Below are 57,671 nucleotides of genomic sequence, written 5' to 3'. Positions count from 1 at the left end.
CCGATCCGGAGCGTGCCGTGGTTGGGGATGCCGACCACGTCGCCGGCCCAGGCCTCGTCGGCGATCTGCCGTTCCTGGGCGAAGAAGAACTGCGGCGCGGTGAGGCCGATGGTCTTCTGGGTCCGGACGTGCTTGACCTTCATGCCGCGATTGAGCTTGCCCGAGCACAGGCGGACGAAGGCGATGCGGTCGCGGTGGTTGGGATCCATGTTGGCCTGGATCTTGAAGACGAAGGCGCTCATCTTCGGCTCCTCCGCCTTGACCACCCGCGTGCTGGCCGCCTGGTCGCGCGGCGGCGGGGCGTAGGCGGCGAGGCCGTCGAGGATATCCTTGATGCCGAAGTTGCGCAGCGCCGAGCCCCAGAACACCGGCGTCAGGTGCCCCTCGCGGAAGGACTGCAGGTCGAAGGCGTTGGTGCCCTCGGCGGCGAGATCGATGCCTTCCCGGAGGTCGGTCAGGTAGCGCTGGTCGAGCAGCTCGTCCAGCTTGTCGTCGCCGATCTCGTCGCGGTGGTCGTCGCCCTTTTCGTTCATCAGGCGGGTCTGGCGGCGCTTGAGGTCGTAGGTGCCGATGAAGTCCTTGCCCGAGCCGACCGGCCAGGTGATCGGTGCCGTGTCGAGGGCCAGCGTCTTCTCGATCTCGTCCAGCGTCTCGAACGGGTCGCGCGCCTCGCGGTCGAGCTTGTTGACGAAGGTGACGATCGGGATGTCGCGCATGCGGCAGACTTCGAACAGCTTGCGCGTGCGGTCCTCGATGCCCTTGGCGGCGTCGATCACCATGATGGCGCTGTCGACGGCGGTCAGCGTGCGGTAGGTGTCCTCGGAAAAGTCCTCGTGGCCCGGCGTGTCGAGCAGGTTGAAGACGTTGCCGCCATATTCGAAGGTCATCACCGAGGTGACGACGGAGATGCCGCGGTCGCGCTCGATCTTCATCCAGTCGGAGCGGGTGCGGCGGTTCTCGCCGCGGGCGCGCACCTGGCCGGCGAGCTGGATGGCGCCGCCGAACAGCAGCAGCTTTTCCGTCAGCGTCGTCTTGCCGGCGTCGGGATGCGAGATGATGGCGAAGGTACGCCGCCGCTCGATCTCGCGGTGAAGCCGCGCTTCGGCGGAGGAGGATTCAAGGCTGCTCATTTATGATCTCGCGGCGGTCCCGGAAAGGCCGCCAAACCACAACGCGGCGGGTCGTTTGTCAACCGTCGCCGGCGATTTCTTCGCCATCTTCCGCCGCGCGGGGCGCCACCAGAGCCGTTTTCAGGAAAGCATGGATGTCGGTCGTGTCGAGCAGGGCCTCGACCTCCTGGCGGCCGCGGTCGCCGACCTTGTCGATGAGCAGGCCGCGCGCCGTGTCGACGCGCCAGACGAGGTCGCGCAGCGCCATGGTGGCGGTGCGGCTCGCCGCCGTCCAGTCGGTCGCCTCGCCGACCAGCGCCCGGGCGACGCTGACGATCGCCGAATCGCGGGTGAGATGGCAGCCCTCGCTTCCCGATGCGTCGACGCCGGCCAGCACGAGCTGCATCAGACGCAGCAGGGCACCGCTGTCATCGGGCATTCCCGCCTCTTCCGGCGGGAGATCATGGGCAAAGTTCGTCCACGGCATCAGGGTGCAGCGTAGTCCATCATCGGGCGACCGGGCGCGTCGCTATGGTTGTTCTGGGGGCGGCATGCCTTGCGGCGGCCGACATCTTGGCGCGATCGCGTAACCGCCATATTGGCACGGAAAGGCCGGATGCGTCAGGTCGCAGCGCGACTTTTGGACGCGGCTTTCTTAATATACCCTGAAACTCCCCGTCAGAACTGACATGGGCAATAAAGGCAATTCCCGGCCATCCGCCTGGACGCTGCCGGGAAAATCGCTCCGCTGGCGCCGAGCCGCCTGCCGGCTGCGGGATGCTCCCGACGCTTTGCCGGCGCCTTGACATGGCGATTCCGATCGGGTACCAGAACGCCGCAGCCGACGAAGCGCCGCTTCGCCGCCGCCTCCGAACCGTCGGGGTCCCGCTGGGGGATAATTTAACGGTAGAATGACGGACTCTGACTCCGTTCGTCTTGGTTCGAATCCAGGTCCCCCAGCCAAACTTCTCCACTAACGCATTGATTATAAAAGCGTTTTTCGCTCGCCAAATCTGGATGGATTGGCAGAAATGGCGCTTGCGCTCCCACAATGCTCCCACATCACCCGCAAACGGGGCGTCTACTATTTCCGCCGAAGGCTCCCGCATCCGTGGCGAGGCGAGGTTGCGCTGTCTCTTCGGACCCGCCATTACCGCGAGGCCGAGTTTCTCTCGGATGCTCTCACGAATCGATGGAATCAGGCGGTAGGCGAGGCGATGCTCGATCAGTCCAGGCTCTCGGAAATTCTCCGAAAGGAGCTCGAAAAGCTTCTTCGCAATTGGCGCGAGAAAATCATCGAGGCGCCCTACGGCAAGCCGGTCTTTATGGGCAAGTTTGAGGGAAGCGAGCGCGATGCGACTCGGGCAGACCTTGAGGGCACGGATTGGGCCATCAAACAATTTTCTGCTGACCTCGCCCGACGGGATCTACGCGGACCTGAGTCGGCTATCCGCGAGGTCATGGCCGAACACGGAGTTCCGGAGGAAGACTTCCAGCGCTTCGGCTTGGCGTGGTTCCGTGTCTACATTGAAGCGCTCAAGAAGCAGCGCAGTTGGCTGGAGAACGGCCCTTTCGATTTCGACGAGCTAGTTCCACCCGCCGTCGCAACGCCCGTCCCGGCGCCTCTGGAGCCAATGCAAGCGGTATCGTCTGCAGAGCAATCGGCATCCAACTCACCCAAGCTTTCCGAGGTCCTACCCAACTTCGTTGACCTCATGGTCTCAACCGGTGAGTGGACGAGGCAGACCGAGAAACAGAACACTGCCACTTACCGGATGTTCATGTCGGTCTGTGGTGACAAGCCGATCGCCAGCTACTCTCGTAAGAATTGCGCGGCCTTCTTTGACGTGTTGAGGGGGCTTCCCTCCCTCTATTCCAAGAAGCCGGAATGGTCGGCTCTTCCGCTTGCAGAGGTCGTCCAGAAAACGAAAGGGCTGGAGATTGAACGGTTGGCGATGAAGACGATCAAGCGGCATTTCGCAGCCCTTGGCCGCCTGTTCGATCACCTGAGAAAGCGCGGCGAAATCACTGGTGAGAACCCGGCGCACGGCTTCGATTTCCCTGCCGGTAAGGCGCGGGCAAATGAAGGGCGCCAAATGTGGGAAGGCGAAAAGCTCAAGGCTCTTTTCTCCTCGCCAGTGTGGACTGGGTGCGCCTCGGAAGGCAGGAGATCAACCCCTGGGAAGACTATAGTTCGCGACGAAAAGTTCTGGCTGCCGTTGCTCGGGCTTTACCACGGCAACCGTTTGGAAGAGTTTGCGCAGCTTCTGCGGTCTGACATCCGCGAGGAGGGCGGAATCTGGTTCCTCGACATCAACGACGAGGAGGCAAAGCAGGTCAAGAATGCCCAATCCAGGCGTCGCGTCCCCCTTCACCCGCGCCTTCGTGAGTTGGGCTTCCTGGATTATGTGGAGCGGGTTGCGAAAGCGCCCGGAGACAACGTCTTTCCTCAGCTGAAGCCCGGCGGACCGGACAACAAACTGGGCTACTACTTCTCCAAATGGTTCTCCCGGTACCGACAATCGGTCGGCATATATGAGGACGGCCTTGATTATCATTCCCTGCGCCACAGCGTGACGACCAAGCTATTCGGCGCTGGTGTGGACAAAGTGGTGGTCGATGCCTTGACGGGCCATGAAGGGCAGGGCGTGAGCGAGAAGATCTATCTGAAGGGACTGCCGCTCGCTAAGCTATACGATGCCATCTGCAAGATCGAGTGGACGGAGCTCGAAGAAATTATTCGAGCTTTGAAAGTGCCGACGCAAAGTTAATGATCAGGCAATTTCGAGGGGTGTCTGATAAAATCCGCGCATGTTCGGCGACGTAAAGAACAGGATCACTAAATATCCAACCCCAGCTCCCTGAGGAACTGCTCGGCTTCCACTCGCATGGCCTCATTGATGGCGAATCTTGTGTCAGGTCTTTCCGGGAAAGATCTCAGCCGGAAGGTGTTCGGTTCTACTCGTTGAAAAAGATCGGGGCGAGTGCGTTTGTAGTCTTTTGCATCGGAGCAATATGTGTTCAGCGTTCGTACGATCGTGTTTTTGGGGTCGCTGATATTCCAGCGATTGAGTGCGTCGGCGATCTTATCAACATGAGCCGTCCCTCTTGGCTGCTTAAGAAGGAAGTTAATCGAAGCATCGAGCCATGGAAGGTCGGGATACGTCTTGGGCATTTTCTGCTTTCCTCTGTTAGCATTGAAGAGTGACCGCCGGCTTACAATTGTTCCCTTGACTCGATGCTATATATAAGCGGCTACACTCATTTTTTCGCGTTCCGAGAGTAATACTTCTCTGTCGTCGTAAAACGGTAAAGATATTGTGTCGACGCTAACCAGCATCGACGCGAAGAGAGCCTGTTTTGCCTGGATATTGTGCCTTCGGGTTCTGTCGCCATATGAACTGAACACTAACAGGGATACGCCATTTTTTGGCGAGGAGCTCCACTTGCTTCCAGGCATCAGCCGCTGATTGGCCCTGCACCGAGATGCCAAGGCTCGGGTGATACCGATATCCTTCCTCTTCGTACTGCGAAACTTTGGCCGGGATCGATAGTTCTCTGACTAGCTTTTCACCTTCCACTCCTGCTGACTTCACCTGCGCTATCGTTTCCAGTAAGAGGGACGACCATGTAGCTCGGCTAAGCGACTTGCCGTTAACCGATGCGGCGATCGGCTTGGTAAAGGTAAGGCCTGGCGCACTATCGAACTTGATAGCTTCATGTTCGGGCTGAAGCGTCACTTCGTTTGACACAGCATCCCGCTCAATCCCTAGCTGTTCCATCGCCTCTCGCACGATGTGGTCAATGGTTTCCCCTGGAGTCTTGGTGCCATACCAGGTTTTGAGCGTCACAAGATCGGCGAACGTCGCATCACTAACTCTTAGCACAGGCATCAGACCTACCTCCCAGTATGTGATATGTAACATAGTGTCTCAGACGTCTCAATCGGATATGTAACATATCCGGCCGTCTATATGATCCTTGGGGGCGGTAATCCGGGCTGGCGGAAGACGCCGTATCGCGCATCGACACGCGGTAAAAATGGGTCTCGTTTTCCTGAAGCCCCATGACAGATCGACGCCCGCCCGAATCCCCCGTGCCGGCCCCTGCGCGCGCCTATGCCGGGCGGGTGCGGTGCGTTCCGTGGCGTGCTGTTCCCCGACGCTGAAGGCCGCGCAACGCCGGCTTGCTGTCGTGCCGTAGAGCGGCGAGGGCAGGGCGCCATATAAGCGACATCGGTTACCCACTCACATAGGTTCAAACGACAGATGCACGAGGCATTGAGCAGCGCGCTCGCGGAGCTGCTGTGCCAAACATCCCACAAGGATGCGGTGCGCAGTGTGGAGGTCGGTGATTTACCTACTCACCAAGGTCTCAATCAAAGAAACCCATGCTCTGCCGTTCTGTCCACATGGGCATACCCTAGTGGTCATTGCGTAGACGGCGCAAAAGACGTCCACATGGATTGACGTGCTCCATACGGACATGTTTCATATGGCCAGAACCCAAATGGACAGTGAGTGGCCACCATGCGCACAGTGCTTTACGCCCGCGTTTCGACTGCCGAACAGACTCTCGCTCACCAGCGCGCCCAAGCCGAAGCGGCGGGGTACGTGCTCGATGAAGTCCTCTCCGACCACGGCGTCTCGGGCGTCAATACACGGCTCAAGGACCGACCGGAGGGAAGACGGCTGTTCGACATCCTTCGGGAAGGTGACACGCTGCTGGTCCGCTGGATCGATCGGCTTGGCCGCAACTATCAGGACGTGACCGACAGCATTCGGGAGTTCATCCGGCGCGGTGTCATCGTCAAGACGCTGATCAACGGTGGCGTGACCTTCGATGGCGCGACCAAGGACCCCATGCAAATGGCAGTCAGGGACGCACTGATTGGCTTCCTTGCCGCCACCGCCCAAGCGCAAGCCGAAGCAACGAAGGAAGCCCAGCGGGCCGGGATCGACCACGCCAAAGCAAACAGCCGTGAGGACGCCTATCGAGGCCGCAAGCCCAGCTTCACGCCCGCTCAGGTGGTCGCGGTGCGGGACATGCTTTCGACTGGCACGGCTTCGATTGTCGAGATCGCCAAGGCTTCCGGCCTTTCGCGCGGTACTGTCTACCGGATCAAGGAAGACCCAGCCGGGACGGATGCCCTGTTGGCGAAATGGTACTGAGGGGCGAACCATGCACGTATTCACGACCACGGCGCTGTGCGTGCTGTTCGTCCTGCCTTGGCTGGTCTGCCACGTCATATTCAACGGCGGCCACCTGACCGACGCCCATGCTCGGAGAAAGCGCGCCGCATCGTGCAAGGAAGGCGATTGGTTCACTCTTTCGCCCGAGCACCGGAAGAGGTGCCGGTAAGTCGCGCACCGGAAGATGGGCGTACGGGCGGTACACGCAATTTTTAGATTTCCATTTGAAATCAGGCGTTTCCGTTACCCACCCTCTTAGGTTTAGACGAAATTTCTCGTCATAGCTGAAACATCCCCGCCTTTCCGGCGCGGTGCCGACTGACTTGCCCGCTCTGAGGGCGCCCATTCCCTTCCATCGCAACAGACGACGCCGTGCGCCGCCACCATCCTGACCGTTCGTGCTGGTCCGGCTGGGGTGAGCGTGCGCGCGTGCGTTCCTGTTCGCTGTGAAGGGTCGTGGGCGGCTTTGCGAGTGGCGGCAAGGAGTCGGCACCGTCCCCGAGATGCGGCCTTACGCCCGCCTATAGAGGCACAGGCGACCACTCCCGATTCCCACTCAATCTTCTGAAAGATCAGCACATGTCTGAAGATACGAAAGCGACGAGCAACCGAGGACACCACGATAGGCGCGCCATCTCCTATCACGAGGCCGCACATGCGGTCATGTGCATATGGCGGAACGTTCCGGTCTCGATGGTCGAGATTCTCGACGAGCCGACCGAAGACGGAGCGATAGGGCTTTGTTACCACTACAAGCCTGGAGATTGGCTTGACACGGTTCGCATTTGCCTTGCCGGCCCGGTGATGGACGCTCTCAAGAGCCGGCGCCCATTCTATCTGAATGATGCGCCAGGCGGCGGTTCCGATATCGACCAGGCATGGCAAGCCTACGTGTCCGCTCTTGCACCACGTCCACCTGTCGCATTGCAGGAGTGGCTTCCGGCCGAAGCGGGCGCCGACCTGACCTCTCTCGTGGATGCCTACACGATAGAGGGCTGGCGGCCGGAAGGTTTGTCAGGGCAGCTGAAGCGGAAAATGACCCTCTTCTGCAATAAGTATGAGGACGCATTGGAATTTATCCATGTACTGATCGGCCAAGAGACTACGTCCTTAATCAGGTTCATGAACGAAACCCCTGCCTTCATGACCTGCGTGACAGTTGTTGCGGACCAGCTGCTGGAAAAGTCCAGACTGACCAGCACAGAAATCTACGAGGCGTGCCGTCTCGCGACAGCCTAATCTCTTCAAACATCCCAAAAGACCAGACTGACTTGGGACCGGCCAGGATCGGAGCCGGAGCACGTCGTCGTGCCTTTTCCTCATCGAAACGAACGGACCAGCACAATGCCCAACACCAACCACTACCCCGCCATCGACATCACGGCAGACTCACTCAATGATGCTCTTCACCTTCTCCCCGAAGGGGCTGCCGTCAGCGTCTTCACGGACGGCGCCGCCGAACCATCCAATCCCGGCCCGGCCGGTTCCGCCTTCGTCATCGTCCATGAAGGCACCGAGATCGCCACGTGGTCGGAGCATATCGGATTCACGACGAACAACATTGCGGAACTAACGCCCGCGATACGCGCGCTAGAGTTACTCTCGGAACGCACCGACCTCACCATCTCCATCTTCTCGGACAGCCAGTACCTCGTGAACGGCATGAACCAATGGCTGCGCACGTGGAAGGCGACTGGCTGGCGCAATGCTGCCCGAAAGCCGGTCAAGAACCGAGAGCTTTGGGAGCGTCTGGACGAGTTAGCGAACCGGTTCCCGACGCTCGAATGGCGCTGGATCAAGGGTCATATCGGGCACCGCTGGAACGAGCGGGCCGATGGTCTGGCCAACGCGGCCACCTGGAAGACGACCAAAGCGGCGGTCGCCTGATGGGTGCTCAAGCCTCAGCCATACAGGTTCATTCAGCGGCCGATCTGCTCCGCCTGGACATCCCCAAGCGCGAGCCGATGCTTGGATCCTGGCTAGCCGATCGGCAAACCGGCATGATTTACGCCGAGGCCGGTCTGGGGAAGTCGATGCTCGCTCTTGCCATGGCGCTTGCTGTGGCTGGAGGCGGGACGCTGTTCGGTCTCTGGGAGGCTCCGAGGCCGCGCCGCGTGCTCATCGTGGACGGCGAGATGGACCTCATCGACCTTCGGGAGCGGCTGGAAGTGTTGATGCCGACAATCCCCGGTATCGACCGCGAGGCGGCTCTGCGCAATATCCAGTTCGTTGCGCGGCTTGGACAGACCGGCGGCGACTTCATCGATATAGCGAGCCCAGAAGGGCGGGAGACGGTGTTGCAGCTCGCCGCCGACCAAGACGCGGCTTTGGTGTTCTTCGACAATCTCTCGACATTGGCGACTGTCGGGGATGAGAACGCGGCATCATCCTTCGACCCCGTTCTCTCGCTTCTGGTCGCTCTCAAGGCGGAAGGGCGGACCTCGATCCTTATCCACCACGCCAACAAGAAAGGTGGCTATCGGGGAACCTCGAAGATGACGGTGCCGCTCAACATCGTCATCCATCTGACCAGACCACAGGGACTATGTGAAAATGGTGGCGCCGCATTCGAGGTCAGTTTTGAGAAGGTCCGGTCTCTCCGAGGAGACGACACAAAGAGGTTCACGACCAAGCTCGAAGACGGCCGGTGGACAACACCGGGGTCCGGCTCCGATCAGATAGACCAACTCGTGGCTATGGTTCGATCCGGTCATTACCGATCCGACTCGGCTTTGGCCAAGGCTCTCAACGTCGATCGATCGACCGTGAGCCGAAGGAAGAGCGCGGCGATTGCTGCCGGGAAAATCGACAAGGCCGAATGGGATCGGTGCTTATCCGAGACCAGACCCAACTAGACGAGGTCAGCTTTCCGAGACATCGGAGAACATGGTCTCACATTGAAGGATCGGGTGCGGGATAATCCCCGCATCCACCCATCCTCATCTGTTTGCTTTCAGCCAAACCTGATACCCGACCTCAAGCCAGTCCCTACGCCCAGCCCAGAGCCAAGCCTTAAGCCAGCCCTGACAGCCGGAGGACTTTAGTCCGGAGGCATACAGCAGCACGTTGTTGCACAGTCTCCTCCTTGGTGCACGCAACAGCGCAACAAGCCGTTCTGGGGTCCAGCAACTCAGCGTCATGAGTGGTTATCGCCGGTCCTGTAGGTCGGTGAGGAACTCGGACGCTGGGTCAACTCCAGACAAAAGCAGCCGCTCTCGCGCCCGTGTAGCCGCGACGTACAGCAGATGCCGCTCGGTCGTGTAGACCTCTTCCAGATCCGCCTCGTCAGTAACCGTCTCGATGCGTTCCTGAAGAGGAAGCACCTCATCGTCACAGGCCATCACCGCAACGGCGCGGAACTCCAGTCCTTTGGCGAAGTGCATGATGCCGATTGCCAGACTGTCTGGCTGGAAACCGACCTTGTCGGATAACTCAACGATGCCTACACCCGCTGCTTTCGCCGCGTCACGGGCCCGGCGCAACTGCTGCTCTGCCCGTACGATGACGGCGATCTCATGCGGCAAGTAACTGTCGTTGAGCAACTCCTTGATCCATGCAGCAACGGCGCCCACCTCCTCCGCCTCGGTTCCAAACGTGGCAATTGACGGCTCGGGCCCCTCGAACACCGATACCGTACTCTTGCGCTCTTCGACCAAGCCGTCGACATCGGAAACGGTCGTCGGCAGAAGCCGGTCTGCGGCTGCCCGGATCTGGTGCGATGTGCGGTAGTTGAGCCGCAACGTATAGGAGCGGCCGCGTACATCCAGCCCCGCAGCCTTCCAAGAAAATGGCTGTTGGAAGATACGCTGCCCCAAGTCTCCCGCGAAGAACAGCCCGTCCGGCTGCTTGCCGCAAAGCGCACCAAGGAAACGTGCTTCCGCCGGGCCAAGGTCCTGAGCTTCGTCCACGACCGCATAGTCCACAATGGGCTTTGCAGCTGCGGAAATATGGTTGGATAGGCGATCGAAGACACCTGCCCATGTCATCAGCTTGCGTTCAGCCAGGCCTTTCCGGCATTCATCGAGCACAGACCAGAGCGTTTCTCGCTGCTTGGCGCCGAGCCGCGTCTTTCGTCCGAGACGTGGAACCGCAAGATAGGCCTCGAGACTCTGGATCTGCCAGGCATCGACTACCTCGTTCCACTCGTTGACTAAGAAGGCTGCCGGGTAGGTCAGATCCGCATTTGCAGCAGCCTTGGTGAGCAAGGATCGGATGACAGATATCGGCGCGATGTTGGGCTGCTCAAATAGCCGTGTATGCAGGTCGTAGGCAAATCCGCTCAAGGACTGCACGGCAATCCGCTTCGTGAGGTCGGGTTCGAATGACGTCAGGATGTCCAGCCGCGTCTTGAGTGCGTTTGCCAAAGCCTTCGAGAAAGTGGTGAGCAGTACAGTTGCTTGCGGGTGCGCCCGCGCAAGATGGACGGCGCGATGTAGCGCGACAATGGTCTTGCCAGTTCCCGCCGAGCCGGAGACTCGTGCCGGTCCCTTGAAGGCGCGTTCGACCAGCGTTCGCTGGGCTGGGTGCAAGAAGACGGTCCATTTCTCCCAAGGGTATTCCAGCGCCAGCGCGAGGTCTTCCTGGCTGTTGATCAGTCGGAAACGGCGCTGTGCGTCCGGGTGGGCGTACCCGTCAGCAACAGGCTCCTGCGATGCCGGAGCAGCCGCCGCCGGTTCCGGCTTCTCGCCGACTGCAAGCTTCAACAGCGTCTCCTGCGCCTCCTGCGGCAGGTGGGCGATGACGTCAAATAGTGTGTCCTCTGTCGCCTCGCGCACCACATCGACCCATTCGCCAGGAACCCCGAAGGCCATCAGCTCGAACTTGCGCAAATTGTCGAACAGTCGTTCGGGTGTCTTCGGCGATGCCGCTCTTGCAGGAGTCTCTCTTTTCGACGCATCCACCAGTTCGACGCGCTCGCGGATCTCCACCAACTGCATGGCGCCGGTAGTTGGATGTAGTTCCAGTCGCCGCCGTTCGGCCCAACGATAGGCGTCGTCGTGATGGTCGACATAGGCCAGAAGGACACTGTCGCCGGTCTTGTGCAGGATAAGGCGGATGTCTCCACTGACACGCACTGACCAGAAGTTTGGATCTTTAGCATTGTCGATCCGGTGCATTGAAAGCCCCGGCGACGATGGATCCATCTGGAGATCGAAAGCGGTGGTCTTGACTGCCTTCTGCTCTTGCGCGGTGAGTCGCCCAAGCGAAGAGGTGAAGGTGTCCGAGATGAGGAAGCTCATGTAAGACGATCCTTCTTGGAGTTCTCGGCAAATGCACTTTCGGAAATCAATGTTGCCCCTAATCTCTGGGGTTGCAGCGTATCGACGCAGATGATGGAGATGGCCCCTTCGCTGAAGCTGAAATAGTCACCTTCGGCAGGAGCTATTTTCTCGGACGTGAACAATAAATATATTGGTTCGTCGATTGGGGGAGATATATATCTCGCTTTTATATAATTCTCAAACCCAATTCTCCTAACTTCAATTACCATCGCAAGGTCCGGTGGCGTATGCCCATATCTCTCCCGGAACAATGCTGTCGGATCGAAGTCTGCCGCTATCGCTGCCTCAAGTATCTCTTTGACCAGTCCGCGTTTTCTTGCGAGCGGAAATGATGCGACGCCCTGATACGGGCTGCTTTGGGGACTCGCATTGCTGGTGCAAGCGTGCTTCGGCCATGGCCATCCGAGTTCGTCAAAAAATACGCGACTTCCGAAGCTGTTCTGATAATAAAACACTTTTGAAAGGCATACTGGACATGACGCGTTTGGGTTTACAAAACATGCCGAATACCTTTTGTCGGCACTGTACTCTTTCAAAATTCTTTTGGCATACGATTTATCGAAATCACTAAAAACACGCTCAGCCGCATAACCACCGGTGCGGGCTTTGTAACACCACCCACACATGCACCAAGTATAGTGGTTGTGTCCCGGCATATTCGTCACCCCACCGCAAACACTTTCATCACCTCGTCGCCGAGATGGTTAATGACCTTTACCGCGATGCGGCCAGACTTTGGCTTTGGGAATGGGCGCGAAATGTCTGAGTAGAGGCTATCCCAGGCCTCCTGGTCGATCTCCGCCTTGAGCATCGTCTTCAGTGCCTTGTAGGGATCGTTGGCCCCGAGGAAGTAGGCGTGACGGACGAAGAAGCTCTCCTCGTTGTAGTCGGTGTCGAGCATCCACAAGGCGATGCCGTCGGTGCCCTCCGACACTACCTCGCCGGTCTGCGGCTTGAACACGTCGACGCCTGATACCTTCACGGTGATTTTGCCACCGCCGACTTCAGAGATCTCCACGTCCGGTTCACCGAACACGACGAAGAGGTTGCCCGCGCCGGTCGCTTTGAGATCCTTCGCCATATGCAGGTCGGGGTTCATGCGCGCCTTCAACACAGGCACACGGCCGAGCTTGTCGAACTCAGCGGAGTGGGCGTCATAGTTAAAGGCGCACGCGATTAGGATATCAAAACCAGCATCTCCGGCCTCGCGGGCGGCGGCGACGAGATCGGGGCGCGACACCGTGCCGAATTCCGGGCCGATGAAGACACCCGCGCGGCGCTCGCGTTCGCCCTCCATGAACCGTCCCTCGGCACAGATGAACTCGCCCGGCCAACCGGTCAGGCTGGTGAAGGAAATGCGGTCTTCCTTGTGGGCTTGCTGCACCCCCGCCGTGCGCAGGTTTTCGAGGATCATATGGGCGAATTCGGTCACCGCGTCGTCGCGGCCGATGCCCTCCGGCTTCGTCCGCTTGCCTTCCGACGCCTCCAGGATGTCGATCAACTCGTCGTCCCAGTCGACGGCCAGCGTCCGGTGAGGGCTGAGGCTCTCAACAGTGAACGGCCCGGCGACGCGAACCTTGGAGTTGTCGACATAGGGTTTATCGTAGAGGTACTCGAACTCGGCCTTGGCAGCGATGGAAGCGTCTATCTCCTTCTGCCTGGTGACGCGCGCTTCCCAGAAGCGGTAGAGTGAGGCCTTCGCCTCCTCGGGCCAATCCTGCGGCGCCTCGCGCGGCACCTCCCAGTCGAGGAGCGCGTTGGTAGGAGCGTCCTCGCCGGAGGGCAGTTTTATCGTGCCTGGCTTGCGGAAATCGACGACTTTACCCTCGCGCCCGCCGGTCGTGACCATGAACGGCGTGGCATGGTCCTTTAGTGCGTTATTGAGGGCAGTCAGCGCAGCCTCGACCTTGGGCAACCACTTGTCCCAGATCGTGTCGATTTCTGTGTTATTGGCGACTAAGCTGGATGTGATCTGTGGGGCGCGCCGATATACGAATCCTAGACGGATATCGTTGTGCGTGGCAGCCGTTCGCGGAGCCGTCTGTTTCACTTCCGCTTCCTTGCGTTGCCCATCTTGGCTGTCCGCAAGCAGATAGAATGGGTACCGCGCGCCCATCAGGCGAGAGCGTGCCAGAGCAATTGCGACACGCGATGTGTCTATAGTGATCCAACGCCGCCCCCACTGTTCAGCTACAAATGCTGTGGCGCCTGAACCACATGTTGGGTCAATAACAAGATCGCCCGGATCTGTGGACATAAGAATGCAGCGTTCAATGACTTTGGTGTTTGTCTGCACAACGTAAATTTTGTCCGACGCAAATCCCGCAATTCCCGTGTCGTCCCACCAATTCGACCAGCGCGTAACTCCTGAGTCGTCGAGGAATACCCTGCGACGCATTCCACCAGCACCAGTTAATAGTATGCGACCTGCAAAACGCATACGATCCAGGCCGCAGTATTTTTCATTCCCAAGTGGACGCGCTGTGTGCATCCAGCATCGGTTCTTGTCTATCCCTGGATCGCGGATAGAACCCTGGAAATTATACCCGAGACTTTGGTTAGTCCGAGTGCCACCCACCGTAAGGTCACTTGATGTATACAGGCGAGCATCAGGGAACCGGCTAGAAATTTCCGCAGCACTTAGAGGCTCTGTCTCGCCGACTCGCCTTGAGAAACTCGCAAGGTCAAGGTCCTCACATTCGAACACTACTCTCTTGAAATCTCTCTCAAGCTGTTCCGTCTCGCTGCTTTGTTTAAACAGTATACGGCTCTTGAGCTTGCTGCGATTTTTCGCGAACCAGAGAATGTAGTCGTTAATCGACTCTATTGAGTTACCTTTCTGGTTGCCCTTTTTCACGAATGGAATCGTGATCACGAAATTCTCGTCACCGAACACCTCGTCCATCACCGCCCTAACGCGGTGCACGTTCTCGTCGCCGATCTGGACGAAGATGCTGCCGCTTTCGCTCAGCAACTCCCGCGCCACGGTGAGCCGGTCGCGGAGATAGCCGAGATAGGAGTGGATGCCGTCCTTCCAGGTGTCGCGGAAGGCGCGCACCTGTTCCGGCTCGCGCGAGAAATGGTCCTTCGCCCCGTCCTTCACGTCTCGCGACGTTGTGCTCCACTGGAAATTGCTGTTGAACTTGATGCCATAGGGCGGATCGAAATAGATGCACTGCACCTTGCCGCGTAAGCCTTCGCGCTCGGCGAGGCTGGCCATGACGGAGAGGCTGTCGCCCGCGATCATGCGGTTCGACCAATGCTGGTCGTGCTGGTAGAACTCGGTCTTCGCCTCAAGGTCGGGCAGACCGTTGAAATCACCGAAAAGATCAGCCACCGGCGGCGCCGCCTCGCGCCGTCGCTCCGCCGTCTCGCGCCGAAGGTCGTCGATGATGACTTTGGGATGCACCTTCTCCTGGATGTAGAGCGGTGGCGCCTGGACAATGAGATCGGACCAGTCGGTCATGTCCTTGCCGCGCCACACGAGCTGCGGATCAAGATCGCGATTGCGCCGCTCGTAGGCGATTTCGATCGGCGTCTTGTCCCTGGGGTCCATGACGCTTTCAAACTCGGCGGTCGGAATGTTCTTGCGCGTGTCGCCGTGCTTAAGCGCGTCCACGTCTAGCGGCTTCTTGGCCATCAAATAGCTCCCCCGGCACGCCGTAGCGTCACACGATAGCTGTATGGTGCGAGCTCCTCGACAACGACTTGATCGCCAGGTCGGGCGCCGCTTCGCTCGAAGAATGAACGCTGCCAAGAACGATCTCGGAAAAACTTCTTCTGTCCGTCTATGTCAGTCTTGATGGGGCTTCCCCCACCCCAGTCAAGCAAGGCCTTTCTCGGCGCTTCCTCGTCCCCAGTACCGATCAGATCTTTCGGGAAGGCGTCGAAGAACTTGGTAAACCTAACGTAGTTGTTTTTCAGCGCCCCGGCTGTCACCGGAGCGAGGCCGATAACGCGGGCGGCGTGTTCTATGTGGGCCATAGCGTCTTTCCGTGATCTTGTTATTCGGCTGCGGCAGCTAGGCCAGCATCGCGGGCAATGTCTTCGGGAAGGTCGATCTGCGGCTCCTCGGGCGGCGCGACGAGGATCTCGTGTTGAGTGGCGGCTGCGATCAACGTTAGCAGCCGCTTCTCGCGATCGGCGAGGAATGCATCGAAGCTGTCGGAGCGCAGCAACGTCGCGTCGATGCAGTGACTTGCCAGATGCTGGTCGAGCTTGCCGCGAGCGAGCGGCGGATCATCGCCGATGCCGCGCTCAAGACGGTCGAGATAGGCGGACGGCGCGGCGCCACCAATCTTGCGATTGGTGCGATAGGCGATCGGCGTCTTGTTGATGATGCTATCGTAGATGGACGCCGGGATCTTGGCGTCCGAGCACCACTTGTCCGGAAAGATGTGATGAATGTCGACGCCTTCGTCAAAAAACAGCGCCGCATCGTAGGGCTGACCGGTGCGGAAGTCCTTCGCGCCTTCTCGCAGGAGGAGTGCGTTGACGCCTTTGTAGGCGGCGGACAGGCGGCTGTACATGGAACGTAGGCGGTCGGGCCGGAAGCGACCATCCTTCACCGTCGTCGGTTCGGGGCCGCCGTCGATCCACAAGGGCACTTCGACAACGTCCTTAGCAAAGCGGGAATCCGTCGCGGAGCCGTAGAGTTCGCCGAAAATGCCACACCAGAACCAGCGGGCAATCTTCTCCTGCACGGCGGCATGTTCGGCGCGGTCGCCAATCGCTGCAAAGATGGCGGCGAGCGGCACGATTTGGCTCTGATAGGGTAGGTCGAAGACCCGGTAGATGCCCTGCTGCCGCAGAAACTTTGCCGCCGTCTTGAATCCAGCTTCGACCGCATCACGCCAGCGTTTGTATCCATCCAAAGGAAGGTCGAGCAGCGACTGACGCCCTGACCGGACGGCGGGCAGATCGCTTTCCTTCACCCCGTTGACAACGGCTTGCTCCCGCAGGGTCTTGGTATGGAGAAGCGCGATGGCTTGCAGCACCTCCGTCGGCTGGGTCTTTTCGAGGACGCCAAACTTCTGGTCGGCGGCGCGGCCGAACGTGGCAAGGCGCGTTTGAAGGCCGGTCTGGCCGTCGGCACCGAACCAATCGTCGCGCAGCCGATGCCCCCGCGCGGCATACATCGCCGTCACCAGCTCGAAGGCGTCCAGCGGCTTGCCGCCCGTGTTGACCTTCTCGAACACGAGGCACACAGCCTCGTGCGACGTGTCGGCGCCGAGCGCAATCACCGGCACCTGGTAGCTCTTGAAGTTCTCCAGCACCTCGTTCTTGAAGCGTGTGAAGGTCGCCTTGTGTTCCTTATAGGCGTTCATGTCTCCGTCGGACACGCTGAGCCAGAACGTGTCGTAGCCGTCTTGCCAGGCGTCCCAGTCGAAGACGTGGACGAGAGGAAACATGAGCGCTGCGTATTCCCTCTCTGGCGTCGTCAGATCCTGGACGACGTCCTTGTCGAAGTTCTCCTTGACCCGCTTGTCCTCGGGAATGCCGACGATTGCGTCCTCCCGATCGGCGTCCGGCGCCAGCGCCTTCAGGATATCGATGTAGAACCAGCGCTTTACCAGCTTCTGGCGAGGCGTGATGGTGGTCACGACCTCGTTGCGGACACAGGTCTGGTAGAGCGAGGTCATGCGCTGCTGCCCGTCGAGCAGCAACTGGTCAGGCTGCACCGCCTCTGCCCCCGGCTTCGCGCCTTGCACGGGGCGGCGAGCGAAGGTGTCGGCCACTCCCGGCTTCATCTCCAGCGTCATCAGAGCGCCGACCGGGAAAGCCTGGGAGACCGAAGCGATAAGGCTCTTGATCCGTTCCTCGTCCCAGACCCAACTCCGCTGGAAGTCTGGCAGCTGAATCTTGCCCGCGCCGCAGTCGCGTAGCAGTTCGTGAAGGTGGACCGGATTGGTCTTGAAATTCATGCGCGACATCTGTTCCTCACGCCAACTCAGCAGCACTAGCGAAGCCGTCAATCAGCTTGCCAAACGCCTTCTCGATCTCGAACACGGCTGTGAACTCTGCGAAAGTCCAGCGTCCGAACTTGCCCAGGTTGCTCACGCCCGGCACCCAATAGGCCCTCATGGTGTTGGCCTTCTCTTTGGCGTCCTCGCCGCGATAGCCCTTGATTTCGACAATCAGGTTGAGCGGGTCGTCGTGGCCATCGTCGATCTGAACGATGAAGTCGGGCACGTAACGCCGTGCCGTCGATCCCATCAGATATGGCACTTCCAGCCCAAGATTGTGGTTCTTGACGTAGGCTCGCACCTTTGGATGTGCTTCTGCGACGCGGCAGAACTCAGCTTCCCAGTCGCTATCGCAAATCACCCAATTGATGTGACATTTTGCCGGAGGTCCCTTTGTATCCCAACGCGTTTCCTTCGATGTTGTGAAGTTGACGAAACGGGTTGAGCCGGTGGGATTGTAGGAGTCGAGAATTGCTTTGACCGGACGGTCGCCCGACAGCGTCTCGGTAATCGCCGCCTTGATGCGTTCGGCCGCCATGTCGGCGATCTCGTTGTAAATTACCTGCGCGGGGTAGGTGTTGCCCGAGCATTTCAGGAAGCCACCATCGAGCCATGCCCGCGTGATCCGCTTCAATTGGCCGAAAAGATGTAACTTGGGCTCTTCGCCGGGGTCACGGAACTTGTTGTAGAGCAGGTGGCGTGTGAGTTCGTAGATGATTTGGGATTGGCGGACCTGGTTGAGATAGGCGATCGTCAGGTCGACGCCTTCGCCGACAATGCCTTGATTCTTGGTGACGGACGGGCCCACCAGTTCCGGTGTCAGGTTAAGGATATGATCGGGGCCGAACTTCGCCTCCAGCCGTTCCTCCGGCAATTCAACGCGATAGCCCTCGACACGTGGAAAAACGATCTCCAACGCGTCCCGCTCAGGACGAAGAGCATGAACGCGGACGGTCTCGCGTGGCCTGACCGGCCCCACGACGACCGGTTTGCCGGTAAAGTCGAAAGGAATGCCGAGGACGTCGGCGTACTCGACGTTAAACTTCCCCTCCTCGTTAAGATCATAGGACTGACGCCTGAGTCCGCGCCCGACGACCTGTTCGCAAAGCAACTGAGTGCCGAAAGCACGAACGCCTAGAACGTGAGTGACGGTGTTTGCGTCCCATCCCTCGGTCAGCATCGAGACCGACACAACGCAGCGCACCTGCTCGCCAAGCTTGCCGCGTTTGCCGACCGTATTGAGCACTTCCCGCAGCAGAGCGGCCTCATCAAGGTCGCCGCCGTTCCTAAGTTCCTCCGCTGCCGCTCCGCCGCGCTCAAGGATGTCGCGCTTTAGTTGCTCGATCTCGTCGACGGCTGCGGCTCTAAAATCCTTATCGAGTGCTTCGCCGCTCTCAAGCTGCGCGCTGTCGACGAGAATGGTGTTGGGTCGAGAAAGCCGGTTGCCATACTCATCGTAGTTCTGAAACAGCGGCTGATGGCCGTTGAAGAACTGCTCTTTGCCGTCCGCATCAGTGCGCGTGAAGCCGGACAGGTATTTGTAGACTAGCTCTGATGTCGCGGTGTTGTTGCAGACCACAATGAAGACAGGCGGGACGGAGATGCCCGCTTCGAGCCAAGCGTCGAATGTCTTCTGATAATGCCCGTAGAGTGCATCGATAGCAGAGACCAGAAGCGTCGGAAGATCGAGCGGATCCAGCGTTTTGCCGGAGGCGCCTCGTCCCTTCTTGGGTAGCTGGCGAGGCCCCTTTTTCAACTCGTCCCAGAGATTGCGGAATTTCGGGGTGTCCCCGCCGGGAACGTTGTCGGCGACCGGAACGCGAGGCAGCTTCACAATCCCGCATTCGATAGCGTCCATGAGTGAGAAGTCACTCATCGTCCAGCCAAACAAGGTGCCCTCGCGGTAGCCGGAGCCGCGCAGGAAGAACGGTGTCGCGGAGAGGTCGTAGACGTGGCTGATTCCAAGCTGACGGCCAACTGCTTCAAGGCCTGAAATCCACAGCCGAGCCGCCTCGTTGTTCTCCTTTGCCTCGTCCTTCTCTTCGCCAGAGAGATCCTCCTCAGTTTCCCCCTCGGCGTCTTTGACCTTGGCGCGGTAACAGTGATGCGCCTCGTCGTTGAGAACGGTGATGTTCTTCAGGCCGAGCAGATCGCCCATGACGCGCTGGAGCATTTGCCCTTCGCTTTCGAGCGTTTGCAGCGTCTCGCCGCGCCAGCCTTCCAATGCGCTTCGCGTGCCCTTGGCGATGTCGATCCGCTCACGCAGCTTGAACGCGTGGTAGTTGGTGATGACGATTTTCGCCCGATCGATATCCGCCAGCATATCCGGCGGCACCATCTCGCGAGTGCGATAATAGCTCTCGGGATCGTTCGGCAGGAGAACGCGCAGCCGATCGCGGATCGTGATGCCTGGCGCGACGATCAGGAAGCCACGCGAGAACAGCTTCGAGTTGGGATGGCGCACCGCATTGATTGTTTGCCAAGCGATGAGCATCGCCATGACGGTCGTTTTGCCAGCGCCGGTCGCGAGCTTAAGAGCGATACGCATCAGGCCCGGATTTGAGGCGGCGTTTGCGCCTTCGAGCCATGCCCGGAAACGCTCGGTTCTCTTGCCAAGCTTCGGGGCGACCTCGGCAAGCCAAATGGCTGTCTCTACGGCCTCGATCTGGCAGAAGAACGGCTTGATGCCTTGGAAATTGTGGTGTCGCCAGTGCTTTAGAAGCCGAGCAGTCTCAGGCGTGACTAGCCATTGGTCAGGATTCGGAAGCTGGCGCCAACTATCAACCTCGGCCCGAACATCGTTGATAATTGGGGTGGGGTTGTACTCTTGATCGTCGGTGGACACGTCGTCCGCATCGGCGAGCAGAAAGCTGCTCTGCTTGGAGTTTTGACGGCGCTTCTTTGGCTTAGGAACCGGCGTGACAAGCGACGAACGGCGCCGAGCCTGGACGATAACGTTTGTCGGTTGCCCGTCTTCATCCAACTCCCAATGTCGCCCAGGGTAGCCATAGGGGGAGTTCAGGATCGGACGTTCGAAGAAAGACTCGGACACAATACCCCCTATTGTCGGTGGCGTGCATCCCCCGACGCACCATACTCAAGCGGCAAACAGAGATGCAGCGCTGGCGTGTCGCCCTCGACTTTAGCGAGCAAAATAGGTCGGATTCATTTGTCGGTCCATAAGGGAATCCCAAGACGCACGCCTTGCCGCCTTTCGCCAAGCCTATGGGCTCGGAAATCTTAATGCCCTAACCGACACCTATGCATGGCGCGGGGTCAAGCAGACTTGCGGGCGACTGTTGGATGCAGACAAGGCAGCGCAAGACCCACCGAGTGAGCGCGGCCGAAGGCCCCTGAACTCTCCTATTGACTGTCGTGCTTCTCGCTCCCACAATGCTCCCACACGCTTCTTCAGCGGGCAAAAAATGCTTGGAATCAGCGGGTTGTAGGGAGGGGCGGGGCGTATCCAGGTCCCCCAGCCAATCTCTCTCCAGAGACGATATCCGCTTGTAATTGCTCGTAAGCCGGCTTGGCTGAGAATCCTTTCGGTCGCTAGCCAGCAACCCGGAAGCTGCGAAATCGCGCCAAGCTCAGGAGGGAGGCGACGAGCGCGAAGGCGGCGCCGAGGAACAGGGACGTGTTGGCGCCGGCCATGCCGAGGCGGGCGAGCAGCAGGGCGACCAGAGCCGTTCCTATCGACTGTCCGGTCAGGCGCGACACGCCGAGCATGCCCGAGGCGGCGCCGCTGCGCGGCCTCGGCGCGGACATGATCAGCGTCCGGTTGTTCGGCGATTGGAACAGGCCGAAACCGATGCCGCAGAGCATCATGCGCCAGACGATATCCGTCGTCTCGGGGCGTACCGGCAGCAGCGCCATCAGAAGCAATCCGGCGGCGAGACACAGGAGGCCGACGCCACCGAGCACGGCCGGCGAGAACCGGTCCGACAGCCGGCCCGAGACCACGGCCGCCGCGGCGACCGCCAACGGCCACGGCATGAGGAGCAGACCGACTTCGAGCGGCGGAAAGCCGAAATTGGACTGCAATTCGAAGGGCAGGGCCGTCATCGCCAGCATCTGGGCGGCAAAGGAGGCGACCGACGTGGCCACCGACATCGAAAATACCGGCCGGGCGAGAAGGTCCAGCGGCAGCATCGGGTGGCTTGCTTTCAGTTCGCGCCGGACCAGCAGCGTGGTGGCGACCATGCAGACGGCGAACTGGCCGGCGATCACCGGCATGGCGGCCTGATGGCCGATGCTGTCGATGGTTATGACGACGCTGCCGAACATCAGAGCCGTGAGAAGGGCGCTGAACAGATCGAAAGGCCGCCTGACCCGGTCACTGTCCGGCAGGCTGCACCAGCCGGCGATGGCGGCGAACAGGCCAAGCGGCAGATTGATGGCGAACAGCCAGGGCCAGCTCAGTTGGGAGAGGATCAGGCCCGCCAGCGTCGGGCCGACGGTGGCGGCGCCCGCGACGACGACGGCGTTGAGCCCGATGGCCGAGCCCAACCGCTTCTCCGGAACGATGTAGCGCAGCAGCGCCGCGTTGACGCTCATCATGCCGGCGGCGCCGATACCCTGGACGACGCGCGCGGCGGTCAGGACCGTCAGCGAAGTCGACAGGCAGCAGACCAGCGATGCCAGCGTGAACAGGGTGACGCCGCCGAGATAGATGTGTCGGAAGCCGTGGATCTCGCCGAGCGCCGCCAGGGGCAGCATGGTCATGACGATGGCGAGCTGATAGCCGTTGACGATCCAGACGGAAAACGCCGGCTCGGCCTTGAACACTTCGGCGATGGTCGGCAGGGCGACGTTGGCGATGGTGCCGTCGAGAACGGATAACCCGATGCCGACGATGATCGTCGTCCATGCCCAGTAGAATCGTGCGCCCGACAAACTTTCCGGACGCGGCGATTTGGCTGTTTGGTCGGAGGACACGGTTCACCTTGACGGCAATGGGAGAAGCGCCGGAAGCACAGGCAGCCTGCAGGCTCGTGCTGTGCGCTGACTAATCAAGGAAAAGCCGGACGACAAGTACAAAGCAGCCGGTCGGCATCACGATCGGGAGAGCGCGGCGGGGCGTCTATTTGTTTCCGGCCATGCGGCGCCGGAGGGCCGGCCGTGTTGGCCAATGCGAAACGGGCAAATCCGCTAGTCCGCCCTTTGCACAGGATGCCCGAAGGTAGTGTACGGCCCTATCTTGAATGCGTTTCGCCCCTGAACGATAGGTTTGTTCAAACGAATAAGTTGGCAGGGGGCGAAGCGTAAATGTCTCAAGGTCGCGACGGGTTTACCAGCACGTTCGGCGCATTGATGGCCACTCTCGGGTCGGCCGTGGGGCTCGGCAATATCTGGAAGTTTCCATCGCTGACCGGCACCAATGGCGGTGCCGGTTTTCTTCTGGTCTATCTCGCCGCCACCATCATCGTCGGTCTGCCGGTGATGATTTCCGAAATCATGCTCGGCCGGACGGCGCGGGCGGACGCCATCACCACCTTCGACAAGCTCGCCCCGAGAAACCAGTGGTGGTGGAAGGCGATCGGCTGGATGGGGTTCGCCGCCGCGCTGCTTATCATGGCCTTCTATTCCGAGGTGGCCGGCTGGGTTTACGCCTATATCTTCAAGTCGTTGACCGGCGAGATCGCCACCACCGATCCCAAGGCGGCCGAGGTGGTGTTCGGCCAACTCGTCGCCAATCCGTGGTCGTCGCTCGTCTGGCAGTGGGTGGTGCTCGGCATTACCGGCTTCATCATCGCCTTCGGCGTTTCCAAGGGGATCGAGGCGGTGACGCGCCGCCTGATGCCGCTGCTCTTCATCCTGCTGTTGGTGCTGTGCGTCCGCAGCCTGACGCTGTCGGGGGCGGGGCAGGGGCTGGCTTTCCTGTTCGATCCCGATTTTGCCAAGATCACTCCGGCGGTGATGCTGACGGCGCTCGGTCTCGCCTTCTTCAAGCTGTCGCTCGGCATGGGCACCATGCTGACCTACGGCAGCTATTTCCGTGAGGACCAGAATATCGCCGCCACGGCGACGCGCGTGGTGTTCGCCGATCTGTCGGTGTCGCTGCTAGCCGGCATCGCCATCTTTCCGGCGGTGTTCGCCTTCGGCTTCGAGCCGGCCGCCGGCCCGTCGCTGGTGTTCATGACCATTCCGGCGGTATTCACCTCGATGCCGGGCGGCGTCGTGTTCATGACGCTATTCTTCGTGCTGACGGCGATCGCCAGCGTCGGCGCCATCCTGTCGCTGCTCGAAGTGCCGGTGGCCATCCTGTCGGAGCGCTTCCGCCTGCCGAGAAAGGCCGCGGCGGTCTGCACCATCGCCATGATCGCCGCGCTTGGCCTGCCGGCGGCGCTGTCGCAGAGCGTGACGGCCGATCTCAAGATCTTCGGCCTCAATCCGTTCGACCTGTTCGACTTCCTGAGCTCGAACATCCTGCTGCCGGTCGGCGGCATCCTGATCTGCCTGTTCGTCGGCTGGGTCTATGGCCTGGCGGCGCCGGAGAAGCGGCTGGCCGAAGCTGGTTCGCCGGTGCAGCGCGTCGTGATCCGGAGCGTGTTCTTCCTGGTCCGCTTCGTGGCGCCGATCGCCATCGCCATCGTTCTCTTGAATGGGCTCAAGGTGTTCTGACGTTTGATGTACCTTGATTGCGGAACGGGAACGCTTTGCCCATTCAATAAGCTTGTCGATCCGCTTCCCCGGGAGTAGGAGCACAGCGTTCCCGTTGAGGCGCCAACGGCTGGGAGACGGGGCGTCCGAACACGCAACCCGTCATCTCCAGGAAGCGAAATCGTGCATATCAACAAGCTGGTTGTCGTCGGCGTCGGGCACGTCGGTTCCTATGTTCTCGCCGACGCGATGAAGACCGGCTTGTTCGGCAGGATCGGCGTCATCGATCTTCTGAAGAATGTCGCCTACGGGGAAGCGCTCGACCAGGCGCAGGCGACCGCGCTCACCTACATGAACAACGTCGACGTCAGGAACGGCGGATACGAGCAGTGCGCGGACGCCGACGTGATCGTCGTCGCGGCGGGGTCCAGCGTCACGCCCGATCCGAACAACCCGAAGGCCGAGCCCGATCGCGCCCAACTGACCAAGGCCAACTGCGGCGTCATCCGCGAGGTGATGGCGGGCATCACTCGCCATACCAGGGACGCCATCGTCATCCTGATCACCAACCCGCTCGATACGATGGTCTATATCGCCGAGAACGAGTTCGATTATCCGCGGGCGCGCGTGTTCGGCACGGGCACCATGCTCGACTCGGCCCGGCTGCGCAAACTGATCGCCGACACCTATGGCATCGATCCGAAGTCGGTGACCGGCTTCATGATGGGCGAGCACGGACGGACGGCGTTCCCGGTCCTCAGCCACGTCAACGTCGGCGGAATACCGTTCGGGGAGCTCGACCGGTATTTCGAGGCGCGCGAGGACATCGGCGATCCGGACGTGGTCAAGGCAAGGATCGTCAGCGCCGCCTACGAGGTGCTGAACGGCAAGGGCTGGACCAACGCCGGCGTCGCCCAGGCGGCGATAACCATGGCCAAGGCGGTTCTCCTCGACGAACGCAGCGTCTATCCGGCGTCCACCACGCTGCGCGGACAATATGGATACGACGGCGACGTTGCCCTGAGCATGCCCTGCCTGATCGGCCGCGAGGGAATTCTGAGGCAACTGCCGGTCAGGCTGAACGACTGGGAGACGCGGAAGCTGGCCGAGTCGGCCGCGTTCATCCAGGCGACCATGAGGGATGCCGGTACCGGACCGGCCTTCAACCCGTGCTGAGCTTGCGTCCCAGCCTGTCCTCGACCGAGGCGATCTTGCTGGCGAGGCGGCTCGCCTGGCCCTCGCGATAATCGACCTTGAGGGCCACTTCGACGCGCGGGCAGTCGGCGCGCATCGCCTCGAAACAGGCGGTCACCACGGCCATCACCTCGTTCCACTCGCCCTCGAGGATGGTGCCCATGGGCGTGAGCTGGTAGGCGAGGCCGCTCTTGTCGATGATGTCGAGCGAACGGGCGACGTAGGGGCTGAGGCTTTCGCCCTTGCCGACCGGGTACATGGCAAATTCCAACAGGACCATCGGGGGCTCCTTTCACCGCCGGACCGCCGGCGACACGAGATGCATGAGCATATCGCCCCGGACGGCCGGCGTGCAGGTGCAAGAACCGGTGGGCTGATGAGCGGCAAGAAACAAGCGATCGCTAAGCCTGCCGGGCACCCTCGCCTCCCGGTCGGTCCGGGAGGCGAGGGTGCCCCGGTCCGGCGCGTCAGCTCAGTCTGACGACGGCGCAGCCGTAGGCTTCGAGCGGCAGGGCGCCTTCGACCGGCCGTCCGGTCAGAAGCTCGGTGCCGGCCGGCACGTCCGGTACGGTCACCGGCTCGGCGTCGGTGTTGAGCAGGAACAGCAGCTTGCGATCCTCCGCCTCGCGCAGCGCCACTTCCACATGGGGCGGCAGGTCCGGGACGAGCGGCGCGACGCCCGCGGTTGGAAACAGTTGATCGGCAAGGCCCTCGACCAGCGTATCGGTGAGGTAGGTGCCGACGTAGACCGCCCGTCCGGCGCCGACCTCGCGGCTGGTGACGGCGGCGCGGCCGCTCGCGAAGCGATTGCTCCAATGGCCGATCGCCTCGACGTCCGGTTCCGTCTCCAGGAGCTCGTAGAGGTGGGCCGTCTCGTGCTCGCGGTTGCCGAGCGTGAAGCGATAGCGTCGCTTCGTCGATCCGGCCGGCGGCCGTTCGGCCGGCTTGTTCTGGCCCAATTCGGCGGCCTGAATCGGGAACAGGCCATCGGAGCCCGGCTCGGCCACCCGGCCGAATTCCTCGACCCGGACGCCGCACAGCCCGGCGAGGCCGGGCCCCGGCGCTTGCGTCCGGATGATATGGTTGTCGGCATCGCGCGTGCCGGTCATGGCGCCGACCACCAGCGTGCCGCCGGCCCTGACGAAAGCCTCGACGCGCTCGTCCCACTCCGGCTTCCACATCAGCCAATGGGGGATATAGAGCAGCTTGAGGCGCGACAGATCGTCCTCCGGGTGGATGAAGCCGCAGGCGATGCCGTGCTCGTAGCAATAGCGGTGCAGGCGCGTTGCGTCCTCCAGCGGGCTCGGCAGACCGATCGGATAGGTCTTGTAGGCCTCCTGGTTGTCGAAGTCGGCGCCGGCGATGCCGACGTCCATGCGCACCGAGGTGCCGAGCAGCTCGCGCTTGATGCGGGCGATGTCGGAGGCGAAGCGGGCCGCTTCCTCGTAGCGCCGGCGGGGCACGTCGTCATGGTCGATGATGCCCATCCAGTAGATCTCGGCGCCGAAATGCGCCGGCCGCCAGCGGAAGAACATCAGGCCGTCGGCGCCGCGCGCCACCGAGCTCATGGCCATGCGGCGCATCTCGCCCGGCTCGGGCGTCATGGTCGAGAAGGCGGGCTGGCTGCCGAAGCCGGACGCCTGCTCGGGGACGATGAAGTTGCCCGAGAAGCCGCGGCAGACGTCGAGATGCAGCGCCTGCGTCGCCGCGTGGCCGCCGGTGCGCTGCATCTCGTCGTAGAGCATCGGGTAGATGTCGAAGCCGAGAAAGTCGAGGTCGTGGCCGAACTCACCCCGGAAGTCGATGTCGACCAGCCGGCCGAGGTTGTGGAAGACGAACCAGTCCGGGTTGGCGGCGCGCAGGATCTCCACCTGATCGTGCTGGAAGGCGGCCGTGGCGGCGGCCAGGAAGCGGTGGAAATCCTGGACATGACCGGGCGAGGGATGGCCGGGCGCGCCGGTGAGCGGCAGCACCACCTGATCGAAGCTGTCATAGGCCAGCGCCCAGAAATCGCCGCCCCAGGCGTAGTTGAGATCGGCGATGGTGGCGTAGCGGCCGCGCAGATAGCGGCGGAACTCGCGTAGCGTCGCCTCCGAATAGGAAGTGGAGACGGTGGTGTTGAGTTCGTTGTCGGTCTGCCAGCCGACGACATGCGGGTTGTCGCGATAATGCTCGGCCAGCGCCGTGGTGATGCGGCGGCTGTGCAGGCGGTAGACGGGGCTCGCCGTGTCGGCGTGCTGGCGCGAGCCGTGGCTGGCGGTGCGGCCATGCTCGTCGACGCGCAGCACCTCCGGATAGGTGGCGGTCAGCCAGCGCGGCGGCGTCGCCGTCGGCGTGCAGAAGATGGTGTTGACGCCGTGCTGGCCGAGAATGGCGATCGCCCGGTCGAACAGCGAAAAGTCGAACACGCCCTCGCGCGGCTCGAGGATGTGCCAGGCGAATTCGCCCATGCGCACGACGTTGAAGCCGGCGGCCGCCATCCGCTCGGCGTCGCGCTGCCAGTAGCCGTCGTCGACATGCTCGGGATAATGCGGCGCGCCGACAAGGAAATCGTCGAGGGCGAGCGGACGCCACACCGACAGCGGCGCCGGAGATGCAAGTTTCATTGGCTTGGATTCCTTGTCAGATTTGGGTGACGGGCTTGGCTGCGGACAGCGTTCTCCCATCCGGGGCGAAGAGATAGGCGGCGTTGGCGTCGAAGCCGACCGAAACGGGCGCGTCGGGCGCGAAAGGCTGGATGTCGCCGATCTGGATGGTGAACACGCCGGTGCCGCTGTCCGATCCGGAGGTGGCGAGGTCGCCGGCGTCGGCATAGACGATGGTCTCGCGGCCGAGGTACTCGGTCAGCCGGACGCGGGCCGGAAAGCTGGTGCCGGCGTCGGGATCGCCGATGCGCAGCTTCTCCGGCCGGATGCCGATGGTCACCGCCGCGCCGACCGCCGGCGTCTCGGCGAGATCGTCGAAATCGACCTTGAGGTCGCCGCCACAGGTTACCGAGGCGCTTCCGCCGTTGGTCGAGGTCACCCTGCCGGCGACGAAGTTCATGCGCGGCGCGCCGAGGAAGCCGGCGACGAACAGGTTGATGGGGTTGGCGTAGAGCTCCAGCGGCGCGCCGACCTGCTCGATGCGGCCGCCGTTGAGCACGACGATGCGGCTCGCCATGGTCATGGCCTCCACCTGGTCGTGCGTCACGTAGATCATGGTGGAGCCGAGCCGGTCGTGCAGCGTCGACAGTTCCACCCGCATCTGGGTGCGCAAGGCCGCGTCGAGGTTGCTGAGCGGTTCGTCGAACAGGAAGACGTCGGGCGAGCGGGTGATGGCGCGGCCGATGGCGACGCGCTGGCGCTGGCCGCCGGAGAGCTGCTTGGGATATTTCCTAAGCTGCTCCTCGAGCCGCAGGATCTGGGCGGCGCGCGCCACGGCGGTGTCGATCTCCGCCCTGGGGCGCTTGGCCATCCTGAGGCCGAAGCCCATGTTCTCCTCCACCGTCATGTGCGGATAGAGCGCGTAGGACTGGAAGACCATGGCGATGCCGCGATCGCCCGGTTCCAGGCGGGTGACGTCGCGGCCCTTGATCCGCAATCGGCCGGAAGTGACGGTTTCCAGCCCGGCGATGGTTTTCAGAAGGGTGGACTTGCCGCAGCCGGACGGGCCGACCATGACGATGAACTCGCCTTCGTCGATGGTGAGGCTGATGTCTTTCAGGGCGTGGAAGCCGCCGTAGTGTTTTTCAACGTTGTGAATTTCGACGCTCGCCATGGGGAGGCATCCTTCGGATCGTGTTGTCAGCCCTTCACCGCGCCCATGGTCAGGCCGGCGATGAAGTGGCGCTGCATCAGGAAGAACATCGCGACGGGCGGGATCGCCACCATGATCGTCGCGGCGGCGACCAGGTTCCAGGCGGAAACCCACTCGCCGCGCAGGTTGTTGAGGCCGGCGGTCACCGGCTTCACGGCATCGCTCTGGGTCAGCACGATCGCCCAGAAATAGTCGTTCCAGACGAAGGTGAAGGTGAGGATGGCGAGTGCCGCGAGAGCCGGGCGGATCAGCGGCACCACGACGTGCCAGAGCGTCTGCCAGGGCGAGGCGCCCTCGGCGCGCGCCGCCTGGAACAGCTCGTCCGGCAGGGCGGCGATGAAGTTGCGCATGAACAGCGTGGCGAAGCCGGTCTGGAAGGCGGTGTGGAAGATGATCAGCGCCAGATAGGTATCGTAGAGGCCGAGGCCGACCATCAGGTCGCGCACCGGGATCATCATGATCTGGGCCGGCAGGAAGTTGCCGCCGACGAACAGCGCGAACAGCAGGCGATTGCCGGGGAAGCGATGGCGCGACAGCACGTAGCCGGTCAGCGTCGACAATACCAGCACGCCGATAACCGAGGGCAGCGTGACGATCAGGCTGTTGACGAAATAGCGGGCCAGCGCCGTCTGCTTGAAGACGGCCGTGTAGTTCTCGATGAAGTTGAACGACTTCGGCCATCCCCAGTAGTTGCCGGCCATCACCTCCTCGAAGGAGCGCAGCGAGGTCAGCATCACGGTGACGAGCGGCAACAGCCAGAGGACGAGCACGGCGGCGACCAGGGCGACATAGGCGGCGCGGGCCGGGCGGGCGGTTTCCGGAATGGGACGGGGATACATCAGGCGGTCTCCTGTTCCGGCCGCAGCAGCGTGCGCAGGTACCAGGCGATGAACACGGCCATGACGGCGAACAGGACCGTGGCGATGGCGGCGCCGTAGCCGAAGCGGTAGGAGAAGATCGACTGCTCGTACATCTGGTAGGCGAGCACGGTGGACGAGCCAAACGGTCCGCCCGAGGTCATGACGGCCACCATGTCGAACGAGCGCAGGGCGCCGATGATGGTGACGGCGAGCGCGATGAAGCTCACCTCGCGCAGTTGCGGCAGCACGACGTGCAGCAGCATGGCGAAGCCGCGCGCGCCGTCGACCCGGCCGGCGCCGATCAGGTCCTCGTTGAGATTGTTGAGGCCGGCCAGGAACAGCACCAGGCAGAAGGCGACCTGCGGCCAGAGCGCGGCGATCACCACGGCGAAGCTGACCAGATGCTCGTCGGAAAGGAGGGCCGGGGCGGTGGCGCCGAACCAGCCGTAGATCAGCGACAGCAGGCCGAAGGTCGGGTCGTAGACCCAGGTGAAGACGACGCCGACGGTGACCGAGGCCAGCACCAGCGGCACGAAGAACAGCGATTTCAGGAACTTCATGCCGGCGATCGCCTGGTTGAGCAGCAGGGCGAGCGCCAGGCCCAGGGGCGGCGCCAGCATGAACATGGCGAGCCAGATGACGTTGTTCTTCAGCGAGACATAGAACTGCGGATCGGCGAACAGCTGCTCGTAGTTGGCAAGGCCGACCCACTGCATGGGGCCGACGCCATCCCAGTCGAAGAAGGAGACCCAGATCGTCTCGATCGACGCCAGGATGATCACCACGCCGAACAGCAGCGCGCCGGGCAGGATGAAGAGGGTGGGCGCCAGCCAGTGGCGATGGCGCCGCCAGAGATGGCTCATCTGGTCATTCCCGTGGAGTTGTGCGGCCGACGGAGGAAGGCCTCGGACGAGGCGGCCTCTCCGGGGGGAGGGGAGGCCTGTCCTCGCCCGAGGCGGGCGATCGGGAGGAAAGGCTCGATCGCCTGGAGGAACGTCACTCCTTGAAGATCCGCTTGCGCGTGCCTTCGAGCCGCTCGAGGATCTGGTCGCGGCGCTCGGGCTTGACCATGAATTCCTGGAAGCCCTTCAGGCCTTCCTGCGCCATGTCCGGATCGGTGTCGCGATCGTAGTACTGGGCGGTGCCGACGACGGTTTTCATCGATTCGACCGCCGCGTTGATCAGCGGATCCTTGCTGGGCGGGCAGTCGTTGCGCGGCGGCACCGCGCTCTCGGCTTCGAGGAAGGCGGCGAGATTTTCCGGCTTGTAGAAATAGGCAAGGAAATCGCGGGCGTCCTGCTTGTTCTTGCCGTTCTTCGGGATGTGGATCGAATTGAGCGAGAAGTCCTCGTAGCGGGCGATGCTCGGATCGATCACCGGGAAGGGGACGTAGGCGAGCTGGTCGACCTCGTCCGGCGGGAAGCCGTATTTGATGAAGCCGGCGAGATCCATCATGGCCGCCTTCTTCTGGGCCAGCGCGGCGGCCGCCTGCTCCCAGCCCGACGAGGTATGGTTGGGCGTGAAGAGGTCGGCGCGGATCAACTCTTCCCATTTGTCGAACACCGGCTTCAGCGAGGCGTCGGTATAGGGAAGCTTGCCGTCCATCAGCGCCAGATGCTTTTCGAGGCCGCCGATCCTGAGGTTCATGTGATCGAACCAGCCGGCGGCCGGCCACATCTCCTTGGTGCCCATGCTGACCGGCACCATGCCGGCCGACCTGGCCTGCTCGCCGAGCTTCAGGAGGTCCTCGATGGTGGCCGGCGCGGTCCAGCCCTTCTCCTCGAACACGTCCTTGCGGTAGAACATGCCCCAGAGCAGGCCGCCGAGCGGCAGGCCGTATTGCCGGTCGTCGACCGTCAGCGCGCCGGTGGTGGCGCCGAGCACGTCCTTGTAGCCCTCGCGCTCGTAGAGATCGGAAATGTCGTCGAACAGGCCGCGCTTGACGAAGGCCTTCATGCGGTTGCCGGAGAACCAGAAGCAGATGTCGGGGGCGCCGACCACCAGATAGCTGCGGATGGCCGTCTTGTGGGCCTCGTGATCCATGTTGTTGATGGTGACGGCGACGCCCGACGCCTTGGCGTATTCGTCGGCGAGGCGTTGCAGCACGGTGCGCTGGTCGGCATTGCCGATGTTGGAAATGATGGTCAGTTCCCTGGCCTGGGCGATGGCCGGCCGGGCGAGCAGACCGCCCGCCAGCACGGCGCCGGTGCCGATCATGAACCGCCGGCGCGTCGTGGCGAGCGCCACGCCGGCCATGGAATCCGTGTTTCTCTGCATTTCAATCTCCTCCCGAGACATGACGAGGCGTTTCCGAACGGGCATCCGTTCGAAGCTCAAGAACTGCTGGACTGATGTTCCGACCTCCTGGCGCGGCAAATCGCCGCGCCGGCAACCTCTCCCCGGTTGCCTTATGAAATCTGATAGCCTAGTTTTGGCGGAGCGCCAAGAGTTAATTTAAGAAATAAACTAAGGGGATATCGTGCGGGGCAATTCCAGTACATCGCGGGCGCTGAACCGCCGGCTCATCCTCAATCTCTTGCGCCGCCACGGCCCGGTCTCGCGCGCCGAGATCGCCACCATCACCGGCCTCAGCCCGGCGGCGGTGACCTTCGTGGTCGCCGAACTGGTGGAGGAGAGCCTGATTGTCGAGCGGGAGGCGGTGACCGGCGCCACCGGCCGGCGGCCGGTGCCGATCGACATCAACTACGAGGCGCATCTCGCCTTCGGCTTCAAGCTCAACGCCGACGGCATCGACTGCGTGCTGACCGACCTTGCGACCAATCCCCTGGCAACGTGGCACGCTCCGATATCCGACACGAGCCCCGATGGCATGATCAAGGCGATCGCGGACGCCATGCCCCAGATGCTCGCCGACAGCGGACGTTCGCAGACCGAAGTCATGGGCATCGGCGTGTCGATCCCCGGCGAGGTCGACGTCCGCAACGGCATCTGTCGCCGCAGCCCTCGCTTTGGCTGGACCGACCTGCCTTTCGGCCAGTTGCTGGGGGAGCGCGTGCATGTGCCGACCTGGATCGACGACGATATCAGCGCCTTCGCCGTCGCTCAAAAGCTGTTCGGGGCGGGGCGCGATCGCCGCAACTTCGTCGCGCTGGCCGTAGGCACCGGAATCGGTACCTCCTTGATCATCAATGCCGAGATCTATCGCGGCGCGCGGAACGTCGCCGGCCGATTCGGCCACATCACCTCGGTTCCGGGCGGGCGTCTCTGCGAATGCGGGCGGCGCGGCTGCCTGATGGCCCACGCCGCGGAACCGTTCATGCTGGAAACGTGGCGGACGAGGCGCCGGGCGGCATCGGCGTCGGCGTCGGCGTCGCGGTCCGACTTTGTCGCGGCCGTCGAGGCTGGCGAGGCGGATGCGCTGTCCGTTCTCGAGGAGTCAGGGTTGAGGATCGGCCGCCATCTCGCCGATCTGGTCAACCTGTTCGATCCGGAAGTCATCGTGGTCGGCGGCGAGGCGGTTCAGTTCGGCGAGGCGCTGATCGGTCCCATCCGCCGCGCCATGGAGGCGAACGTGTTCTTCTCCAAGCCCGAACTGCTGCCGGACTGGGTGCCGGGCTCCTGGGCGCGCGGTGCAGCGGCGCTGGCGACGCAGGGCATATTCGACTTCGAACGCTCGCCGAGCGGCTGAAACCGATCCGGAGCTTCCCCCAAAAAGAAAACCCCGCGCGCCCGGCAGCACCGGAACGCGCGGGGAAAGTTGGCCGAGGCGAATGCCCGCGGGCGGGCCTCGGCGGGGCGTCAGGCCTGATAGCCGATCAGCGCGGCCATTTCCGTGATGCGGGGATCGCAGCGTTCGCCGCCGAGGCGACCCTCGGGCGCGGCGAGGTCCTCGTTGCGGCTGACGAAATCCTGTGCGGTGAGACGCAGGATGTCCGGCGGGGCATCGCCGCTTTCGATGAGATAGTCGCGATACTCGTCTTCGAGCTCCTGCAGACGGGTGGTCATGGCTTTCTCTCCGTTTTGGCGGGGCAACGTTCCGAGGTCCAACCCGCAAGTGAGCCCGCGGTTCCCGCTGGCGGCGCGATTGGTTTTCCGGCTATCGCCAGGTCTCCAGCACCTCCTCGGCGGTGGCGACTTCGAGCTGTTCGGTGAAGCGGGTGAGATAGAGTTCCATCAGCGCGTCGTGCGTCTCGTCGACGAAGCTGCACAGCGCATCGCCGACCAGCACGACGCGAAAGCCGCGGTCGATGCCGCCGAGCGCCGAGGCCAGCACGCAAACGTCGGTTTCGCCGCCGGTGATGACCAGCGTATCGATGTCCGAGCCGGCGAGCATCGCGTCGAGGCGTCCCTCGGTCCAGGGCGAGTAGACGTGCTTGTCCAGTACCCGCGCCGGCGGCACGAACCGCTCGAAGGCCGGGACGAGGCGTATCGCGTCGGCCCCCACCTTCTCGAGCGTCACCTCCGCCCAGCGCCGATAGTACCGTTTCCAGGTGCCGCTGCCCTCGCCGGGGCGGGCGGCCGGAATGAAGCGGGTGAACAGCGTATGCGCGGCGTGATGCGCGCATATCGTCTCGATCACCGGCGTGACCCGCTCCATCCAGGGCATCACCCAGGGATAGCCGGGGCCGAACACGCGCTGCATGTCGACGCAGAGATGCAGCGTGCCCGGTCCCAGCGGCCCATGCGTCAAGCCTTGAGCGGCCATGGGAGTTCCTAGAGCTTCACCGCCGCTTCGCGCGCCCACAGGCGAAGCTTGCGGCAGCTCTCGATGAAGCCGGTCACCGACGCGGTGCCATCGAGAGGAACGAGCCCCTCGTCGGCATCGGGTGCGACGCCGGCCTTCTCGAACAGCGGGGCGGCCTCGGCGCTGAAGGCGATGAACTTGCAGTGGGCAAAGGCGTCGGCCACGAAGTCGCGCGCCGCCGCTTCCTTGGCCAGCATTTCGGCGCCTTCCGCCGACAGCACGAGCGCGACGGCATCGAACAGCACCGAAGGGCCGCCGTCGATCATGTGCTGCGCCGGCAGGTGCTTGCCGTCGGCGCTGGTGACGCCGCCGACCTTGGGCGCCACCAGTTCCACTATCGCGCCTTCCTTGTCGGCCGCTGCCTGCAGCGCCTTGAGGAGCCTGCCGTCGCAGCCGTTGGACACCAGCACGCCGATCTTGCGCCCCGCGAAACTCTCGGGGCCGTTCTCGATGATGCTGAGGGCCGGCGAGGCGGGCAGGTCGCCGCGCGGCGGAACGGCCGCGTCGGCCGGCTTCGGCAGCTTCTCGATGCCGAGCTTGTCGGCGACCGCGGCGCCGAGCGCCTCGTCGATGTTGAGGAGATGGGCGACCATGCGCTCGCGGATCACCGGGTTCTCGCATTTGCTGAGCTCGAAGGTCAGCGCCATGGCGATATGCTTCTGCTCGGTCACGGTCTGGCTCAGGAAGAACTGCCGCGCCTGGCTGTAATGGTCGGCGAAGCTCTCCGGCCGCAGCCTGGCCTTGGGGGCGTCGATCGGTTCGCGGAAGGAACGCGTGCCGCGCACCGGGTCCTCGCGCGGGCCTTCGCCGTGGGAATTCGGCTGGTAGTTGGTGCGCCCCACCGGGTTGCGCATCGCCATGTGCCCGTCCTGCTGGAAGTGGGCGAACGGACATTTGGGCGCATTGATCGGGATATGCGTGAAGTTGGGGCTGCCGAGCCGTTTCAACTGGGTGTCGAGGTAGGAGAAGTTGCGCCCCTGCAGCAGCGGGTCGTTGGAGAAGTCGATGCCCGGGGGCACGTTCTGCGTCATGAAGGCGACCTGCTCGGTCTCGGCGAAGAAGTTGTCCGGCATGCGGTCGAGCACCAGCCGGCCGACGGGGCGCGGCTTGATGATTTCCTCCGGAATGAGCTTGGTGGGGTCGAGCACGTCGAAATCGAAGCTGTCGGCGAAATCCTGGTCGAAGAGCTGGACGCAAAGCTCCCATTCCGGGAAGTTGCCCGACTGAATGGCGTTCCAGAGGTCGCGCCGGTGGAAGTCGGGATCGGCGCCGTTGATCTTCACCGCCTCGTTCCACACCACCGACTGCAAGCCGAGCTTCGGCTTCCACAGGAACTTGACGAAGGTGGATTCGTCGCGCGCATCGAGGAAGCGGAAGGTATGGACGCCGAAGCCTTCCATGAAGCGGAAGGAGCGGGGGATCGCCCGGTCCGACATGACCCACATGATCATGTGCATCGATTCCGGCGTCAGCGAGATGAAGTCCCAGAAGTTGTCGTGGGCCGACTGGGCCTGCGGGAAGCCGCGGTCGGGTTCCGGTTTCACCGAATGGATGACGTCGGGGAACTTGATGGCGTCCTGGATGAAGAACACCGGGATGTTGTTGCCGACGATGTCCCAGTTGCCTTCCCTGGTATAGAGCTTGACGGCGAAGCCGCGCACGTCGCGGGCAAGATCGGCCGAGCCCTCGGAGCCGGCCACCGTCGAGAAGCGCACGAAGGCCGGCGTCTTCTCGCCGGCGCGCTGGAAGATGTCGGCGCGGGTGACGTCGGCCAAAGATTCGTAAGTCTCGAAATAGCCGTGCGCGCCGTAGCCGCGCGCGTGCACGACGCGCTCGGGGATGCGCTCGTGGTCGAAATGAAAGATCTTCTCGCGGAAGTGGAAGTCCTCGATCAGGCTGGGTCCCGGCGCGCCGACCCTCAGCGTGTTCTGATCGTCGGCAACCGGAGCGCCCTGCGCCGTCGTCAGGACAGCAACATCGCCCGCCCGGGTCTGGTGCAGCTCGCCGCCGTCGCCGCGCAGCAAGGTCTGGTCATGGATTTTCGCCGTAGTGCGTTTGGTCTCGGTCGCCTGTCTGGCCATGTTCGTCACTCCCTCAAATGCACGATTGCAATGTCTGGTCCGGCTTCGAGGCCGGCACGATCGATGATGATGAAACCTGGATCGGGCGCAAAAACCGCATGGTGCCGGCCTTTGTTCCCGCAAAAGGAAAACTATCGAGGGCAAAAAAGCAGCCGCCGCAGCTTCCGAGGGTGACGGCGGACAAATCGGCGCGAGGGGATCCCCCGCGCCGCATCGTTCAGGGCAGGGCGTAGGCGATCACGTAGTCGCCGGCCTTGGTGCCGATCGATCCGTGGCCACCCGCCACGATCACCACCATCTGGCGGCCGTCGGCGAGGGCGTAGGTCATCGGCGTCGCCTGTCCGCCGGCCGGCAGACGGCCCTTCCAGAGCTCCTTGCCCGTCGTCAGGTCGTAGGCGCGGAGGTAGTTGTCGACCGCCGCCGCCAGGAAGGCGACGCCGCCCCTGGTGATCATCGGGCCGCCGATGCCGGGCACGCCCAGCTTGATCGGCAAGGGCAGGGCGGTCATGTCGTAGACCGTGCCGTTGCGGTGCTTGTAGGCGATCTTGCCGCTGGAGAGATCGGCGCCGGCGACGTAGCCCCACGGCGGCGCCTGGCAGGGGATGCCGAGCGGTCCGAGGAACGGTCCCATCACCACGCCGTAGGGCGCGCCCTCGTTGCGGTTGAGCCCCTGCTCGCTGCCCTTCTCGCCCTGGCCGGGCGCCGGAATGTCCGCCCGCGGCACCAGGCGCGAGGTGAAGGCGAGGTAGGTGGGCATGCCGAACATCACCTGCCGATCGGGATCGACGGCGACGCTGCCCCAGTTGAAGACGCCGAAATTGCCGGGATAGACCAGCGTGCCGTTGAGCGACGGCGGGGTATAGCGGCCCTCGTAGTTGAGCTGGTGGAAGCGGATGCGGCAGGCGAGCTGATCGAACATGGTGACGCCCCACATGTCGCTTTCCCGGAGCGGCGGCGGCGTGAAGGTGAGGGCGGAAATCGGCTGGGTCGGGGCCGAGAAGTCCTCGGGAATGGCGCCGCCGGGGGCCGGCTCTTCGGTGACCGGCAGGATCGGTTCGCCGGTCCGCCGGTCGAGCACGTAGATGTCGCCCTGCTTGGTCGGTCCGACGAGCGCCGGCACGGTGGTTCCGTCGGCCTTGGTCAGGTCGACGAGGACCGGCTGCGCCGGCACGTCCATGTCCCAGAGGTCGTGATGGACGGTCTGGCGCACCCAGCGATCCTGTCCGGTCTCCACGTCCAGCGCGACGATCGAGGAAGAGTATTTCTCGACGTTGGCGCTGCGGCCCATGCCGAGCTGGTCGGGCACCTGGTTGCCGAGCGGGATGTAGACGAGCCCCAGCGCCTCGTCGACGCTGAACACCGACCAACTGTTCGGCGAATTGGTGGTATAGGTCCGGCCCGGCGGCAGCGGCGCAGTCTCGGTGGGATTGCCGGAATCCCAGTTCCAGATCAGCGCGCCGGTATCGACGTCGAAGGCGCGGATGACGCCGGACTGCTCCTCGGTGGAATAGTTGTCGTTGACGGCGCCGCCGATGATGATTTTCCGCCCGACGACGACCGGCGGCGACGTGGAGTAATAGTAGCCTTCCGGCTTGTACTTCATGCCGGTTTCGAGATGCAGGGCGCCCTGGTCGGCGAAAGAGGTGCAGACGGCGCCGCTCCGGGCATCGAGGGCGATCAGGCGCGCGTCCGAAGTGGGCAGATAGATGCGTTCGGCGCAGGGCGCGCCGGCCGCCGCCGCCGTGTCGCTATAATAGGTGACGCCCCGGCAGGTCTGGTGCTGGCGATTGGGGTTGAGGCCGGCTTGCGGGTCGTACTTCCACTTTTCCTTGCCGGTGGCCGCGTCGAGGGCGATCGCCCAGTTGTGGGGCGTGCAGAGATAGAGCGTGTCGCCGACCTTGAGCGGCGTCACCTGGTATGTGGTCTCGCCGACGTCTTCCGGCCGCTTCACGTCGCCCGTCCGGTAGCGCCACGCCTCCTTGAGATCGTCGACGTTGTCGACCGTGATCTGGGTGAGCGGCGAATAGCGCTGGCCGAGCGGCGTCCGGCCATATTGCCACCAATCGCCGTCCGGCACGCCGCGCTGGTCGGCGGCCGCCTGGTTCGTCTTGTCGGGCAGGCGGCCGTCGATGTCGTGAGGATCGACGAACATCGACCACCCGGCGACGATGGCCGACAGGACGCAGACGGCGGCCAGCGCCAGCGCGGGAGGGCTGCCGAGGCCCGGAGACGCCGGAGCCCGGTCGAGCCGCCGCCGGACGAAGGGCAGCAGCAGCCAGAGGCCGAGCAGGACGGGCAGGCCGCCGCGCGGGCCGAGCTGCCACCAGTCGAAGCCGACCTCCCAGAGCGCCCACACCAGCGTGCCGAACAGCACCGCGGCGTAGACGGTGAGGGCATGGGCGCTTCGCCGGTAGAGCAGCAGGGCGGCGATCAGCATGCCGCCGCCGGCGAGGAGGTAGTAGGCGCTGCCGCCGAGAACGATGAGATAGATCCCGCCACCCAGGAGGATCAGGCCGAAAAAACCGGTTACCAGGACACTGAAGATTACCATCGTCCGCCGTCTCCTGCGCCAAACGTCCGCCCACCGAAGCGCTCACTATTGAAGCGCCAACGAGGACTTTGGTTCCCTCGCAACGTTATTTTTGCGCGACGAAGCGGAACAAGTCGTTCGACAAGGGGTTTGGTCGGAGGTACCGAAACCGAGGGGTCGGAAGATGCGCGCCAATCCGCTGTTGCTTGCCCTGGGCCTGCTGCTCGTTGTCGTGGTGGTGATCGGGGCGATCCGCCTGGGTGGAAATCTTGGTCGCGGCGAGGACCAGAAGGAGTTTCCACCCCACGCGGTTCAGCAGTAGGATGGGGTATATTCGGCGGAGCAGGGCTTGCCGGCCGCTATCGGAACCTTTTCCGGTAACGGGCGTTGCGCGTGTGGACACGCGTTCCGAAGGCGAGGCGAAACGCTCGGTCCGGGCTGTGGCGGGTCGGTTCTTTTCGTCCGCCGCATTTTCCGGCCGGCCGTCGATCGACCGGACCAATCGGCAGGGAAGGGACCGCGCCCGATGCTTGAAAACCTGGATGCCCTGCTGCTCGCCCGATTGCAGTTCGCCTTCACCATTTCCTTCCATATCGTCCTGCCGGCCTTCACCATCGGCCTGGCGAGCTATCTCTTCGTGCTCAACGCGTTGTGGCTGATCACCAAGCGGCAGGTCTACGAGGAGCTGTTCGAGTTCTGGAAGACGATCTTCGCCGTCGCCTTCGGCATGGGCGTCGTGTCGGGCATCGTCATGTCCTACCAGTTCGGCACCAACTGGAGCCAGTTCTCCGACAAGGTCGGGCCGGTGATCGGCCCGTTGATGGGCTACGAGGTGTTGACGGCCTTTTTCCTCGAAGCGGGCTTTCTCGGCGTCATGCTGTTCGGCTTCCATCGCGTCGGCCACGGCCTGCACCTGTTTGCCACCGGCATGGTGGCCCTCGGCACGCTTTTGTCGGCGACCTGGATTCTCGCCGCCAATTCCTGGATGCAGACGCCGGCCGGTTTCGGCGTGAACGAAGCCGGCCAGTTCGTGCCGCTCGACTGGTGGGCGATCATCTTCACGCCGTCCTTTCCCTATCGCTTCGTCCACATGGTGCTGGCCGCCTATCTCACCACGGCCCTGGTGGTCGGCGCCTGCGGCGCCTGGCATCTGCTGAGGGGAGGCGCGCCGCGGCGCAGCTCGACGATGTTCGTCATGGCGATGGGCATGGTGGCGGTGGTCACGCCGCTGCAAATATTGGCGGGCGATCAGCACGGGCTCAACACGCTCGAACACCAGCCGGCCAAGGTCATGGCAATGGAGGGACATTTCGACAGCCACCCCGATGGCGCACCGCTCATCCTGTTTGGCCTGCCCGACCAGAAGAACAAGCGCGTCGACTACGCGATCTCGATCCCCGGCCTCTCCAGCCTTATCCTGAAGCACGGCTGGAAGGAGCCTCTCGCCGGCCTCGATACCATTCCCGACGAGCTCGAACCGCCGGTCGCGGTGGTCTTCTGGTCGTTTCGCATCATGGTCGGCCTCGGCATGGCGATGCTGCTGCTCGGTCTGTGGTCGGCCGTCGCCTGGTGGCGCGGCCGGCTAACGACCGATCGCTGGCTGCACCGGGCCGCCGTCGTCATGGGCCCCAGCGGATTCCTGGCCATCCTGGCGGGCTGGATCACCACCGAGGTGGGGCGCCAGCCTTACACGGTCTACGGCCATCTGCTGACCGCCGAATCCGTATCGCCGATCGCAGCCCCCGCCGTCGCCGTCTCGCTGCTGGCCTTCATCGCCGTCTACTTTTTCGTGTTCGGAGCGGGCATCTTCTACATCGTCCGCCTGATGGCGCGCCTGCCGGCCGAGCCCGAGGAGGAGGTGCTGGACAAGGGGCCGGTCAGGACGGCCGGCATCACCCCGGGTCCGGCGCAGGGCACACCGCAGGGAGACACCCATGGGCATTGATCTGGCTTTCATCTGGGCCTTCCTGATCGCCTTCGCCGTCCTGGCCTATGTGGTGATGGACGGTTTCGATCTCGGCATCGGCATCCTGTTCCCGTTTTTCCGGGAAAAACGCGACCGCGACACCATGATGAACACCGTCGCCCCGGTGTGGGACGGCAACGAGACCTGGCTGGTGATGGGCGGCGGCGGTCTGATGGCCGTTTTCCCGCTTGCCTACGCAACGGTTCTCACGGCGCTCTACGTGCCGCTGATCGCCATGCTGCTGGGGCTGATCTTTCGCGGCGTCGCCTTCGAATTCCGCTGGCGCACCAAGCGCTGGCTGCCGGTGTGGGACTGGGGCTTCTGCGTCGGCTCGACGGTGGCCGCCTTCTCGCAGGGCATCGCGCTCGGCGCGCTGATCGAAGGCATTCCGGTGGCCGACCGCGCCTATGCCGGCGGCTGGTGGAACTGGCTGACGCCCTTCTCGGTGGCGACCGGCATTTCCCTGGTGATCGGCTACGCGCTGCTCGGCGCGACGTGGCTGGTGCTGAAAACCACCGACGATCTCGCCGCCCGGGCGCGCGAGATCGCCCGCCCGGCCACCTATCTCACCCTTCTCGGCATGGGCGTGTTCAGCCTGTGGACGCCGCTGATCGGGCCGCACTATCTCGGCCGCTGGCTGAGCTTTCCGGCGGTGATCTTCAGCGTCCTGGTGCCGTTGCTGGTGCTGGCCTGCGTCGCCGTCATCATCTCCGGCCTCAACCGCCAGAAGGATGCGCCGCCGTTTCTCGCCGCGCTGGGGCTGTTCGTGCTGGGCTTCGCCGGCATCGGCATCAGCTTCTACCCCTATATCGTTCCCCCCTCGCTCACCATCCAGCAGGCGGCGGCGCCGCATGCCAGCCTGGCCTTCCTGCTGGTCGGCGCGCTGGTGCTGATCCCCATCATCCTCGCCTATACCGCCTACGCCTACTGGGTGTTCCGCGGCAAGGTGCGGCCCGGGGAGGGCTATCATTGACCATGGTCCGGCTGACCCTGCGTGACCCGAGGGCGCCGGATCATCCGTCCCTTTGCGCGGCTTCGGCGCGGCCGCGGACGAGCTGCCGGTAGAGCCGCGCATAGCGGTCGGCGCTGCGGCCCCAGCCGAAACCGGTCCGCATGGCCCGGGTCTGCAACCGGCGCCAGGATTGGGAATTGTCGAAGGCGGTCAGCGCCCGGTCGATGGCGTGGTAAAGGTCCTCGATCGAGCCGGGGTGAAACTGGAAGCCGGTCGCCACGCCCGCCGCGATCGCCGCCTCGTTGGCGTCGATCACTGTCTCCGCCAGTCCGCCGGTCCGGGCGACGATCGGAATGGCGCCGTATCTCAGAGCGTAGAGCTGGGTGAGGCCGCAGGGCTCGAAGCGGGACGGCTGCACGACGATGTCGCTGCCCGCATGGAGCCGGTGCGCGGACTCCTCGCTGAACCCGAGGTGGACGACGACGCGGCCGGAATGCTGCCGGGCCTGTTCGGCAAGGCCGTAGACGATGGCCGGATCTCCCTCGCCGATGACGATCAGGCGTGCGCCGCGATCGATGAGGCCGGGCACCACCGGCGCCAGCAGGTCGATGCCCTTCTGCCAGGTCAGGCGGCTGATCACGCTGAGGATGGCGCCGTCACCCGGCGTCAGGCCGAAGAAACGCTCGACCGCGTCGCGGTTGGCTCGCCGCCGCTCGATGCTCTGAAGGTCGTAATTCTCGGGAATATACGGGTCGGTGAGCGGATTCCAGATGTCCTCGTCGATGCCGTTGACGATGCCGGACAGCACCGACCGCCGGCTCTGCAGGACGCCGGCCATGCCCATGCCCTGCTCCTCGGTCAGGATCTCGCGGGCATAGGTCGGGGACACCGTGGTCACCGCGTCGCTCAGCCTGATACCGGCCTTCAGGAAGCTGATGTCGCCGTAATATTCGAGGCTGTCGACGTGGAAAAAATGGCTGGGCAGCCCGAGCGCCGGAAACACGCTGGCCGGAAACTGGCCCTGGAAGGCGAGGTTGTGGATGGTGAGCACGGTCGGAACGTCGAGGCTGGCCGCCCGGATGTAGGCGGCGGCGAGCCCCGCCTGCCAGTCGTGAAGGTGGACGACGTCGGGACGCCAGCCCTCGACGCCCTCGGCGGCGATCCGCGCCGCGGCCGCCGACAGCAGGGCAAAGCGCCGCCAGTTGTCCTGGTAGTTGTTGCCCTGCTCGTCGAGATAGGGACCGCCGCGCCGGTCGAACAGCGCCGGGCAGTCGACGAGCAGCAGCTCCAGCTCGTTGCAATGGCCGGCCCAGATCGTGACGTCCTCGCCGAGCAGCGACATCTGCCCGACCGCCTCCCTGTCCCGGCAGCCGGCGAGCACGACCGGGTAGGCGGGAATGAGCGTCCGGGTGGCGATGCCTTGCGACAGCAGGGCTTTCGGCAACGATCCGATGACGTCGGCGAGCCCGCCGGTCTTGACGACCGGGAAGGCTTCCGAGGCGACGGCCAGGACCGCGAGCGGCTCGAAGCGCCGGACGACGTGAGCCTGGGGACCCGCCTCCGGCTCCATCCTGGCTGCCATTTGTTCGCCGTCGCCACCGGAGAGCGGAATTTCGAGTTTTCGGGTCACTTGCGTCACCTTTTCTGCCGGATGGCAACCGGACGTCCCAGATGCTTTTGGAACCAAACCGTCATGCATTGGTTCCCCCCGCAACGGAGAAAACGGACGCAAAGGAACAATCGTCCGGCATGGCAGTTCGATCGGTCGAAAAGACGCGCCACTCGGGCTCGACGATCGAAAATGCCGGGAAATCGGAACAGGCCGGGGGCGGCGCCGGATACTACACCACCGACCGAAAAAACGGTCCGATAGCCACCATACTCCACCGGGTTCCCGATCGAAAGACGGAAGCCGAAACGAGAAAAGGTCGCGCCATCAAGACTCGGTGACCGAACAAACGGGATTCGGGCGCAAGCGAAACCGCAACCGCCGCAGGAGAGACGGATGTCCAAAACGAAGGTGGCCCTGGTGACGGGAGCGGGCTCGGGGATCGGGCGGGCGACGGCCATCGAGCTGGCCGGGAACGGCTTTGCCGTCGGGCTGCTCGGCCATACGCCGTCCGAGCTCGAGGAGGTGGCGGAGCTGCTGCGCAATTCCGGCGCCGAGGTGGAACGGCTCGACGCCGATATTTCCAATGAAGGCGAAATGAGCGCGGCGGTCGCCCGTCTCGTCGAGCGCTTCGGCCGGCTGGACGCCGTGGTGGCCAACGCCAGCATCAACGGCACCTGGGCGCCGATCGAGGACATCACGACCGAGGAATGGGACAAGACGATCGCCGTCAACCTGCGCGGCACCTATCTGACGCTGCGCTTCGCCGTGCCCCATCTCAAGCGCGGCGAGGGCGGCTCCATCGTCATCGTCTCGTCCATCAACGGCACGCGGACCTTCACCACGCCCGGCGCCACCGCCTATTCGGCCACCAAGGCCGCCCAGCTCGCCATGACGCAGCAACTGGCGCTGGAGCTCGGGCGCCACCGCATCCGGGTCAACGCCGTCTGCCCGGGGGCGATCGAGACCAACATCAACGACAACACGACGGTACGGGACAAGGACGCGACGGCCATTCCGGTGGTGTGGCCGGAAGGAGAGGTGCCGATCACCGGCGGCAAACCCGGCCGGGCGGAAGACGTCGCCGAGTTGATCGCCTTCCTGGTCGGGGACGCCTCGTCGCATATCACCGGCACGCCGATCTGGATCGACGGCGGCCAGGGACTGCTGCGCTGACCCACCGGGCGTCATTCGGCGGCGCGAAGGCGGTATCCGACCCCGGTCTCGGTGAGGATGTACTGGGGCTGGTCGGGGCTCTTCTCGATCTTCTGCCGGAGTTGCCGGACGTAGACCCTCAGGTACTGCACGTCGGCCGAGCCGCCCCAGACCTGCCGGAGAATGTGCTGATGCGTCAGCACTTTGCCGGCATGCTGAACCATCAGGCGGAGAATGTCGTATTCCTTTGGGGAGAGGCTCACCTCCCGCCCGGCCAGCTTGACGATGCGCTTGACGAGATCGACGGACAGATCCCCGACCTGGAAGACCGGCCGCTCGCCCTGCTGCTGCAAACGGTGGCGCAGGGCGACGCGTATGCGCGCCGCCAGTTCGGCGACGCCGAACGGCTTGGTCACGTAGTCGTCGGCGCCGAGTTCGAGCGCCCTGACGATGCCGGCCTCGTCGGTGCGGCTCGACAGCACGAGGATCGGCAGCTCCAGCCCGGAGGCCCGCCAGCCGGCGAGCAGGTCGTGCCCCTGGATGTCGGGCAGCCCGAGGTCGAGGATGATGACGTCCGGCTTCTGCCGCGCCAGTTCGGCGTTGGCCTCGCCGGCGTCGGCGGCCTCGATGACGACATAGCCCTCCGTCGAGAGGCCGACCCGCAGAAGCCGGCGGATCGGCGCCTCGTCGTCCACCACCAGTATCCTGACCGCCGGCGCTGTCATGTTGGCTCTCCCAGTGTATCGGTTTGCGGGGGAATGGGCAGGCGGATGGTGAAGATCGCGCCCGGGCGGTCGGTGCGGTTGGCCGCGGTGATGGTGCCGCCCATCGCCTCGACGAAGCCGCGGCAGATGGCGAGGCCGAGGCCGGTGCCGGCCGGCACGTGGTCGGTCTTGCGGACGCGATAGAAGCTGTCGAAGACGCGTTCGAGATCGTCCGGCGGGATGCCGGGGCCCTCGTCGACGAGGCGCAGCACCACGTGGCCGCCGTCGCGCCACCCCTCTATGGCGACGGTCGAGGCCGGCGGCGCGTATTTCGCGGCGTTGTCGAGCAGGTTGAAGACGACCTGTTCGAGGAGCACGGCGTCGACCCTCAGCATCGGCAGATCGGCGGGCAACGCCACGTCGAGCCTGTGGCGGGCGAGCAGGCGGCCGGCGCGCCGGAGGGCGCTGCCGACGATGTCGCCGGGGAAATGCAGCGAGCTGTTGGGTTGCGTGGCGCCCGATTCCAGCCGCGTCATGTCGAGCAGGTTGCCGATGAAGCGATTGAGGCGCTCCGCCTCCTCGATGATGGTCGAGACGAGCTCGGCCCGGTCGGCATCCGGCAGCGAGGCGGCATAGTCGCTGAGCGTGCCGGCGGCGCCGAGAATGCCGGCGAGCGGCGTCTTGAGGTCGTGGGAAATCGACGACAGCAGCGCCGTCCGCAAGCGGTCGGCCTCGGCCGCCAATCTGGCGGCCTCGACGTCGGCGACGAGCTGGATGCGCTCGATGGCGACGGCGGCCTGGTCGGCGAGGGCGTCGAACAGACGCTGCTCCTCGGGCGTCAGCAGCGGACCCGCTTTGTCGCCGTCGAGACCGATGACGCCGATCGGCGTCCGGCCCGTCTTGAGCGGCAGGTAAAGCCGCCTGGCGCCCGGCAGCGTATAGGCGCCGCGCCCGGCCGCCTGTTCGTGCTCCCAGGCCCAGCGGGCGGCGGCGATGTCGGCGTCGACCAACGTGTCGTCCGGCGGATAGCCGACCTTGACGGCGAGCGTTGCGGCCTCGGGCATCAGGATCACCACCCGCACCCGCAGCATGGCGGCGATCTGGTAGGCCGTCGCCCACAGCACGTCGTCGAGCGTGGCCGTGCCGGCCAGCTTGCGCGAGAACTGGTAGAGATCCTCGGTCATCCTCGCCCGCTGCCGGGCGGCGACGGCCTGCCGGTGCAGCCGGGCGGCGAGGTTGCTGGCCGTCACGGCGACGATGACGAAGACGATCAGGGCGACCACGCTTTCGGGATCGCTGATGGTCAGCGTGTGGCGCGGTTCGAGGAAGAAGAAATTGAACGCCAGCGCGCTGGCGAGACAGGCGTAGAGCGCCGGCCAAAGGCCGGAGGTGACCGCCGACGCCAGCACCGCCATCAACAGGACGAGGGCGAGGTTGCGGACGTCGAGGAAGCGGTTGAGCGCGCCGCCGACGACGAGCGCGCCGGCCACGTAAAGCGTCGAGACGACATACGGCTTGACGCTGAATGTCCTGACGGGCGCTGCCGCGCGGACGCCCTTCGCCGGCGCGGCCGCCGGCTCGGCGCCCGAAATGACGTGGATGCTGATGTCGCCGGACCGGCGGATCAGGTCGTGCGACACCGATCCCTCGATCATCTCGCGCCAGCGCTCCTTGTGAGGCTTGCCGACGACGATGTGGGTGAAGTTGTTGGCCTTGGCGTAGCGGAGGATGTCGTGCGCCACGTCCTGACCGGGGATGGTGACGGCCTCGCCGCCGAGCTGCGCGGCGAGGCGAAGATGGTCGGCCAGCCGGTCCTTGTCGGCTTCCGCCGCCGCCACCGAGCGGGCGGTCTCCACATGGATTGCCGCCCAGGGCGCCCTCAGGCGGTCGGCCTGCCGGCGCGCGTAGCGCACCAGGGCGGCCGAGCGCGGCTGTTCGTCGATGCAGACCAGCACTCGCTCACCGGCCTCCCACGGTCCGGGAATCGCGTGGGCCTGCATGTGGCTGACGAGCTGATCGTCGACGCGCTGGGCCGTGCGCCTGAGCGCCAGCTCGCGCAAGGCGGTGAGGTTGCCGGGCGAGAAATAGTTGGCCGTGGCGCGCGCCGCCGTCTTCGGCAGGTAGACCTTGCCCTCCTGCAGCCGCTTGATCAGGTCGTCCGGCGTCAGGTCGATGATCTCGATGTCGTCGGCGCGGTCGATGATCGAATCCGGCACCGTCTCGCGGACCCTGATGCGGGTGATGCGGGCGACCACGTCGTTGAGGCTCTCGACGTGCTGGATGTTCAGCGTCGTGTAGACGTCGATGCCGCGTTCGAGCAGTTCCTCGACATCGAGATAGCGCTTGGGGTGGCGGCTGCCCTCGACGTTGCTGTGGGCGAGCTCGTCGACGAGCACCAGTTCGGGCCGGCGGGCGATGATGGCGTCGAGGTCCATCTCGTCGAGCCGGCGGCCCTTGTAGCCGAGCCCGAGGCGGGGAACGATCTCGAAGCCGTCGAGCAGCGCCTCGGTTTCCGGCCGCCCGTGGGTTTCGACCACGCCGACGACGACGTCCGTTCCGTCGGCCCGGCGGGCCCGGCCGGCCGTCAGCATTTCATAGGTCTTGCCGACGCCGGGCGCCGCGCCGAGGAAGATCTTCAGGCGGCCGCGGGTCTCCCGTTCGGCGCTTTCGAGCAGCGCGTCCGGAGAGGGCCTGTTGTCGGCGTTCCGATCGTCCCGGGGCGGCATGACGTCCTCGCGTGGCGGATCGGGGCCGCGGAACGGCCCCGACCGGATTCGATCACTTCTTTGGCAGGGCGTCGAGAGCGAGGTTGAGTTTCAACACGTTGACGGCCGGCTCTCCCAGGAAACCCAGCTCGCGCCCGTCGATCTGGGCATCCACCAGCCTCTTGAGCGAGGCTTGATCCAGCCCGCGTGCCCTGGCCACGCGCGGGATCTGGAAATAGGCCGCTTCGGGCGAGATCTGAGGATCGAGGCCGCTGCCGGAGGTGGTGACGAGATCGATCGGCAGGGGCGTGTCGGGATTCTCGCTTCTCAGCTTTTCCGCGTCGGCACGGATGCGGTCGATCAGCTTCGGGTTGGCCGGGCCGAGGTTGGAGCCGCTGGAGCTCGAGGCGTCATATCCGGCGCCGGCCGCCGAGGGGCGGCCGTGGAAATAGGCCTCGCCCGTAAAATTCTGTCCGATCAGCTCCGAGCCGATGACGGTGCCGTTCCTCTCGATCAGGCTGCCGGCCGCCTGATGGGGAAAGACCGCCTGAGCGATGCCGGTCATGGCGAGCGGGTAGGCGAGGCCGGTCAGGGCGGCCATGGCGAGGAGGATGACCGCTGACGGCCTCAGTTGCTTCAACATGGAAATGGTCCTTCAGGCAAGGCCGAGGGCGGTGACGGCGAGATCGATCGCCTTGATGCCGACGAAGGGCACGATGATGCCGCCGAGGCCGTAAATCAGAAGATTGCGGGTAAGAAGCGCGCCGGCGCCGACCGGCCGGTAGCGCACGCCCTTGAGCGCCAGCGGGATCAGCGCCACGATGATCAGGGCGTTGAAGATGATCGCCGAGAGGATGGCGCTTTGCGGCGTGGCGAGGCCCATCACGTTGAGCGCGCCGAGCTGCGGATAAAAGGCCAGGAACATGGCCGGGATAATGGCGAAATACTTGGCGACGTCATTGGCGATCGAAAAGGTGGTGAGAGCGCCGCGCGTCATCAGCAGCTGCTTGCCGATCTCGACGATCTCGATCAGCTTGGTCGGATCGCTGTCGAGATCCACCATGTTGCCGGCCTCGCGGGCGGCGACGGTGCCGGTGTTCATGGCGACGCCGACGTCCGACTGGGCAAGGGCTGGTGCGTCGTTGGTGCCGTCGCCGCACATGGCCACCAGCTTGCCCTTGGCCTGCTCGGCGCGGATCAGCTTCAGCTTGTCCTCGGGAGTCGCCTGGGCGAGGAAGTCGTCGACGCCGGCCTCGGCGGCGATGGCGGCGGCGGTCATCGGATTGTCGCCGGTGATCATCACCGTGCGGATGCCCATGCGCCGGAGCTCGGCGAAGCGCTCGCGGATACCGCCCTTGACGATGTCCTTGAGCTCGATGACGCCGAGAACACGGCCGTTTCGCATCACCGCCAACGGCGTGCCGCCCGTCTTGGCGATACCGTCGGCGATCGTCCGGACCTCGCGCAGCGACGCGGCGGCGGCTGGATCGGCCTCGGCGAGGATGGCGTCGACGGCGCCCTTGCGGATGCTGAGGCCGTCGTAGTCGACGCCGCTCATCCGCGTCTGGGCGGTGAAGGGAACGAACGTGGCGTGCAGGCTCTCCATCTCCCGGCCGCGCAGACCGTATTTCTCCTTGGCGAGCACGACGACCGACCGGCCCTCGGGCGTCTCGTCGGCCAGCGAGGCGAGCTGCGTCGCGTCGGCCAGCTCCTCGGCGGCGATGCCCGCCACCGGGTGGAACTCGGTGGCCTGGCGGTTGCCGAGGGTGATGGTGCCGGTCTTGTCGAGCAGCAGCGTATCGACGTCGCCGGCCGCCTCGACGGCGCGGCCCGACATGGCCAGCACGTTGAAGCGGACGAGGCGGTCCATGCCGGCGATGCCGATGGCCGAGAGCAGCGCGCCGATGGTGGTCGGGATCAGCGTCACGAACAGGGCGACCAGCACGACCACCGGGATGGAGCCGCCGGCGTAGCTGGCAAAGCTCGGGATGGTGACGGTCGCCAGCACGAAGATCAGCGTCATGCCGGCCAGGAGGATATTGAGGGCGATCTCGTTGGGCGTCTTCTGCCGCTCGGCGCCTTCCACCAGCGCGATCATGCGGTCGATGAAGGTGGAGCCGGCGGCCGCCGTGATGCGCACGCGGATCCAGTCGGACAGCACCTCGGTGCCGCCGGTCACCGCCGAACGGTCGCCGCCGGATTCGCGGATCACCGGGGCGGATTCGCCGGTGATCGCCGCCTCGTTGACCGAGGCGACGCCCTCGATCACCTCGCCGTCGGAAGGGATGATGTCGCCCGCCTCGACCAGCAAAACATCGCCGACCTTGAGGCTGTGGCCGGGAACCATGCGATAGGCGTTGTCGTCGCCGGTGACGAGCTTGGCCTGCGTTTCGGTGCGGGTGCGGCGCAGGGCGTCGGCCTGCGCCTTGCCGCGTCCTTCCGCCACCGCCTCGGCGAAGTTGGCGAACAGCAGGGTGAACCACAGCCAGAGGACGATCTGGAAGGAAAAGCCGAGCTGGCCGCTGCCGGCGACGAGATCCCTGATGAGCAGCACGGTGGTCAGCGCCGAGACGACGGCGACGACGAACATCACCGGATTGCGGATCAGGCTGCGCGGATCGAGCTTGCGGAAGGCGCCGCCGATCGCCGGCAGCAGGATGCCGGCGTCGACAAGGCTGGCGGATCTGGACTTCGACATGAAAAACTCCTTGTCCGTCCGGTGGCTCAGAAGGTCTGCCCGGCGGCGATCGCCAGGTGTTCGACCACCGGCCCGAGCGCCAGCGCCGGGAAGAAGGTGAGGCCGCCGACGATGACGATCACGCCCGTCAGGAGGCCGACGAACAATGTGCCATCGGTGGGGAAGGTGCCGGCCGACGCCGGAACCGTCTTCTTGGCGGCGACCGAGCCGGCGATCGCCAGCGCCGGAACGATCACCAGGAAGCGGCCCATCAGCATGGCGACGCCGAGGGTGACGTTGTACCAGGGCGTGTTGCCGGTGAGGCCGCCGAAGGCCGAGCCGTTGTTGGCCGCCGCCGAGGTGTAGGCGTAGAGGATTTCCGAAAAGCCGTGCGGCCCGGCGTTGGCGACCGAGGCGACGCCGGTCGGCAGCACCACCGCCACTGCCGCGAAGCCGAGCATGGCGAGCGGCAGGCAGAGCACGGCCAGCATGGCCATCTTCACTTCCTTGGCCTCGATCTTCTTGCCGAGATACTCGGGGGTGCGGCCGACCATCAGGCCGGCGACGAAGATGGCGATCACCACGAACATCAGGATGCCGTAGAAGCCGGCGCCCACGCCGCCGACGATGATCTCGCCGAGCATCATGTTGATCAGCGGGATCATGCCGCCGAGCGCCATGAAGCTGTCGTGCATGGCATTGACCGCGCCGCAGGAGGCGGCGGTGGTGACGACGGCGAACAGCGCCGACAGCGCCGTGCCGAAGCGGGCTTCCTTGCCTTCCATGTTGCCGCCGTCGATGCCGAGGGCATGGACCAGCGGATTGCCGGCCGCCTCGGCCCAGTAGCAGACCGCGACGCCGGCGAGGAACAGGGCGCCCATGGCGGCGAAGATGGCCCAGCCCTGCTTCTCGTTGCCGACCATGCGGCCGAAGACGTTGGTCAGCGCCGCGCCGATGGCGAAGATCGCCACCATCTGGATCAGGTTGGAAATGGCGTCGGGATTCTCGAAGGGATGGGCGGCGTTGGCGTTGAAGAAGCCGCCGCCGTTGGTGCCGAGCATCTTGATGGCGATCTGCGAGGCGACCGGTCCGACGGCGATGGTCTGCCTCGCACCCTCCAGCGTCGTCGCATCGACCGAACCGCCCAGCGTCTGCGGCATGCCGAGCCAGACGAAAACCAGTGTCATGACGATCGACAGCGGCAGCAGCAGGTAGAGCGTGCCGCGCGTCAGGTCGACCCAGAAGTTGCCCACCGTCCGCACCGACTTGCGGGCAAAGGCGCGGATCAGCGCCATGGCCAGCGCGATGCCGGTGGCCGCCGACAGGAAGTTCTGCACGGTCAGCCCCAGCATCTGGGCGAGATAGGACATGGTGGTTTCGCCGCCGTAGTTCTGCCAGTTGGTGTTGGTCACGAAGCTGACGGCGGTGTTGAAGGCGAGCTCCGGCGGCACATTGGTCATGCCGGCCGGGTTGAGCGGCAGGGAGCCCTGAAGGCGCAGCACCAGATAGAGCAGCAGGAAGCCGAGAAGGTTGAACAGCAGCATGGCCACCGCGTAGGCGGTCCAGTGCTGCTCCTCCCGCTCGCTGGTACCGGCGAGGCGGTAGAGACCGCGTTCGACCGGGCCGAGGAGCAGCGACAGCGGCGTTCGCTCGCCGGCGAAGACGGCGGTCATGTAGCCGCCCAGCGGCCGGGCGAGCAGAACGACGATCCCGCAGAAGACGAGGATCTGTATCCATCCGTTGATGGTCATGGGAAAATTCCTGGCCGGGTGCTGTCTAGATCGTCACGCGTCCTGACGGACGCGGAGTGACGATCTAGTTTCTTGTTATCGCGTCGGATTTTCCGAAAACCGGAGTCCACTTTTCGGTCCGATGCTCTAGAAGCGTTCGGGGCGGACTAGGGCGTAAATCAGATAGCCGCAGAGGAACGCCGCGGTGGCGGCGCCCAGGATGTATTCGAACAGCATGGCCGATACTCCGAGGGTCAAAGTCGTTCGCAGGCTCGGACGTAGCCGAGCATCAGTGCGAAAAAGGCGATGCCTGAAAGCGACAGGACGATATCCATCTTTGGAACTCCCAGGTCGATCCGGGGCGGTGGTTCGCCTTTGACCGTCCGAAGGCTTCACCGCGCACGAATTCATCTCCCGTCTCGCCGCGACGGCCGGCGGGCGGATCACGAAGTCTGGTCATAAGGTAGGGTCGAACCGCATAGGGGTTCGAGACGGAGCGGAGAGCGAGGATATTAAAATGTCATAGGGATCGCGGGTGCCGAGCTCATCCGGCAATTGCCTCTTGTCGCGCGAAGTGATCTAGATTCAGCTCTCGATCATGCGTCAGGGGGCAGCGGTGAAGATCACGGTCATCGGCATGGGAGCGGTCGGCACCGAGGTGGTCGGCCATCTTCTCAACAGCGGCGTCGCCTCGGAAATCGTGGTGATCGATCAGGCCGGCGCCAAGGCGCAGGCCGAGATCTGGGACTTCTCGCACACCACGTCCTTCATCTACGCCCAGAACCCCCGCCTCATCGCCGGCGATTACGCGGATTCCGCCGGCAGCGACATCGTAGTGATCACCGCCGGCGCCCAGATCAAGCCCGGGCAGACGCGCGACGCGCTGGCCCAGATCAACAGCGCCATCATGAAGTCGGTCATCGCCGAGGTGGAGCGGACGTCGCCGGGCGCCATCGTGCTGATGGTCACCAACCCCGTCGACATCCTGGTGCAGGTGGTGCTGCGCCACTCGTCCTTCCCGAAGGAGCGGGTGATCAGCCTCGGCACCATCGTCGACACCGCCCGCTTCATGCGCATCGTCAGCGAGCACGTGGCGATCGACCCCAAGAACATCTTCGGCTGGGTGCTCGGCGACCACAGCGACACCGGCTTCATTCCCTGGAGCCTCTGCAACGTCTGCGGCCTCGACGTCGACAGCTATTGCGAGCTGAACGGCCTGCCGCCGATCGATCGCACCGAGGTCAGGCGGCGGGTGCTGCAGATCGGCCTCGACATCTTCGCCGGCAAGGGCAACACCAACCACGGCATCGCTGCCTCGGTGTTCCGCATCATCCGGGCGATTGCCGGCAACGAACGCTCGGTGCTGCCGGTCGGCACGCTGTTGCAGGGCGAATACGGCGTCTCCGACGTGGTGATGAGCGTGCCCTGCGTCATCGGCCGCGCCGGCCGCGAGGCCATCGTCGCCTGCCGCTTCACCGATGAGGAGCAGGCGGCCTTCGAGGCCTCGCACGCCCACGTGCTGGCGCTGCTGGCACAGGCCGAGGCGCAGACGGCCGGGTAGATCGTCTACGCCCAGACCGTCAGATATCGAGCCGCGTCAGCCTCAGCGCCCGGCCGTCGGTGGCGACGAGATCGTCCATCGCTCTTTCCAGCGCGTCGCGATCCTCGACGCCGCGCAGCATGCGCCCGGCCAGCTTATCGAAGCGGCCGGCGGCGATGTCGGCGATCAGGGCGGCGGCCCGGTCCGGCGGGATGTCGACGCCCTCGTCGAACAGCCGCTCGATGCCGGGCAGGTGCTTCCTGCCCTCGTCCGAATAGAGCTGGAGCTCGGTCATGGCGGTGCGTACCAGCCCCGGATCGACGGCGAAGGCATGGACGCCGGCGTCCTTCACGGTGTCGTCGAGGCACTCGGTGAAGCGCATGATCGCCGCCTTGCTCGCGGCATAGCCGGAGCCGTTGGGAAAGCTGGTGCCGGTGCCGCCGCCGACCAGATTGACGATGCGGCCGCGACCGCGGGCGCGCAGGAGCGGCGCCACGGCGCGGCAGGTGTGGAAGGTGCCGCGCAGGTTGATCTCGATATCGCTCCACCAGGTATCGGGATCGCAGTCCCAGATCGGGCCGAACGCCCGGAAGGAGCCATGGTTGTTGACCAGCGTGTCGATCGGCCCGAGTTCGGCACTGACGCGGGCGACGGCCGCCTCGACGGCGGTCCGATCGACGAGATCGACCGGAACGGCGATCGCCTTGCCGCCTTCGGCGGCGATCAGGGCGGCGGTCTCCTCGATCTCGCGAGCAGTGCGGGCAAGGGCCGCGACCCTGGCGCCGGCACGCGCCTGATGAAGGGCGATTTCCCGCCCGATGCCTCGGCCGGCGCCGGTGACGACTGCGACCGTTCCTTCGAGATTGGCCATGGCGTTTCCTCCGCAAGGACAGGCTACGTCGCGGAGCCGTCCGCATCAAGCGGGCGCGGCAGAACAGCGACCTCGGCAAACTTGTTCAGGCTGTAGCCCGGTCGGTCCGCAACACCATGAGGCCGGCGACGACGATGATCGCCGCGCCGATCCAGGTGAACAGCTCCACCGAGGCGCCGAACACCAGCCAGCCGTTGAGCGCGCCCCAGAAGATCAGGCAATATTGGAAGGGGGCGACGAAGGAGGCGGCGCCGACGCGGTAGGCCCGGACGATCAGGAAATTGCCGGCAAACAGGCAGAAGCCGCCGATGAGGATGAGCGCCGCCTCGCCGGCGGTGACGGCCGGAAAGCCGGTGGTCGACAGCGTCACGAGGCCGCTGCAGATCGCCAGGATGACCATCGGGCTGATGACCAGCGCGAGATCGGATTCGCGCGGCGCGGCGACGCGGATCATCACCAAGGTCACCGCGAAGATCAGCGCCGATCCGGCGGCGGCGAAATGACCGAGGCCGAAGCCCATGGCGCCGGGGCGGAAGGCGACGAGCACGCCGACGAAGCCGAGCACGATGCCGGCCGCCACCAGCGGCGACGGCCGTTCGCCGAGCGTGGCGATGGCGATCACCGACACGAAGATCGGCGCGAGGAAGGTGAGAACATAGACGTCGGCGAGCGGGATGGCCGAGAAGGCGTAGTAGACGATCGCCGTTTCGCTGGCGAGCAGGGCGCCGCGGCCGAGCGTGAAGGCCGGGGTCGCCGGCACGAGCGCGCGCCCCTGGCCTTTCAGGACGGCGTAAAGCGCGATGAACAATGTCGCCGCGCCGGTGATCATCGCCGTCACGGCCGGAACGGGCAGGAACTGGGTCTCGTATTTGACGATGGTGTCGGCGATCGAGAAGATGCCGAAGGCGCAGACCGCCAGCACGGCGCCCTTGACGTTATCGCTGAGGATCAAGACGGCTCTCCAAGCATGGCGGCCGCCTTGAGCGTCCGGATGCGGTCGGGATCGGCGATGCGCCGCTCGGCCGGCCCGAAGCCGAAGCGACGGATATCCTTATCATTTGTCTCGGCACGGGCGCAGGACGAATGCAGCCAGCCTGCGCGCGTGGCGCGACGGATGGCGGCGGCATTCTCCGGCCGGACGCCGCTGCCGGCCATGATGTCGATGCGGCCGGCGGCGCGCTCCACCATGGCGGCGACGACGGCGGCGCCGGCTTCGGCGATGAGGGCTCCGCCGGAGGTCAGGATGCAGTCGAAGCCGAGCTCGACGGCGAGGTCGACGGAAGCGACGGGATCGGGCAGCAGGTCGACGACGCGGTGCAGCGTCCTGCCGAGGCCGCCGGCCGCCGCGACGAGGCGGGCCAGGACCGGTTTGTCGAGTTCGCTGTCCGCCGTCGTCGCGCCGAGCACGACGCCGGCAAGGCCGGCCGCCCGCACCGCCGCAATGTCGGCCAACATGGCATCGACCTCCGCCTCGGTGAAACGGAAGTCGCCGGCACGCGGCCGGATCATGGCGCGGGCCGGCACGGCGGATTGCGCGGCGGCGGCGATCAGGCCGGGCGACGGGGTGAGGCCGCCGAGATCGAGCGCCGAGCAGAGCTCGATGCGATCGGCGCCGCCGGCGGCGCAGGCGTCGAGGCCGAGAACGTCGTCGATGCAGACTTCGAGGCGGACGGTCATGACGGGGCGGTTTCCGATACGTGCAGCGCGGCGCCGACGAGGCCCTTTTCTGGTCCGGCCTCGGTGGGCACGCAGAGCGCCGTCGCCCGGCGGCCGAGCGTGCGCGCCCGGACTTCGGCGTCGATGGCGGCGATCAGCGCCGGGTTGCGGGCCAGGCCGCCGCCGATCGGCACGATGTCGGGATCGAGGATATTGACCGTGTTGGCAAGCGCGCCGCCGACCACGTCGAGATAGACGTCGAGCGTCCGCACGGCATCCGGCTCGCCCTGCTGCCAGGCGGCGAGAATGGCGGGGCTGTCCGCCTCGATGTCCGAGAGATGGCGATGCAGGCGTTCGAGGCCGCGCGCCCCGCCCAGGGTGTCGACGCAGCCGGGCTGGCCGCAGCCGCAGCGGACGATCGGCAGGGCGGCGCCGGTGCGGGTCGCCGCCGCCGGGCCATGGCCCCATTCGCCGGCGCTGCCGGTCGCGCCCATGACGAGCCGGCCGTTCAACACGAAGGCGCCGCCGACGCCGGTGCCGACGATCACCGCGAACACCGACGCGTGCCCCTTGCCGAGGCCGGTGGTGGCTTCGGCCAGCGCGAAGGCCTTGGCGTCGTTGAGCACGCGCACGCGCCGGCCGAGACGCGCCTCGAGGTCGCCGGCAAGCGGCCTTCCATCGGCGCAGGGAATGTTGGCGACGGTGAGCCGGCCGTCGCGCGGATCGACCACGCCGGCGATGGAAATGCCGATCGGCTCATCGCCAGGCCCGGCGAGATCGGCGATG

Annotated in this window: 45 protein-coding genes and 1 tRNA gene (2 of these 46 running past the window's edge); 14 read left to right on the top strand and 32 right to left on the bottom strand. The window is 64.3% G+C overall.

From position 1 onward, the window contains the following. A protein-coding gene (locus CJ014_RS16685) for a peptide chain release factor 3 (protein WP_100081616.1) crosses the window boundary here: on the bottom strand, window positions 1-1,130 show its 5' portion. Its footprint begins 481 nt before the window's first position; 1,130 of the gene's 1,611 nt are visible here — the first part of the coding sequence; the start codon lies at window positions 1,128-1,130; the stop codon falls past the left edge of the window. Between the two features lie 58 nt (window positions 1,131-1,188). Then, the gene (locus CJ014_RS16680; RefSeq protein WP_100081615.1) at window positions 1,189-1,548 is read right to left on the bottom strand and encodes a hypothetical protein; all 360 of its coding nucleotides are present in this window, start codon (window positions 1,546-1,548) and stop codon (window positions 1,189-1,191) included. 450 nt (window positions 1,549-1,998) lie between these two features. On the opposite strand from CJ014_RS16680, the gene CJ014_RS16675 reads away from it, so the two are divergent. Further along, window positions 1,999-2,072 (top strand) — tRNA-Gln (locus tag CJ014_RS16675). Between the two features lie 68 nt (window positions 2,073-2,140). Next, complete coding sequence (locus CJ014_RS16670; RefSeq protein ID WP_100081614.1) at window positions 2,141-3,880, top strand: site-specific integrase; 1,740 nt, start codon at window positions 2,141-2,143, stop codon at window positions 3,878-3,880. Window positions 3,881-3,948: 68 nt separating this feature from the next. Here the strand turns inward: CJ014_RS16670 and CJ014_RS16665 are convergent, their stop codons facing one another. Together CJ014_RS16665 and CJ014_RS16660 are read right to left on the bottom strand one after the other, a co-directional pair. After that, window positions 3,949-4,284, bottom strand: a complete 336-nt coding sequence (locus CJ014_RS16665) for a hypothetical protein (protein WP_100081613.1) — start codon at window positions 4,282-4,284, stop codon at window positions 3,949-3,951. A 154-nt stretch (window positions 4,285-4,438) separates the two neighbouring features. After that, on the bottom strand, window positions 4,439-5,005 hold the full coding sequence (locus tag CJ014_RS16660; protein WP_100081625.1) for a T4SS efffector SepA family protein: 567 nt from the start codon (window positions 5,003-5,005) through the stop codon (window positions 4,439-4,441). A 633-nt stretch (window positions 5,006-5,638) separates the two neighbouring features. Between CJ014_RS16660 and CJ014_RS16655 the strand changes: the two genes are divergently transcribed. The 4 genes from CJ014_RS16655 (at window position 5,639) to CJ014_RS16635 (ending at window position 9,156) form a co-directional block, all read left to right on the top strand. Beyond that, window positions 5,639-6,280 (top strand): recombinase family protein, encoded by a 642-nt coding sequence (locus CJ014_RS16655; protein ID WP_100081612.1) that lies wholly within the window; start codon window positions 5,639-5,641, stop codon window positions 6,278-6,280. Window positions 6,281-6,994: 714 nt separating this feature from the next. After that, complete coding sequence (locus CJ014_RS16645) at window positions 6,995-7,540, top strand: hypothetical protein (RefSeq protein ID WP_133121872.1); 546 nt, start codon at window positions 6,995-6,997, stop codon at window positions 7,538-7,540. A 105-nt stretch (window positions 7,541-7,645) separates the two neighbouring features. Beyond that, window positions 7,646-8,188 carry a ribonuclease H family protein gene (locus tag CJ014_RS16640; protein WP_100081609.1) on the top strand — a complete coding sequence of 181 codons (543 nt, stop codon included), beginning with the start codon at window positions 7,646-7,648 and terminating at the stop codon, window positions 8,186-8,188. Continuing rightward, window positions 8,188-9,156 (top strand): AAA family ATPase, encoded by a 969-nt coding sequence (locus tag CJ014_RS16635; RefSeq protein WP_165790870.1) that lies wholly within the window; start codon window positions 8,188-8,190, stop codon window positions 9,154-9,156. The genes CJ014_RS16640 and CJ014_RS16635 overlap by 1 nt, the downstream gene beginning before the upstream one ends. A gap of 291 nt (window positions 9,157-9,447) precedes the next feature. On the opposite strand, the gene CJ014_RS16630 is transcribed toward CJ014_RS16635, so the two are convergent. The 7 genes from CJ014_RS16630 to CJ014_RS16605 all read right to left on the bottom strand — a co-directional run bounded on the left by CJ014_RS16630 (window position 9,448) and on the right by CJ014_RS16605 (window position 22,487). Next, window positions 9,448-11,541 (bottom strand): 3'-5' exonuclease, encoded by a 2,094-nt coding sequence (locus CJ014_RS16630; protein WP_100081607.1) that lies wholly within the window; start codon window positions 11,539-11,541, stop codon window positions 9,448-9,450. Beyond that, window positions 11,538-12,239: a hypothetical protein gene (locus CJ014_RS27570; RefSeq protein ID WP_133121871.1), complete on the bottom strand. Its 702-nt coding sequence runs from the start codon at window positions 12,237-12,239 to the stop codon at window positions 11,538-11,540. Before CJ014_RS27570 ends, CJ014_RS16630 begins: the two co-directional genes overlap by 4 nt. A gap of 5 nt (window positions 12,240-12,244) precedes the next feature. After that, the gene (locus CJ014_RS16625; protein WP_100081606.1) at window positions 12,245-15,223 is read right to left on the bottom strand and encodes a site-specific DNA-methyltransferase; all 2,979 of its coding nucleotides are present in this window, start codon (window positions 15,221-15,223) and stop codon (window positions 12,245-12,247) included. Then, window positions 15,223-15,567: a hypothetical protein gene (locus CJ014_RS16620; protein ID WP_100081605.1), complete on the bottom strand. Its 345-nt coding sequence runs from the start codon at window positions 15,565-15,567 to the stop codon at window positions 15,223-15,225. Before CJ014_RS16620 ends, CJ014_RS16625 begins: the two co-directional genes overlap by 1 nt. Before the next feature lie 20 nt (window positions 15,568-15,587). Next, a complete protein-coding gene (locus tag CJ014_RS16615) occupies window positions 15,588-17,507 on the bottom strand; it encodes a DUF262 domain-containing protein (RefSeq protein ID WP_207765777.1) in 1,920 nt (639 codons plus the stop codon). A gap of 16 nt (window positions 17,508-17,523) precedes the next feature. Continuing rightward, the gene (locus CJ014_RS16610) at window positions 17,524-20,601 is read right to left on the bottom strand and encodes a BPTD_3080 family restriction endonuclease (protein ID WP_100081603.1); all 3,078 of its coding nucleotides are present in this window, start codon (window positions 20,599-20,601) and stop codon (window positions 17,524-17,526) included. Between the two features lie 500 nt (window positions 20,602-21,101). Further along, complete coding sequence (locus CJ014_RS16605) at window positions 21,102-22,487, bottom strand: MFS transporter (protein ID WP_425351925.1); 1,386 nt, start codon at window positions 22,485-22,487, stop codon at window positions 21,102-21,104. Between the two features lie 330 nt (window positions 22,488-22,817). Between CJ014_RS16605 and CJ014_RS16600 the strand changes: the two genes are divergently transcribed. Next, a complete protein-coding gene (locus CJ014_RS16600; protein WP_100081602.1) occupies window positions 22,818-24,173 on the top strand; it encodes a sodium-dependent transporter in 1,356 nt (451 codons plus the stop codon). Window positions 24,174-24,335: 162 nt separating this feature from the next. Beyond that, window positions 24,336-25,328 carry a lactate/malate family dehydrogenase gene (locus tag CJ014_RS16595; protein ID WP_100081601.1) on the top strand — a complete coding sequence of 331 codons (993 nt, stop codon included), beginning with the start codon at window positions 24,336-24,338 and terminating at the stop codon, window positions 25,326-25,328. Here CJ014_RS16595 and CJ014_RS16590 read toward each other — a convergent pair. The 6 genes from CJ014_RS16590 to CJ014_RS16565 all read right to left on the bottom strand — a co-directional run bounded on the left by CJ014_RS16590 (window position 25,315) and on the right by CJ014_RS16565 (window position 32,281). After that, complete coding sequence (locus CJ014_RS16590; RefSeq protein ID WP_100081600.1) at window positions 25,315-25,626, bottom strand: MTH1187 family thiamine-binding protein; 312 nt, start codon at window positions 25,624-25,626, stop codon at window positions 25,315-25,317. The genes CJ014_RS16595 and CJ014_RS16590 overlap by 14 nt on opposite strands. A gap of 187 nt (window positions 25,627-25,813) precedes the next feature. Further along, window positions 25,814-27,952 carry a beta-galactosidase gene (locus CJ014_RS16585; protein ID WP_100081599.1) on the bottom strand — a complete coding sequence of 713 codons (2,139 nt, stop codon included), beginning with the start codon at window positions 27,950-27,952 and terminating at the stop codon, window positions 25,814-25,816. Between the two features lie 16 nt (window positions 27,953-27,968). Beyond that, a complete protein-coding gene (locus CJ014_RS16580) occupies window positions 27,969-29,105 on the bottom strand; it encodes an ABC transporter ATP-binding protein (RefSeq protein WP_100081598.1) in 1,137 nt (378 codons plus the stop codon). A gap of 26 nt (window positions 29,106-29,131) precedes the next feature. Then, a complete protein-coding gene (locus tag CJ014_RS16575) occupies window positions 29,132-29,983 on the bottom strand; it encodes a carbohydrate ABC transporter permease (RefSeq protein ID WP_100081597.1) in 852 nt (283 codons plus the stop codon). Then, window positions 29,983-30,867 (bottom strand): carbohydrate ABC transporter permease, encoded by an 885-nt coding sequence (locus CJ014_RS16570; protein WP_100081596.1) that lies wholly within the window; start codon window positions 30,865-30,867, stop codon window positions 29,983-29,985. The genes CJ014_RS16575 and CJ014_RS16570 overlap by 1 nt, the downstream gene beginning before the upstream one ends. Window positions 30,868-31,000: 133 nt before the next feature. Then, a complete protein-coding gene (locus tag CJ014_RS16565; protein WP_425351924.1) occupies window positions 31,001-32,281 on the bottom strand; it encodes an ABC transporter substrate-binding protein in 1,281 nt (426 codons plus the stop codon). A 202-nt stretch (window positions 32,282-32,483) separates the two neighbouring features. Here CJ014_RS16565 and CJ014_RS16560 point away from each other — a divergent pair, with 202 nt between their 5' ends. Beyond that, entirely contained in the window at window positions 32,484-33,653 is a 1,170-nt protein-coding gene (locus CJ014_RS16560; RefSeq protein ID WP_100081595.1) for an ROK family transcriptional regulator, read from the top strand. 110 nt (window positions 33,654-33,763) lie between these two features. Here the strand turns inward: CJ014_RS16560 and CJ014_RS16555 are convergent, their stop codons facing one another. The 4 genes from CJ014_RS16555 to CJ014_RS16540 all read right to left on the bottom strand — a co-directional run bounded on the left by CJ014_RS16555 (window position 33,764) and on the right by CJ014_RS16540 (window position 39,341). Further along, window positions 33,764-33,970: a hypothetical protein gene (locus CJ014_RS16555; RefSeq protein ID WP_100081594.1), complete on the bottom strand. Its 207-nt coding sequence runs from the start codon at window positions 33,968-33,970 to the stop codon at window positions 33,764-33,766. 91 nt (window positions 33,971-34,061) lie between these two features. After that, on the bottom strand, window positions 34,062-34,670 hold the full coding sequence (locus tag CJ014_RS16550) for a cysteine hydrolase family protein (RefSeq protein ID WP_100081593.1): 609 nt from the start codon (window positions 34,668-34,670) through the stop codon (window positions 34,062-34,064). Window positions 34,671-34,678: 8 nt separating this feature from the next. Then, window positions 34,679-36,790, bottom strand: coding sequence for a catalase (gene katE, locus CJ014_RS16545; RefSeq protein ID WP_100081592.1), 2,112 nt, complete (start codon window positions 36,788-36,790; stop codon window positions 34,679-34,681). Between the two features lie 217 nt (window positions 36,791-37,007). Then, on the bottom strand, window positions 37,008-39,341 hold the full coding sequence (locus tag CJ014_RS16540) for a glucose/quinate/shikimate family membrane-bound PQQ-dependent dehydrogenase (protein WP_100081591.1): 2,334 nt from the start codon (window positions 39,339-39,341) through the stop codon (window positions 37,008-37,010). Window positions 39,342-39,504: 163 nt separating this feature from the next. Here CJ014_RS16540 and CJ014_RS27875 point away from each other — a divergent pair, with 163 nt between their 5' ends. The 3 genes from CJ014_RS27875 to cydB all read left to right on the top strand — a co-directional run bounded on the left by CJ014_RS27875 (window position 39,505) and on the right by cydB (window position 42,259). Further along, a complete protein-coding gene (locus CJ014_RS27875) occupies window positions 39,505-39,642 on the top strand; it encodes a hypothetical protein (protein WP_165790869.1) in 138 nt (45 codons plus the stop codon). A 204-nt stretch (window positions 39,643-39,846) separates the two neighbouring features. After that, window positions 39,847-41,265 carry a cytochrome ubiquinol oxidase subunit I gene (locus CJ014_RS16535; RefSeq protein ID WP_100081590.1) on the top strand — a complete coding sequence of 473 codons (1,419 nt, stop codon included), beginning with the start codon at window positions 39,847-39,849 and terminating at the stop codon, window positions 41,263-41,265. Then, on the top strand, window positions 41,255-42,259 hold the full coding sequence (gene cydB / locus CJ014_RS16530; protein ID WP_100081589.1) for a cytochrome d ubiquinol oxidase subunit II: 1,005 nt from the start codon (window positions 41,255-41,257) through the stop codon (window positions 42,257-42,259). The genes CJ014_RS16535 and cydB overlap by 11 nt, the downstream gene beginning before the upstream one ends. A 40-nt stretch (window positions 42,260-42,299) precedes the next feature. Here the strand turns inward: cydB and glgA are convergent, their stop codons facing one another. After that, window positions 42,300-43,808 carry a glycogen synthase GlgA gene (glgA, locus tag CJ014_RS16525; protein ID WP_100081588.1) on the bottom strand — a complete coding sequence of 503 codons (1,509 nt, stop codon included), beginning with the start codon at window positions 43,806-43,808 and terminating at the stop codon, window positions 42,300-42,302. Between the two features lie 435 nt (window positions 43,809-44,243). Between glgA and CJ014_RS16520 the strand changes: the two genes are divergently transcribed. Next, window positions 44,244-45,023: an SDR family oxidoreductase gene (locus CJ014_RS16520; RefSeq protein ID WP_100081587.1), complete on the top strand. Its 780-nt coding sequence runs from the start codon at window positions 44,244-44,246 to the stop codon at window positions 45,021-45,023. A gap of 11 nt (window positions 45,024-45,034) precedes the next feature. Here CJ014_RS16520 and CJ014_RS16515 read toward each other — a convergent pair whose 3' ends face one another. From CJ014_RS16515 to kdpF, 6 genes are all read right to left on the bottom strand, one after another. Then, window positions 45,035-45,727, bottom strand: a complete 693-nt coding sequence (locus tag CJ014_RS16515; RefSeq protein ID WP_100081586.1) for a response regulator — start codon at window positions 45,725-45,727, stop codon at window positions 45,035-45,037. Next, window positions 45,724-48,432 carry a sensor histidine kinase gene (locus tag CJ014_RS16510; protein ID WP_100081585.1) on the bottom strand — a complete coding sequence of 903 codons (2,709 nt, stop codon included), beginning with the start codon at window positions 48,430-48,432 and terminating at the stop codon, window positions 45,724-45,726. Before CJ014_RS16510 ends, CJ014_RS16515 begins: the two co-directional genes overlap by 4 nt. Before the next feature lie 52 nt (window positions 48,433-48,484). Next, window positions 48,485-49,054, bottom strand: a complete 570-nt coding sequence (gene kdpC / locus CJ014_RS16505) for a potassium-transporting ATPase subunit KdpC (RefSeq protein WP_100081584.1) — start codon at window positions 49,052-49,054, stop codon at window positions 48,485-48,487. Window positions 49,055-49,066: 12 nt separating this feature from the next. After that, window positions 49,067-51,109 carry a potassium-transporting ATPase subunit KdpB gene (kdpB, locus tag CJ014_RS16500; protein ID WP_100081583.1) on the bottom strand — a complete coding sequence of 681 codons (2,043 nt, stop codon included), beginning with the start codon at window positions 51,107-51,109 and terminating at the stop codon, window positions 49,067-49,069. Between the two features lie 26 nt (window positions 51,110-51,135). Further along, window positions 51,136-52,839 carry a potassium-transporting ATPase subunit KdpA gene (gene kdpA / locus CJ014_RS16495; RefSeq protein ID WP_100081582.1) on the bottom strand — a complete coding sequence of 568 codons (1,704 nt, stop codon included), beginning with the start codon at window positions 52,837-52,839 and terminating at the stop codon, window positions 51,136-51,138. Between the two features lie 126 nt (window positions 52,840-52,965). Further along, a complete protein-coding gene (kdpF, locus tag CJ014_RS16490; RefSeq protein ID WP_100081581.1) occupies window positions 52,966-53,055 on the bottom strand; it encodes a K(+)-transporting ATPase subunit F in 90 nt (29 codons plus the stop codon). A gap of 379 nt (window positions 53,056-53,434) precedes the next feature. Between kdpF and CJ014_RS16485 the strand changes: the two genes are divergently transcribed. Then, a complete protein-coding gene (locus CJ014_RS16485) occupies window positions 53,435-54,379 on the top strand; it encodes a lactate/malate family dehydrogenase (protein ID WP_207765775.1) in 945 nt (314 codons plus the stop codon). Window positions 54,380-54,398: 19 nt separating this feature from the next. Here the strand turns inward: CJ014_RS16485 and CJ014_RS16480 are convergent, their stop codons facing one another. From CJ014_RS16480 to CJ014_RS16465, 4 genes are all read right to left on the bottom strand, one after another. Continuing rightward, window positions 54,399-55,229: an SDR family NAD(P)-dependent oxidoreductase gene (locus CJ014_RS16480; protein ID WP_100081579.1), complete on the bottom strand. Its 831-nt coding sequence runs from the start codon at window positions 55,227-55,229 to the stop codon at window positions 54,399-54,401. Between the two features lie 85 nt (window positions 55,230-55,314). Next, window positions 55,315-56,181 carry a DMT family transporter gene (locus CJ014_RS16475; protein WP_100081578.1) on the bottom strand — a complete coding sequence of 289 codons (867 nt, stop codon included), beginning with the start codon at window positions 56,179-56,181 and terminating at the stop codon, window positions 55,315-55,317. Next, window positions 56,178-56,906 carry a copper homeostasis protein CutC gene (locus tag CJ014_RS16470; protein ID WP_100081577.1) on the bottom strand — a complete coding sequence of 243 codons (729 nt, stop codon included), beginning with the start codon at window positions 56,904-56,906 and terminating at the stop codon, window positions 56,178-56,180. The genes CJ014_RS16475 and CJ014_RS16470 overlap by 4 nt, the downstream gene beginning before the upstream one ends. Beyond that, a protein-coding gene (locus CJ014_RS16465) for an ROK family protein (RefSeq protein WP_100081576.1) crosses the window boundary here: on the bottom strand, window positions 56,903-57,671 show its 3' portion. The gene runs 125 nt beyond the window's last position; the window shows 769 of its 894 coding nt (coding positions 126-894); the start codon falls outside the window, past its right edge; it ends in the stop codon at window positions 56,903-56,905. Before CJ014_RS16465 ends, CJ014_RS16470 begins: the two co-directional genes overlap by 4 nt.

The organism is Pleomorphomonas carboxyditropha, from assembly GCF_002770725.1.
Taxonomy (GTDB): Bacteria; Pseudomonadota; Alphaproteobacteria; order Rhizobiales; family Pleomorphomonadaceae; genus Pleomorphomonas; species Pleomorphomonas carboxyditropha.
Note: the sequence above shows the minus strand (reverse complement) of the source record. Positions and strands in the feature narration are given on the sequence as shown.

Bases quoted from the DNA above. Each gene is read 5' to 3' on its own strand.
- CJ014_RS16480 (WP_100081579.1), bottom strand. From the start codon at position 55,229: ATGGCCAATCTCGAAGGAACGGTCGCAGTCGTCACCGGCGCCGGCCGA.
- CJ014_RS16550 (WP_100081593.1), bottom strand. From the start codon at position 34,670: ATGGCCGCTCAAGGCTTGACGCATGGGCCGCTGGGACCGGGCACGCTG.
- CJ014_RS16570 (WP_100081596.1), bottom strand. From the start codon at position 30,867: ATGAGCCATCTCTGGCGGCGCCATCGCCACTGGCTGGCGCCCACCCTC.
- CJ014_RS16520 (WP_100081587.1), top strand. From the start codon at position 44,244: ATGTCCAAAACGAAGGTGGCCCTGGTGACGGGAGCGGGCTCGGGGATC.
- CJ014_RS16665 (WP_100081613.1), bottom strand. From the start codon at position 4,284: ATGCCCAAGACGTATCCCGACCTTCCATGGCTCGATGCTTCGATTAAC.
- CJ014_RS16670 (WP_100081614.1), top strand. From the start codon at position 2,141: ATGGCGCTTGCGCTCCCACAATGCTCCCACATCACCCGCAAACGGGGC.
- CJ014_RS16655 (WP_100081612.1), top strand. From the start codon at position 5,639: ATGCGCACAGTGCTTTACGCCCGCGTTTCGACTGCCGAACAGACTCTC.
- CJ014_RS27875 (WP_165790869.1), top strand. From the start codon at position 39,505: ATGCGCGCCAATCCGCTGTTGCTTGCCCTGGGCCTGCTGCTCGTTGTC.
- CJ014_RS16535 (WP_100081590.1), top strand. From the start codon at position 39,847: ATGCTTGAAAACCTGGATGCCCTGCTGCTCGCCCGATTGCAGTTCGCC.
- CJ014_RS16600 (WP_100081602.1), top strand. From the start codon at position 22,818: ATGTCTCAAGGTCGCGACGGGTTTACCAGCACGTTCGGCGCATTGATG.
- CJ014_RS16615 (WP_207765777.1), bottom strand. From the start codon at position 17,507: ATGAATTTCAAGACCAATCCGGTCCACCTTCACGAACTGCTACGCGAC.
- katE (WP_100081592.1), bottom strand. From the start codon at position 36,790: ATGGCCAGACAGGCGACCGAGACCAAACGCACTACGGCGAAAATCCAT.
- CJ014_RS16680 (WP_100081615.1), bottom strand. From the start codon at position 1,548: ATGCCCGATGACAGCGGTGCCCTGCTGCGTCTGATGCAGCTCGTGCTG.
- cydB (WP_100081589.1), top strand. From the start codon at position 41,255: ATGGGCATTGATCTGGCTTTCATCTGGGCCTTCCTGATCGCCTTCGCC.
- CJ014_RS16590 (WP_100081600.1), bottom strand. From the start codon at position 25,626: ATGGTCCTGTTGGAATTTGCCATGTACCCGGTCGGCAAGGGCGAAAGC.
- CJ014_RS16630 (WP_100081607.1), bottom strand. From the start codon at position 11,541: ATGAGCTTCCTCATCTCGGACACCTTCACCTCTTCGCTTGGGCGACTC.
- CJ014_RS16625 (WP_100081606.1), bottom strand. From the start codon at position 15,223: ATGGCCAAGAAGCCGCTAGACGTGGACGCGCTTAAGCACGGCGACACG.
- CJ014_RS16640 (WP_100081609.1), top strand. From the start codon at position 7,646: ATGCCCAACACCAACCACTACCCCGCCATCGACATCACGGCAGACTCA.
- CJ014_RS16575 (WP_100081597.1), bottom strand. From the start codon at position 29,983: ATGTATCCCCGTCCCATTCCGGAAACCGCCCGCCCGGCCCGCGCCGCC.
- kdpC (WP_100081584.1), bottom strand. From the start codon at position 49,054: ATGTTGAAGCAACTGAGGCCGTCAGCGGTCATCCTCCTCGCCATGGCC.
- CJ014_RS16555 (WP_100081594.1), bottom strand. From the start codon at position 33,970: ATGACCACCCGTCTGCAGGAGCTCGAAGACGAGTATCGCGACTATCTC.
- CJ014_RS16540 (WP_100081591.1), bottom strand. From the start codon at position 39,341: ATGGTAATCTTCAGTGTCCTGGTAACCGGTTTTTTCGGCCTGATCCTC.
- kdpF (WP_100081581.1), bottom strand. From the start codon at position 53,055: ATGCTGTTCGAATACATCCTGGGCGCCGCCACCGCGGCGTTCCTCTGC.
- CJ014_RS16510 (WP_100081585.1), bottom strand. From the start codon at position 48,432: ATGCCGCCCCGGGACGATCGGAACGCCGACAACAGGCCCTCTCCGGAC.
- glgA (WP_100081588.1), bottom strand. From the start codon at position 43,808: ATGGAGCCGGAGGCGGGTCCCCAGGCTCACGTCGTCCGGCGCTTCGAG.
- CJ014_RS16565 (WP_425351924.1), bottom strand. From the start codon at position 32,281: ATGCAGAGAAACACGGATTCCATGGCCGGCGTGGCGCTCGCCACGACG.
- CJ014_RS16515 (WP_100081586.1), bottom strand. From the start codon at position 45,727: ATGACAGCGCCGGCGGTCAGGATACTGGTGGTGGACGACGAGGCGCCG.
- kdpB (WP_100081583.1), bottom strand. From the start codon at position 51,109: ATGTCGAAGTCCAGATCCGCCAGCCTTGTCGACGCCGGCATCCTGCTG.
- kdpA (WP_100081582.1), bottom strand. From the start codon at position 52,839: ATGACCATCAACGGATGGATACAGATCCTCGTCTTCTGCGGGATCGTC.
- CJ014_RS16585 (WP_100081599.1), bottom strand. From the start codon at position 27,952: ATGAAACTTGCATCTCCGGCGCCGCTGTCGGTGTGGCGTCCGCTCGCC.
- CJ014_RS16580 (WP_100081598.1), bottom strand. From the start codon at position 29,105: ATGGCGAGCGTCGAAATTCACAACGTTGAAAAACACTACGGCGGCTTC.
- CJ014_RS16635 (WP_165790870.1), top strand. From the start codon at position 8,188: ATGGGTGCTCAAGCCTCAGCCATACAGGTTCATTCAGCGGCCGATCTG.
- CJ014_RS16470 (WP_100081577.1), bottom strand. From the start codon at position 56,906: ATGACCGTCCGCCTCGAAGTCTGCATCGACGACGTTCTCGGCCTCGAC.
- CJ014_RS16620 (WP_100081605.1), bottom strand. From the start codon at position 15,567: ATGGCCCACATAGAACACGCCGCCCGCGTTATCGGCCTCGCTCCGGTG.
- CJ014_RS27570 (WP_133121871.1), bottom strand. From the start codon at position 12,239: ATGCCGGGACACAACCACTATACTTGGTGCATGTGTGGGTGGTGTTAC.
- CJ014_RS16645 (WP_133121872.1), top strand. From the start codon at position 6,995: ATGGTCGAGATTCTCGACGAGCCGACCGAAGACGGAGCGATAGGGCTT.